The 57,310-nt window shown below is 70.8% G+C and carries 48 protein-coding genes, 1 tRNA gene, 3 pseudogenes and 1 riboswitch (2 of these 53 only partly in view); of the genes and pseudogenes, 21 read left to right on the top strand and 31 right to left on the bottom strand.

The window, feature by feature from the left end; translation table 11 throughout:
• The 7 genes from eno to C6376_RS13140 form a co-directional block, all read right to left on the bottom strand.
• On the bottom strand, positions 1–923 hold the 5' portion of the coding sequence (gene eno, locus C6376_RS13170) for a phosphopyruvate hydratase (protein WP_107443592.1). The gene continues 373 nt to the left of window position 1, outside the view; only the first 923 of its 1,296 coding nucleotides appear in the window; the start codon lies at positions 921–923; its stop codon lies beyond the left edge, outside the window.
• Positions 924–1,479: 556 nt separating this feature from the next.
• Entirely contained in the window at positions 1,480–2,184 is a 705-nt protein-coding gene (locus C6376_RS13165; RefSeq protein ID WP_107443591.1) for a transglycosylase family protein, read from the bottom strand.
• A gap of 3 nt (positions 2,185–2,187) precedes the next feature.
• Positions 2,188–2,370: riboswitch (cyclic di-AMP (ydaO/yuaA leader) on the bottom strand.
• Positions 2,371–2,575: 205 nt separating this feature from the next.
• Positions 2,576–3,610, bottom strand: a complete 1,035-nt coding sequence (locus C6376_RS13160; RefSeq protein ID WP_107443590.1) for a transglycosylase family protein — start codon at positions 3,608–3,610, stop codon at positions 2,576–2,578.
• Between the two features lie 215 nt (positions 3,611–3,825).
• Positions 3,826–5,100 carry a cytochrome P450 gene (locus C6376_RS13155; protein ID WP_107448940.1) on the bottom strand — a complete coding sequence of 425 codons (1,275 nt, stop codon included), beginning with the start codon at positions 5,098–5,100 and terminating at the stop codon, positions 3,826–3,828.
• Positions 5,101–5,212: 112 nt separating this feature from the next.
• Positions 5,213–6,250, bottom strand: a complete 1,038-nt coding sequence (locus tag C6376_RS13150) for a nucleoside triphosphate pyrophosphohydrolase (protein ID WP_254075929.1) — start codon at positions 6,248–6,250, stop codon at positions 5,213–5,215.
• 164 nt (positions 6,251–6,414) lie between these two features.
• The gene (locus C6376_RS13145) at positions 6,415–7,059 is read right to left on the bottom strand and encodes a SurA N-terminal domain-containing protein (protein WP_107443589.1); all 645 of its coding nucleotides are present in this window, start codon (positions 7,057–7,059) and stop codon (positions 6,415–6,417) included.
• A gap of 180 nt (positions 7,060–7,239) precedes the next feature.
• Positions 7,240–8,070 carry a glycoside hydrolase domain-containing protein gene (locus C6376_RS13140; RefSeq protein WP_107443588.1) on the bottom strand — a complete coding sequence of 277 codons (831 nt, stop codon included), beginning with the start codon at positions 8,068–8,070 and terminating at the stop codon, positions 7,240–7,242.
• Between the two features lie 257 nt (positions 8,071–8,327).
• Between C6376_RS13140 and C6376_RS13135 the strand changes: the two genes are divergently transcribed.
• Positions 8,328–8,738: a hypothetical protein gene (locus C6376_RS13135; RefSeq protein WP_254075928.1), complete on the top strand. Its 411-nt coding sequence runs from the start codon at positions 8,328–8,330 to the stop codon at positions 8,736–8,738.
• 45 nt (positions 8,739–8,783) lie between these two features.
• On the opposite strand, the pseudogene C6376_RS13130 reads toward C6376_RS13135, so the two are convergent.
• Positions 8,784–9,269: pseudogene (locus tag C6376_RS13130) on the bottom strand (HNH endonuclease family protein); the annotation flags it as partial.
• 123 nt (positions 9,270–9,392) lie between these two features.
• Here C6376_RS13130 and C6376_RS13125 point away from each other — a divergent pair.
• From C6376_RS13125 to C6376_RS13115, 3 genes are read left to right on the top strand one after another with little or no spacing between them, the layout of a single operon-like run.
• Positions 9,393–10,514, top strand: coding sequence for a tyrosine-type recombinase/integrase (locus C6376_RS13125; protein ID WP_107443586.1), 1,122 nt, complete (start codon positions 9,393–9,395; stop codon positions 10,512–10,514).
• On the top strand, positions 10,511–12,712 hold the full coding sequence (locus tag C6376_RS13120) for a site-specific integrase (RefSeq protein WP_107443585.1): 2,202 nt from the start codon (positions 10,511–10,513) through the stop codon (positions 12,710–12,712). The genes C6376_RS13125 and C6376_RS13120 overlap by 4 nt, the downstream gene beginning before the upstream one ends.
• Complete coding sequence (locus C6376_RS13115) at positions 12,709–13,308, top strand: DUF6262 family protein (protein ID WP_107443584.1); 600 nt, start codon at positions 12,709–12,711, stop codon at positions 13,306–13,308. The genes C6376_RS13120 and C6376_RS13115 overlap by 4 nt, the downstream gene beginning before the upstream one ends.
• A 118-nt stretch (positions 13,309–13,426) precedes the next feature.
• On the opposite strand, the gene C6376_RS13110 is transcribed toward C6376_RS13115, so the two are convergent.
• The 3 genes and pseudogenes from C6376_RS13110 to C6376_RS13100 all read right to left on the bottom strand — a co-directional run.
• On the bottom strand, positions 13,427–14,554 hold the full coding sequence (locus C6376_RS13110) for a DUF6183 family protein (RefSeq protein ID WP_107448938.1): 1,128 nt from the start codon (positions 14,552–14,554) through the stop codon (positions 13,427–13,429).
• Positions 14,555–14,618: 64 nt separating this feature from the next.
• A complete protein-coding gene (locus C6376_RS13105) occupies positions 14,619–15,392 on the bottom strand; it encodes an HNH endonuclease family protein (protein ID WP_107443583.1) in 774 nt (257 codons plus the stop codon).
• A gap of 52 nt (positions 15,393–15,444) precedes the next feature.
• Positions 15,445–15,735: pseudogene (locus tag C6376_RS13100) on the bottom strand (hypothetical protein); the annotation flags it as partial.
• Between the two features lie 190 nt (positions 15,736–15,925).
• Between C6376_RS13100 and C6376_RS13095 the strand changes: the two are divergent.
• On the top strand, positions 15,926–16,111 hold the full coding sequence (locus C6376_RS13095) for an antitoxin (RefSeq protein ID WP_107443582.1): 186 nt from the start codon (positions 15,926–15,928) through the stop codon (positions 16,109–16,111).
• A 164-nt stretch (positions 16,112–16,275) separates the two neighbouring features.
• On the opposite strand, the gene mfd is transcribed toward C6376_RS13095, so the two are convergent.
• The 3 genes from mfd to C6376_RS13080 all read right to left on the bottom strand — a co-directional run bounded on the left by mfd (position 16,276) and on the right by C6376_RS13080 (position 23,674).
• Complete coding sequence (mfd, locus tag C6376_RS13090) at positions 16,276–19,809, bottom strand: transcription-repair coupling factor (RefSeq protein ID WP_107443581.1); 3,534 nt, start codon at positions 19,807–19,809, stop codon at positions 16,276–16,278.
• 500 nt (positions 19,810–20,309) lie between these two features.
• The gene (locus tag C6376_RS13085; RefSeq protein ID WP_107443580.1) at positions 20,310–22,889 is read right to left on the bottom strand and encodes an ABC transporter permease; all 2,580 of its coding nucleotides are present in this window, start codon (positions 22,887–22,889) and stop codon (positions 20,310–20,312) included.
• Positions 22,886–23,674, bottom strand: coding sequence for an ABC transporter ATP-binding protein (locus tag C6376_RS13080; protein WP_107443579.1), 789 nt, complete (start codon positions 23,672–23,674; stop codon positions 22,886–22,888). The genes C6376_RS13085 and C6376_RS13080 overlap by 4 nt, the downstream gene beginning before the upstream one ends.
• Before the next feature lie 540 nt (positions 23,675–24,214).
• Here C6376_RS13080 and C6376_RS13075 point away from each other — a divergent pair.
• Positions 24,215–24,430: pseudogene (locus C6376_RS13075) on the top strand (cation acetate symporter); the annotation flags it as partial.
• A 182-nt stretch (positions 24,431–24,612) separates the two neighbouring features.
• On the opposite strand, the gene C6376_RS13070 reads toward C6376_RS13075, so the two are convergent.
• The 3 genes from C6376_RS13070 to C6376_RS13060 all read right to left on the bottom strand — a co-directional run bounded on the left by C6376_RS13070 (position 24,613) and on the right by C6376_RS13060 (position 29,619).
• The gene (locus tag C6376_RS13070) at positions 24,613–25,497 is read right to left on the bottom strand and encodes a cellulose-binding protein (protein WP_107443578.1); all 885 of its coding nucleotides are present in this window, start codon (positions 25,495–25,497) and stop codon (positions 24,613–24,615) included.
• A gap of 256 nt (positions 25,498–25,753) precedes the next feature.
• The gene (locus C6376_RS13065; protein WP_107443577.1) at positions 25,754–28,582 is read right to left on the bottom strand and encodes an SUKH-4 family immunity protein; all 2,829 of its coding nucleotides are present in this window, start codon (positions 28,580–28,582) and stop codon (positions 25,754–25,756) included.
• Between the two features lie 8 nt (positions 28,583–28,590).
• On the bottom strand, positions 28,591–29,619 hold the full coding sequence (locus C6376_RS13060; RefSeq protein WP_254075927.1) for an SMI1/KNR4 family protein: 1,029 nt from the start codon (positions 29,617–29,619) through the stop codon (positions 28,591–28,593).
• A 306-nt stretch (positions 29,620–29,925) separates the two neighbouring features.
• Here C6376_RS13060 and C6376_RS13055 point away from each other — a divergent pair, with 306 nt between their 5' ends.
• Together C6376_RS13055 and C6376_RS13050 are read left to right on the top strand one after the other, a co-directional pair.
• A complete protein-coding gene (locus C6376_RS13055) occupies positions 29,926–30,462 on the top strand; it encodes a YwqJ-related putative deaminase (protein ID WP_107443576.1) in 537 nt (178 codons plus the stop codon).
• Positions 30,463–30,526: 64 nt separating this feature from the next.
• Entirely contained in the window at positions 30,527–31,021 is a 495-nt protein-coding gene (locus tag C6376_RS13050) for an SUKH-3 domain-containing protein (RefSeq protein ID WP_107443575.1), read from the top strand.
• Between the two features lie 78 nt (positions 31,022–31,099).
• Here C6376_RS13050 and C6376_RS13045 read toward each other — a convergent pair whose 3' ends face one another.
• Positions 31,100–32,383, bottom strand: a complete 1,284-nt coding sequence (locus C6376_RS13045) for a sensor histidine kinase (RefSeq protein ID WP_107443574.1) — start codon at positions 32,381–32,383, stop codon at positions 31,100–31,102.
• 166 nt (positions 32,384–32,549) lie between these two features.
• Between C6376_RS13045 and C6376_RS13040 the strand changes: the two genes are divergently transcribed.
• From C6376_RS13040 to C6376_RS13010, 7 genes are all read left to right on the top strand, one after another.
• Positions 32,550–33,284: a hypothetical protein gene (locus tag C6376_RS13040; protein WP_216825586.1), complete on the top strand. Its 735-nt coding sequence runs from the start codon at positions 32,550–32,552 to the stop codon at positions 33,282–33,284.
• A tRNA-Gln gene (locus C6376_RS13035) sits at positions 33,270–33,341 on the top strand. Before C6376_RS13040 ends, C6376_RS13035 begins: the two co-directional genes overlap by 15 nt.
• 113 nt (positions 33,342–33,454) lie before the next feature.
• Positions 33,455–34,903, top strand: a complete 1,449-nt coding sequence (gene glmU / locus C6376_RS13030; RefSeq protein WP_107443573.1) for a bifunctional UDP-N-acetylglucosamine diphosphorylase/glucosamine-1-phosphate N-acetyltransferase GlmU — start codon at positions 33,455–33,457, stop codon at positions 34,901–34,903.
• 134 nt (positions 34,904–35,037) lie between these two features.
• Positions 35,038–36,012 (top strand): ribose-phosphate diphosphokinase, encoded by a 975-nt coding sequence (locus C6376_RS13025; protein ID WP_107443572.1) that lies wholly within the window; start codon positions 35,038–35,040, stop codon positions 36,010–36,012.
• A gap of 199 nt (positions 36,013–36,211) precedes the next feature.
• Positions 36,212–36,796 (top strand): 50S ribosomal protein L25/general stress protein Ctc, encoded by a 585-nt coding sequence (locus C6376_RS13020; RefSeq protein ID WP_107443571.1) that lies wholly within the window; start codon positions 36,212–36,214, stop codon positions 36,794–36,796.
• Positions 36,797–36,868: 72 nt separating this feature from the next.
• Positions 36,869–37,471 (top strand): aminoacyl-tRNA hydrolase, encoded by a 603-nt coding sequence (gene pth / locus C6376_RS13015; RefSeq protein ID WP_107443570.1) that lies wholly within the window; start codon positions 36,869–36,871, stop codon positions 37,469–37,471.
• A 281-nt stretch (positions 37,472–37,752) separates the two neighbouring features.
• Positions 37,753–38,175, top strand: coding sequence for a hypothetical protein (locus C6376_RS13010; protein ID WP_367881086.1), 423 nt, complete (start codon positions 37,753–37,755; stop codon positions 38,173–38,175).
• A 70-nt stretch (positions 38,176–38,245) separates the two neighbouring features.
• On the opposite strand, the gene ppc is transcribed toward C6376_RS13010, so the two are convergent.
• Positions 38,246–40,975 carry a phosphoenolpyruvate carboxylase gene (ppc, locus tag C6376_RS13005; RefSeq protein ID WP_107443568.1) on the bottom strand — a complete coding sequence of 910 codons (2,730 nt, stop codon included), beginning with the start codon at positions 40,973–40,975 and terminating at the stop codon, positions 38,246–38,248.
• Between the two features lie 291 nt (positions 40,976–41,266).
• Between ppc and C6376_RS13000 the strand changes: the two genes are divergently transcribed.
• Positions 41,267–42,277 carry a fatty acid desaturase gene (locus tag C6376_RS13000; RefSeq protein ID WP_107443567.1) on the top strand — a complete coding sequence of 337 codons (1,011 nt, stop codon included), beginning with the start codon at positions 41,267–41,269 and terminating at the stop codon, positions 42,275–42,277.
• Positions 42,274–42,960 carry a TetR/AcrR family transcriptional regulator gene (locus C6376_RS12995; RefSeq protein ID WP_107443566.1) on the top strand — a complete coding sequence of 229 codons (687 nt, stop codon included), beginning with the start codon at positions 42,274–42,276 and terminating at the stop codon, positions 42,958–42,960. The genes C6376_RS13000 and C6376_RS12995 overlap by 4 nt, the downstream gene beginning before the upstream one ends.
• A gap of 80 nt (positions 42,961–43,040) precedes the next feature.
• Here the strand turns inward: C6376_RS12995 and C6376_RS12990 are convergent, their stop codons facing one another.
• Genes C6376_RS12990 through C6376_RS12980 form a run of 3 tightly spaced genes read right to left on the bottom strand, consistent with a single transcriptional unit; the run spans position 43,041 to position 44,501 of the window.
• A complete protein-coding gene (locus C6376_RS12990; protein WP_107443565.1) occupies positions 43,041–43,214 on the bottom strand; it encodes a CsbD family protein in 174 nt (57 codons plus the stop codon).
• A 16-nt stretch (positions 43,215–43,230) separates the two neighbouring features.
• On the bottom strand, positions 43,231–43,698 hold the full coding sequence (locus C6376_RS12985) for a VOC family protein (RefSeq protein WP_254075926.1): 468 nt from the start codon (positions 43,696–43,698) through the stop codon (positions 43,231–43,233).
• Positions 43,692–44,501 carry a trans-aconitate 2-methyltransferase gene (locus tag C6376_RS12980; RefSeq protein ID WP_107443564.1) on the bottom strand — a complete coding sequence of 270 codons (810 nt, stop codon included), beginning with the start codon at positions 44,499–44,501 and terminating at the stop codon, positions 43,692–43,694. The genes C6376_RS12985 and C6376_RS12980 overlap by 7 nt, the downstream gene beginning before the upstream one ends.
• An 88-nt stretch (positions 44,502–44,589) precedes the next feature.
• Between C6376_RS12980 and C6376_RS12975 the strand changes: the two genes are divergently transcribed.
• Complete coding sequence (locus C6376_RS12975; RefSeq protein ID WP_107443563.1) at positions 44,590–45,087, top strand: MarR family winged helix-turn-helix transcriptional regulator; 498 nt, start codon at positions 44,590–44,592, stop codon at positions 45,085–45,087.
• Here C6376_RS12975 and C6376_RS12970 read toward each other — a convergent pair.
• Positions 45,046–45,825, bottom strand: a complete 780-nt coding sequence (locus C6376_RS12970) for a response regulator transcription factor (protein WP_107443562.1) — start codon at positions 45,823–45,825, stop codon at positions 45,046–45,048. The genes C6376_RS12975 and C6376_RS12970 overlap by 42 nt on opposite strands.
• 270 nt (positions 45,826–46,095) lie before the next feature.
• On the opposite strand from C6376_RS12970, the gene C6376_RS12965 reads away from it, so the two are divergent.
• A complete protein-coding gene (locus C6376_RS12965; protein ID WP_107443561.1) occupies positions 46,096–46,563 on the top strand; it encodes an N-acetyltransferase in 468 nt (155 codons plus the stop codon).
• A 61-nt stretch (positions 46,564–46,624) separates the two neighbouring features.
• Here the strand turns inward: C6376_RS12965 and galK are convergent, their stop codons facing one another.
• The 3 genes from galK to galT are packed head-to-tail and all read right to left on the bottom strand — an operon-like array spanning position 46,625 to position 49,820.
• Positions 46,625–47,779: a galactokinase gene (gene galK, locus C6376_RS12960; RefSeq protein WP_107443560.1), complete on the bottom strand. Its 1,155-nt coding sequence runs from the start codon at positions 47,777–47,779 to the stop codon at positions 46,625–46,627.
• On the bottom strand, positions 47,779–48,762 hold the full coding sequence (gene galE, locus C6376_RS12955) for a UDP-glucose 4-epimerase GalE (protein WP_107443559.1): 984 nt from the start codon (positions 48,760–48,762) through the stop codon (positions 47,779–47,781). Before galE ends, galK begins: the two co-directional genes overlap by 1 nt.
• A complete protein-coding gene (gene galT / locus C6376_RS12950; protein WP_107443558.1) occupies positions 48,762–49,820 on the bottom strand; it encodes a galactose-1-phosphate uridylyltransferase in 1,059 nt (352 codons plus the stop codon). Before galT ends, galE begins: the two co-directional genes overlap by 1 nt.
• Positions 49,821–49,968: 148 nt before the next feature.
• Here galT and C6376_RS12945 point away from each other — a divergent pair, with 148 nt between their 5' ends.
• Together C6376_RS12945 and C6376_RS12940 are read left to right on the top strand one after the other, a co-directional pair.
• Entirely contained in the window at positions 49,969–51,648 is a 1,680-nt protein-coding gene (locus C6376_RS12945) for a sodium:solute symporter family protein (protein ID WP_107443557.1), read from the top strand.
• 35 nt (positions 51,649–51,683) lie between these two features.
• Entirely contained in the window at positions 51,684–52,064 is a 381-nt protein-coding gene (locus C6376_RS12940; protein ID WP_107443556.1) for a hypothetical protein, read from the top strand.
• A gap of 103 nt (positions 52,065–52,167) precedes the next feature.
• Here the strand turns inward: C6376_RS12940 and C6376_RS12935 are convergent, their stop codons facing one another.
• The 5 genes from C6376_RS12935 to C6376_RS12910 all read right to left on the bottom strand — a co-directional run.
• Positions 52,168–52,932, bottom strand: coding sequence for a GNAT family N-acetyltransferase (locus C6376_RS12935; protein WP_107443555.1), 765 nt, complete (start codon positions 52,930–52,932; stop codon positions 52,168–52,170).
• A gap of 252 nt (positions 52,933–53,184) precedes the next feature.
• The gene (locus C6376_RS12925) at positions 53,185–53,712 is read right to left on the bottom strand and encodes a hypothetical protein (RefSeq protein ID WP_107443554.1); all 528 of its coding nucleotides are present in this window, start codon (positions 53,710–53,712) and stop codon (positions 53,185–53,187) included.
• Positions 53,713–53,716: 4 nt separating this feature from the next.
• Complete coding sequence (locus tag C6376_RS12920; protein WP_107443553.1) at positions 53,717–54,421, bottom strand: LuxR C-terminal-related transcriptional regulator; 705 nt, start codon at positions 54,419–54,421, stop codon at positions 53,717–53,719.
• A gap of 281 nt (positions 54,422–54,702) precedes the next feature.
• A complete protein-coding gene (locus tag C6376_RS12915) occupies positions 54,703–56,826 on the bottom strand; it encodes a PQQ-binding-like beta-propeller repeat protein (RefSeq protein ID WP_107443552.1) in 2,124 nt (707 codons plus the stop codon).
• A gap of 155 nt (positions 56,827–56,981) precedes the next feature.
• Positions 56,982–57,310, bottom strand: the end of a protein-coding gene (locus C6376_RS12910) for a PQQ-binding-like beta-propeller repeat protein (protein WP_107443551.1). Its footprint extends 1,492 nt past the window's final position; only the last 329 of its 1,821 coding nucleotides appear in the window; its start codon lies beyond the right edge, outside the window; its stop codon occupies positions 56,982–56,984.

Below are 57,310 nucleotides of genomic sequence, written 5' to 3'. Positions count from 1 at the left end.
TGGACCTTGTCGCCCAGCTTGTCGGTGATGACCTTCCAGCCGGCCCAGTCGTCCTCGTACAGCGGGTCCTCGATGGAGACGAGCGGGTACGCGGAGACGAGCTCCTCGTAGTACTCGGTCATCTCGGCGGCCGAGCGGGACTTGCCCTCGAACTCGTACTTGCCGTCCTTGTAGAACTCGGACGCGGCGACGTCGAGCGCGAGCGCGATCTGCTCACCGGGGACGTAACCGGCCTGCTGGATGGCCTCGATGATGAGGTCGAGCGCGGCGCGGTTGGACTCCAGGTTCGGGGCGAAGCCGCCCTCGTCGCCGAGGCCGGTGGACAGGCCCTTGGTCTTCAGCACCTTCTTGAGGGTGTGGTAGACCTCGGCGCCCCAGCGCAGGGCCTCGGAGAAGGACTCCGCGCCGATCGGGGCGATCATGAACTCCTGGATGTCCACGTTGGAGTCGGCGTGCGAGCCGCCGTTCAGGATGTTCATCATCGGAACGGGCAGCAGGTGCGCGTTCGGGCCGCCCAGGTAGCGGAACAGCGGCAGGTCGCTGGCCTCGGAGGCGGCGTGGGCGACGGCGAGCGAGACGCCGAGGATGGCGTTGGCGCCGAGCGAGCCCTTGTTGTCGGTGGCGTCCAGGTCGAACATGGCCTGGTCGATCAGGCGCTGCTCGGTGGCGTCGTAGCCGACGAGCTCCGGGCCGATCTGCTCGATGACGGCGAGGACGGCCTTCTCGACACCCTTGCCCTGGTAGCGGTTCGGGTCACCGTCGCGCAGCTCGATGGCCTCGAAGGCACCCGTGGAGGCGCCGGACGGAACGGCGGCACGACCCGTGCTGCCGTCGTCGAGGCCTACCTCGACCTCGACCGTGGGGTTGCCTCGGGAGTCCAGGATTTCCCGGGCTACGACGACGTCGATGGACGGCACGAGCATCTCCTTCATGGGATGTGACGCTGAAAGTGCGCGGCGCGTGGCCTTGCGCCTAGAGCCTAACCGCCTCCGGGGCGTCGGCCACCGACCGACCGTCCCGTGGACGGACTGACCGTACACATTGTTCCTGTCCGGAACAAAGCGGCTGGGGAAAGCGGCCCGAAAGGCCGGGAAAACACCACGCGGCCCGGGAGGCCGACGGCCTGACGGACGGCTGCCTGACGGGCGGCTGCCACAGGACCCGAAGGAACGGAAGGACCGCAAGGACGGCGGCCGGGAGGCCCGGAGGCCGGAAGTGCAGCGGCCGGAAGAACGTCGGCCGGGAGGAAAGCGGTCTGGAGAACGCCGGCCGGGAGCGCGGCGGCTGGACGAACGACGGCCGGAAGAGCGGCGGCCGGGAGCGCGCCGGCCGGAAGAGCGCAAGAGAAAACCCCGTCCCGGTGCGTACGGGGGAACACGCACCGGAACGGGGGGCTCGTGGGGACGGGGGGCCGTCACGCGGTTCTCAGGGTGCCGACCTTCATCGGGAGGGCACGGTGGCCGCGTCGGCAGCCGGCTGTCACTTCAGGTGCAGCTGCTGACCCGGGTAGATGAGGTCGGCGTCCTGGACGATGTCCTTGTTCAGCTCGAACAGCTTCTGCCAGCCACCCTCGACCTTGTGCTTCTCGGCGATGGAGCTGAGGGTGTCGCCCTTGACGACCTTGTACTCGCCGTCGCCCTTCTTGACCTTCTTGCCGGTCGGGGTGGTGACCGTCTTGGACTTCTTGGCGGCCGCCGGACGGTCGGTGGAGCGGGAGCTGCTCTTCTGCTCGGTCGAGCGGGAGCTGCTGCCGCTGTCCGACGAGCCGGAGGAGCCCGAGTTCGAGGAGGCGGCGCTGCCGCCGTCGTAGGAGGCGCCGGACAGACCCTTGCCGCAGACCGGCCAGGCGCCCTTGCCCTGGCCCGCGAGGACCTTCTCGCCGATGGCTATCTGCTGGGCCTTGGAGGCCTGGTTGGCCTGCGAGGCGTACTGCGTGCCGCCGTACGCGGCCCAGGTGGAGGACGAGAACTGCAGGCCGCCGTAGTAGCCGTTGCCGGTGTTGATGGACCAGTCGCCGCCGGACTCGCACTGGGCGACCGCGTCCCACTCGGAGGCGGTGGCGGCGGAGGCGTTGCCGGCCGCCAGCAGCGGTGCGGCGATGGCGACGCCGGTGACGCCGGCCAGAGCGGCGGCACGGGTGGCCTTGGACGGACGGCGGTGCTTGCCCTTACCGGAAAACAGCATGGTGGATCCCCTCACCGACGCCTGCGAGGTGAGCTGTCGGGTTCGGGCCGTGTGAGTTGCCCGGCCACTCCTCCGCCGGAGACTTCCGCTCCGTGGAGGTGTGGCTTCACCCCAAGCCGCTCCGGTGACTTCCCGGTTCGGCACTTACCTTGGGTCCCCCGCTCCTGCCTACGGCGCTTGACGCGACGACTGTTCCCGGGCAGCCGCTGGCAGGATTCGGCGTTGCGACGGCCGGGGCTCGGGTTGCCGAGCGGTCACGACCGTAGACACGCGATCCGCGGAATTTCAAAGACGATCAGGGCTTCTGAGACTCATCCCACACTTTCACCAAAGCGGACATTCACCGCGAAGTGTGACGTGAACTCCCGCTGATTTTCTTGGGCTTTGCGCCCTATTGGACCCCTGTGTCGAGGGTCTGACCGGGAGCGATGTCGCTCGGATCGGCGCCGATGACGTCCTTGTTCTCGGCGTAGAGGGCACGCCATCCGCCGTGGAGGCCAAGGGAGTCGGCGATGGAGGCGAGGGAGTCGCCCTCCTGGACCACATAGGTGGCCGCGGCGTGCCGGCCCGCGGAGGCGGTGGACGCACCGCCCGCCTCGATGTCGGCACCCTTGGCCGCCGGCTCGTCGGCCGTGGTGCCGCGATGGCGGCCGGAGCCGAGGGAACCGGTGTCGACGAGGTTCCAGGAACCCGCCTCCTGGCCCGACTTGTCCGGGTTGACCGCTTCCGGTGTCCCCGTGGGCGAGCCGTCGGCCGCCCGCGGGCCTCCCTGACGGCCGGCGCCGTCGGAGTCGCCCGTGACGGCCGATGGTGACGAAGGGGACGAAGGTGACGCCGAGGGTGAACTCGTGGAATCACCGGACGAGTCAGGCGAGTCGGACGACCCGGTCGAACCGCTGGAGTCGCCGGAGCCGGTCGAGCCGCCGGAATCCGAGGAGCTCGACGAGCCCGACGAACCCGACAACCCCCTGGACAGGTCGGACAAACCCGAGGAGCCGGATGATTCCGACGAATCGCCCGCCACTCCGGTGTCCACGGCCAGCGCGCCGTTCTCCTTGGTGAGCCCGGAGGTCAGCCCGCACGTGCCCCACGCGCCTACGCCCTTGGCCGCGAGCACCTTCTGCGCCACGGCGATCTGCTGGTTGCGGCTGGCCAGGTCGGGGCTCGCCGCGTAGTCGAGTCCGCCGTAGGCGTTCCAGTCCTGCTGGGTGAGGCTCAGGCCGCCGGACTCGCCGCCGACTCCGTCGGCACTCCACGAGCCCCCGGTCTCGCACTGCGCCACCTTGTCCCACACCGTGCCGTCCGCGGCGCTCGCGCCGGAGGCGGCGAACAGCGGGATGGCGATGGCGGAGCCGGTCACCCCGGCCGCGACGAGCAGCGCGGGGGCCTGGCGGGGGCGACGGTGACGACCGTTCCCGGAGAGCATGCGAGGGCCTTTCTCTGGACAGCAGTGCCGGCGCGGGCGAGTGAGCTGACGCGTCGCGCTGACGAGTGAACGTATCGGCAGACGATCACTTGTCACAAGTTAATGCCGCGCAGATCACGTGAAGATCACAGACTTGAGGATCGGTCACCTTTGCTTCGCCACATGGTCACAATCCGCTGACGTCCGGTCAGACCCGCACCGCTGTGACGGAACCGTCAGACGCCGGAGCGCGGGCCGGACACCGGGGCGAACTCGACCGGCAGCGTGCGCAGGCCGCGCATGATGAGGCCGCCGCGCCACCTCAACTCGGCTGGTTCCACCGCCAGTCGAAGGTCGGGAAGCCGGGTGAGCAGAGTGGCCAGCGCGGTCTGGCCCTCAAGCCGGGCCAGCGGGGCGCCCAGGCAGTAGTGGATGCCGTGGCCGTAGCCGAGGTGCTGGTTGTCACGGCGGGCGAGGTCGAGGGTGTCGGGGTCGGTGAAGCGGGCCGGATCGCGGTCGGCGGCGGCCAGCACGACGAGGACGGGATCGCCGGGCGCGATGTCCTGGCCGCCGATGACGACCGGCTCGGTCGCGAACCGCCAGGTGGCGAGTTCGACGGGCCCGTCGTAGCGGAGCAGTTCCTCGACGCCGGTGGCGAGCAGGGCGTGGTCGCCGCCGTCCTCCGTGAGGGACCGCTGCAGGGCCTCGCGCTGGGCGGAATGGGTCAGGAGGGCGTACATGCCGTTCCCGATGAGGTTCACGGTCGTCTCGAAGCCGGCGAACAGCAGGATGAAGGCCATGGCGGCGGCCTCGTTCTCCGTGAGGTGTTCCCCGTGGTCAAAGGCGCGGATCAGACCGGAGATGAGGTCCTCGCCCGGGGCGGGTTCGGCGGGGAGTGCGGCGCGTTTGCGGTGGATGAGCTCCAGCAGGTAGCCGCGCATCTTCTTGACCGACCGGGCGACGCCTCCCCTGGGGCCCCCGCCGTGCCGGATCATCATCCCGGCCCAGTCGCGGAAGTCGTCCTGGTCCTCCTCGGGAACGCCCAGCAGGTCGCAGATGGCGTAGATGGGGAGGGGGAAGGCGAAGTCGTGGATGAGGTCGGCCCGGCCCTCGGCGGCGAACCGGTCGATCAGCCGGTCCGTCAACTCCTGCACGCGCGGCGCGAACTCGGCGACGCGACGCGGGGTGAAGGCCTTGCTCACGAGCCGCCTCAGCCGGGTGTGGTCCGGCGGGTCGATGTTGAGCAGATGCGTCATCAGCTCGGCCTTGCGCTCCCCGGGGATGCCGGTCCTGCCCCTGGCGTGGGCGGGTTCGTCATGATGTGCGGGGTTCTTGGACAGCCGGGGGTCGGCGAGAGCCTGCTTGGCGTCGGCGTACCGGGTGACCAGCCAGGCCTCGACCCCGCTCGGCAACGCGGTCCGGTGCACCGGGGCGTGCTCCCGCAGCCAGGCGTAGGCCGGGTAGGGGTCGGTGGCGAACTCCCAGGTGAAGAGCAAAGGCGCGGGCGGCACGTCGGCCGACGGCTGCCGGGACGAGTGGGCCGGGTCAGTCTGCTCGGCCGGGTGGGTCGGGTGGGTCGGGTCGGTCACTCCCCGACGGTAGCGGGCTTCCTGAGGTGTACGGTCACTCTCCCCCGCCCGAGGACGCGGACGGGGACGGGGACGGGCGGTCGGGGAGGCCTTCGGTGACCCTGATCGCGTCCCGGTAGGCCCGGGCCGCCGCCCGCAGCGCCGCCTCCGGGTCCACTCCCTCCGACTCGGCCCTGGCGGCGAGGGCGAGCAGTTCGTAGCCGACGCCCTCGGCGGTCGGCAGCGGTACGTCCAGCCCCGCCGTCCGGGCCCGCGCGGTCAGCTTCGCCGCGAGAGCCAGCGAGGGCTGGTGGAGCGGAACGCCGTCGGTCACCGAAGCCCGGCGCTTCTCGACCGCCTTCGTGCGCAGCCAGTGCTCCTTGACCTCCTCCGGTGTGGTGGCGGTGGCGTCGCCGAAGACATGGGGGTGGCGGTGGACGAGTTTGGCGACGATCGTGCCCGCGACGTCGTCGACGGAGAACGGGGACTCCTCGTCCTCCTCGGCGATACGGGCGTGGAAGACCACCTGCAGCAGGACGTCGCCCAGCTCCTCGCGGAGTTCGTCGCGGTCGCCGTCCTCGATCGCCTCGACCAGCTCGTACGCCTCCTCCATCGCGTACTTCGCCAGGCCCTGGTGGGTCTGCTGCGAGGACCACGGGCACTCGTCGCGGATGCGGTCCATGACCTGGACGAGGTCGAGCAGGCGGGCGCCGGGGAGGTCGTAGGAGGCGGGAAGGAGCTCCAGCTCCGGCATCGACACCCGGCCGGAGCCCGCCAGCCGGGCCAGACCGTCCGTGAGGGCCGGCTCGCCATCGCCGGTCGCCACCACCACCGCGGTGCGGCCGCCGGCGCAGGCGGCGACCAGTTCCTCGGCGGTCGGGGAGGTCTCCTCGACGGCTATGCCCGCGTCCCGCAGATAGGGCAGCTGCGGGTGCGCGCCGTCCGCGCACAGCACCCGGTCCGCCGCGCGCAGGGCCTGCCAGGCGGGCCAGGAGAGCAGACCGGGGGCGACGCGGTGGCTGGTGGTGAGCAGGACGACGCGACCCGGGGCGGGGACTGCGACGTCGGCATCGGCGGAGCTGATTGCGTTCACACCCCGAACGTAACCCACGTCCGCCGGCGACCCCAGGAGTCGTCCACAGGGCAGGCCCGCCGGTCACACGATCACATGGTCACGTCGGCCGTGGGTGCGTCGGCCGCACCTCACGTCGATCGCACAACGTCACATGGATGGCGCGGGGGCACGTCGAAAGCAGGTCATGTCGTCTGCTTGGTCCCGGTCGCCGTGACCTCCCGCACCCACGGGGTCTTCGCGTCGACGCGGGCGACCTTCTGCTCGTCCCAGCTGCCGTAGCGCGGGTTGAGGTCGACGCCGAGGGACGTGGACGCCTTGGACAGGGCGTTCCAGAAGGCGGGCTGGCTGGTGTTCGTGCCGAGCTGGGCGGCGAGTTTCTGGGCCTCCAGCTGGAGGCGGAGGTTCTCGTCGAGGCGCTGCGCCGGGATGCCGTACTGCTGCAGCCACGCCGTCTCCAGGCCCTTCGCACCGCCCGCCTGCTGTTCCAGGCCGGTCCGCATCTCCTGGACCTCGCGGGGGGTGACCGTGATGCCCGCGTCCTCGGCGGCGCGGTGCAGCACCCGGTCGAGGACCATGCCGTGCAGGGTGTCCCGGGCGAGCCCGCCGGTCTGACCGACGGCCTGCGCGTACTGGGTGTCGTCGGTGACGGCCGCGCGCTGCGCGGCGCGCACCTCGTCCACCCGGCTCTCCAGCTGCGCGACGGTGATCCGCTGACCGCCCACGACGGCCGCCGCGCCCGGATGCGCGTCGTTGCCGCAGGCGGTGAGGAGAGGGGCCGCCGCGATCGCGGCGGACAGCAGGAGCGCGGTGCGACGACGGCGGTGCAAGGAAGCCTCCCGAGGAGATTGTGCGGCGGTGCACAAGGTCTTGCGGTGATCGATGTTAGGCAGTGGCGCGGCTGCGGCCAACCCATTCGACCAACGATTCACCAGGACTTCCGGCACCGCCGCGCCCGTCCGCGCCCGCTCGTCGGTGCGAACGGTCGGCCGGGCGGGTCCGGGACGCTCTCAGCCGACCAGGGCGACCGGCGCGTCCCAGGAGTCGCGGTCCACGGTGATCGTGTAACCGCCGCGGGTCTCCTTGCTGTTGACCAGGTACTGGTGGCCGCGGCTGTGGCCGGTGAACTGGGTGGCGCCCCACGGCCAGTCCGTGGTCGTGGTGTCCTTCTTGTCCCACAGCGCGTACCAGAGGTTGCCCGGCAGGTCCGTCTTGTTCGTCGCGGTGGCGATCGCCTTGGCGCTGGAGCTGCTGAACCCGTAGTAGCCGGCCCGGTACGTCTTGGCGCGCAGCGTCTTGCTGAAGGAGCGGACGTAGGCCAGCACGGCGTCGTTGCACGACTTGTTCGTGATGTCGTACGCCTCCATGTCGAGGTAGACCGGGCTGCCCGCCTTCATGCCGAGAGCGGACGCCTTGGTGACGGCGTCCGCCGCGTCGGTCGCGCCCAGGGAGGTGGCCGTGGAGGCGGTGATCTTCTCGGGGCTGGAGCCGGTCTGGCACGGCGGTTGCGCGCCCACGTAGAGGGGGATGAGCTTCCAGCCGAGCGTGTTGACCGACTTCACCCAGGACGCGGTCAGGTTGGGCTGCGCGCAACCGCGGTTCTTGCCGCCGATGTAGACGGCGGCGCCCCCGTAGTAACCGTCGGTCTTCCACGCCTTCATCGCGGCAAGCGAAGGCGCGGTGCAGGCGTCGAAGGCGCGCCCGGTGTACGTCTTCTGGGCGGGCCAGACGGTGGCCGCCATCGAGGTCTGAGCCGCTATCCCGGCCCCCGCGAGGACGGCCGCGCCGGCGACGCCCCACGTGATGTATCTGCGCTTCCTGGACTGCCGGTGCTCGGCCATGCCATCCCCACCCCATCGTTCGTCTGTGCGTACGGTGGCCTCGCTGCCGCGGCCGTGTCGTACATGCGTCTCCCCTTGACCAGTACGACGATACGGTGTCGACTCGACGTCCGGGCACCGGAGGCGGATGGCACCGTAACCCGCGGCGCCCCCGCGAACGGGAAACGGGGCATCCGCATCGCCACAAGATTCACTTACGTCACGGTAAAGAAGCAGTGGCCTGACGTGGGCCGCCCATGTCCTACCCTTGCTCCCTGGTGACCTTGGGGGGCGACATGACGATGCCGACGACGACCGTGACCGGCACGGTGAGACGGCTGGAGGGCGGCTGGTTCGAGAGGCTCGCCTGGGTGCTGCTGGTGTGGCTCTCGCTGGGCTTCCTGGCGTGGGTGCCGTTCCTCTACGTGGGGATCCGTCGCGGCCTGTCCTCGGACTGGGCGGCCTTCGGCTCGTTCGCGCTGTACGAGGTGGCGATCGTGACGTGCACGGTGGCCTCCGACAACGACGACTCGGACGCCTTCTTCGGCGGCATGTTCCTCATCACCCTGCTGATGGCGACGGGCATGCTGCTGTTCGCGATGTTCGACAAGAAGGCGCCGGCGACGGCTCCGGCGTACGGAACGGGCCACCCGAACCCGTACCAGCAGGGGTACCCGTACGGCCGGTAGCCGTGCGGCCGCCGGCCGTGAACCGGTTGCCGATTCCTGCTGCGCTCACCCCGCGTGGAAGCGGTCCGGAGCCTTGGTCGGGTTGCCCCCGACGGGCAGTCGCTGCCCGGGGCAGGCCGACAGCACCTTCTCCATCGCGGACTTCTCCGCCGCGGTGACCCACAGCTGGTACTTCTTCTTCACGGCGACCTGCGCCGCGACGTACGTGCAGCGGTAGGCCTTGTTGGGCGGCACCCATGTCGCCGTGTCACCGTCCCCCTTGGAACGGTTGGTGCTCGCGTCGACGGCCAGCAGGTTGAGCGGGTCGTTGGCGAGCGCTATCCGCTTGGCGGCGTCCCAGTACTTGGCGCCCTTCTGCCAGGCGTCCGAGAGGGCGACGACATGGTCGATGTCGACCTTGCTGCTGCCGCGCCGGTAGGTCACGGTCTTCCCCGAGTACGGATCCGACTCCAGGATCCCGGCGGACACCTTGCAGACGCCGCCGGTGAACTTCACCTTCTCCAGATCCCGCTTGAGGATGTCGTCGCGAGTTATCTCTATCTCCCTCCTCAACGCGATGCACATGAGGCACAGCCGTAACCCAGTCCTGTCCCTCGCCGTTATCAGTCACGCCATGAGGCACATGAGTGACATCGGAGACAGGAAGTAAATCCCATGACGTTACACACAGAGAAGGCCGTATCGCCCACCACCGGCGACATCACCTGGCTCCTGGTCGACGAGGAGACGTACGCGCCTCATCCCGAGGCCCGCGAGTTCTCCCTGTATCTGCGCGGAGCCGGTCGATCGCCACAGACACAGCGCGCGTACATCCCCAGAATCGGCCGCTTCCTCAACTGGTGCGCGGATCGAGGCATCGACTGGAGGACCGTCCGGCTCGGGGACTTGAGTCTGTTCAAGTTCTACGTCGAACGGACACCGACCCAGTACGGGCGGCCTCCGTCCGGCAAGACGGTCAACGCCACACTCACCGCGGTGTGCGAGTTCCTCCGCTACTGCGCGGTCCAGGGACATGTGGATCACGAGGTCGCGGCGCGTCTCAGCGAGCCGCGCTTCCTCGCCCACGCCCCGGTCGGCTTCGATCCTGGCGAGGGCGGCCAGCACCTGATGGTCAAAGCCCGCGTCCTGAAGGCGCCGGAGATCGAGCGGGCACCACAGACGCTCACCGGCGTCCAGACGGAGCAGGTCATCGACGCCGCTCACACTGCGCGTGACCGGCTGCTGCTGACCGTCCTGGTGGAAGCGGGCCTCCGTATCGGCGAAGCCCTCGGACTGCGGCGCGAGGACATGCATCTGCTCCCCGACTCCACGCACCTCGGCTGCCGGACAGGTGGCGCCCACCTGCACGTCCGCCCCCGCCAGAACAACGAGAACGGGGCACGTGCGAAGGCCGGCCGGCACCGTGCAGTGCCCCTCGCTCAGACCGCCGTTCACCGGTACCGCGAGTATCTGGCCGAGCGGGAAGATGTACCCGGAGCGGCAGGCTGTGACTACGTATTCGTGAATCTCGTCGGCGGCTGGGCGGGCCGTCCGATGTCGTACTCGAACGCGAAACAGGTCATCGAGCGCATCGGTGACCGTTGCGGCCTGCGCGCCCGGCCGCACATGATGCGGCACACAGCGGCAACCCGCTGGATCCGCAGCGGCGTGGCGCCCGATGTCGTACAGACCTTGCTGGGGCATGCGTCGTCGGCCAGCACGGCTGTCTATCTCCACGCTCAGGACGAGGACCTTCGATCGGCCGTCGACAGCCTCACCCTGGAAATCGCGCGATGACATCGAGCACCGCCCTCGTCACGGTCCCCTCGCCCTCAACCGCGCTCACCGCCTGGTCCGCCTGCCTCGCAGAACGCCTCGCTTCCGGTTGGCGAACGACTGAATGGGATCCGGCCAAGGCACTGTTCACAGCTGATCCAGACAATCCGACGACCCACGTGTTCACCTGCGTGGTCGCGGCTTGCTCGACGCACGTCGGAAGTAATGGAAGTCGCTGCGACGCCTGCCGCAAGGCCCGTCTGCTCAGGGGAAACCCTGCGAACTTCGACACGACGTACGCCCCGGTGGTGGCTCGTCGACGGCCGAACGTCACGGACGGAGTGAAGCCGGGGGTCTCCCAGTTCTCTCTGGCACGGGTTTCGCCGGCCGTGCGACACGAGATTCTGTATGGGCTTCAACAACGCGACGACGCCGGAATCAGCCTCGTCCCTCAACGCATGCGCCGCATCGTGGCCAGCCTCCCGCAGGAGCTCGACTCCCTCCTGAGCCTTGACTCCGGCTTCTCCTCCGAACTCCCCGCTGCTGCCAGAGGCGTTCTCAATAGCGTCCTCCTTCACATCCGATGTGCCCGGGCCGAGTTCGAAGGCGCCGACCCCACCTCGGGCGACGTCTGGGAATGCGCGCTGGTGGGCCTCACTGCAGGTCGGGGCAGGAAGTACAAAGCCGTTCATGGTGTGATCGATTTCCGGCCCGTACGACAGACGTGGCTGCGGGAACTCGTCAAGGAGTACGGGCGCGCTACACGACCCGATGTTCTGGAGCTGAGGCAGACCGTGTACGCCGCGACAATCGCGTCGGCCGCGCTGTCTCAACGCCCCGAGGGGGACGACCCTGATCGGCTGTCGATGGCGGACATGAACGCCGTAGTGGACCACTTCCGCATCACCAAACGCCCCGAGGACGGGCACGACCACTCGACGAGCCACAGGCGAGCACTGCTGCGACGCTGGCGGGCGTTCCTGGAGTTCGCCCGGCAAGCCGGGATGATGGACCACATCCCCGGCGGGTTCGCCGTGAATCCCCGCTTTCACACCATCGCGGCGATCGAGGTGACTGAGGACGACATCGGCCGGGCAGTTCCCGAGCATGTCATCGCCCAACTCGATGCGCACATCGATCTGCTGGGCACTTCCACGGCCTACGAAAACGGCGGTTGGAGCACTGCTGACTTCGCCCGCATGTACCAGGTGGTCTACACAGTCCTGAGGGACACAGGTCGCCGACCGGGCGAGGTCACCAGCCTACGGCGAGACTGCCTGGAGTGGATCGACGGCAAACCGACGCTGATCTACGACAACCACAAACGGCGCCGACATGGCCGCCGCCTGCCGCTCTCCGAGAGCACCGCCCGGGAGATCGAGGCTTGGCAGAAGGAACTGGAGGCTCTCCCTCCGGTACCGGCCTGCACCCAGTGGCTGTTCCCCTCCCCCGGTCAACGCAACCGCCCCCGCCGTCGCCACCTCACCTCGGCACAGTTCTGCAGTCGCATCTTCCGCATCTGGGTCGACGAGCTCATCCCCAGCATCTGGGACGAGCGCCTGGACAACAACGGCGAACCACTCGCATACGACCGCACCAAGATCGTTCCCTACGGCTTCCGCCACGCCTACGCCCAGCGCCACGCGGACGCCGGAACCCGGCCGGACGTCCTCCGGGAACTCATGGATCACCGGTCGCTGGACGTCACCATGGGGTACTACAAGGTCTCCCTCAGCCGGAAACAGGAAGCCGTGCGGACGGTCGCGGCACTCGCCGTCGACCGGCACGGAGAATCCCGTGGCTTCAGCGACCCACTGGCCTACGAAGTGGAGAGCGTCGCGGTTCCCTACGGCGGCTGCACCGAACCGAGCAACGTCAAGGCCGGAGGGGGGCACTGCCGCATCCGCTTCCAGTGCGCCGGATGCGACTTCTACCGGCCCGATCCCTCCTACCTACCGGCCCTGGAACAGCAGATCGCGGACCTGCGGGCCGACAAGGAGGCCGCTCTGGCGATGGAGACCGCGGACTGGGTCGTCCGCAATCTCGACGACCAGATCCGTGCGTATTCGAAGTCGGCCGACGAGATGCGGAGGAAGCTCAACGCGCTGCCTCCCGAGGAGCGGGCCGTCGTCGAATCCGCCTCGCGCGAGCTGCGCAAGGCCCGATCCGCAGCGGCCTTCGTCCCCTTGCAGGCACTGACGACACGGAGCCCCGAATGAAAAGTCCCGCCCCTTCCGGCAGCAATGACCGGAACGCACGGGTCGAGCGCCTGCGCGCCAGCCGTGCCAAAGACAGCGAGGAGAAGACCAGGCGGGCGATCGATGCAGTGGACGGCCTTCTCCGCTCGGGACGGCGCATCACCGTCAGCCAGGTGGCGCGGGACGCGGCGGTGTCCCCGTGGTTCGTCTACAACCAGCCCCAGGTGCACCAAGCCGTTCAGGACGGCATCATCGCTCAGCGAGAACACGTACGCCAGGACCCCTCGGTTCCGGCGGCGCGACAGGTGTCTCCTGCCGGGCTGCGGACGGACCTCGCCCTGGCACGCGAAGAGATCAAGGATCTCAAGAGGGAACGCGACCGGCTCCTGAACCGGGTTCGGCTGTCTCTCGGTGCCGAGTTGGACGGAGTGGACCAGAACGAGCTGATCCAGCGGGTGCAACAACTGGAGCAGCGGAACACCGCCCTGAACGAGGAATTGTCAGAGGCCAGGGAGCGGATCGCCGCCCTGGAGGGCCGCCTGCGTGAGACGGAAGACGATCTCACGGCCGCACGGGCCAGTCTCCGCCGCGCCATGCGGGCCGTTCCGTCCCCGTAGCCCGCTCTGCACGACCGCGTCTCGGGGCTGTCCGACCGGCTCCCATGCCGTCAGCCGGACAGCCACGAGGAACGTCTGCCCAGTGGTCAAGCTTCACCGAGGCAATTGCGGGGCTTGCTCAGTCGGTGTCCGTCGCGGCCAACACGGCAAGTCGTCGTCCGTCCAGAGAGACCGAGGCCAGGCCGATGTCCCAGGCCACGCGCTCGAACCACTTGGTGTCGACGTCGAAGCCGTACCAGGCACACTCCCGTACACGTGCCTCGACCACCTCGGCAGGGACACCCTCCGTGGCCCCGGCGAGGCAGGCCAGGGACTGCCACGCGGCCAGTCGGCCGTAGGCACCGCGAGCACCGGAGTTGTAGGCCCCTCCCGAGGAGGCGGCGGCAAAGAGCACCCGCCATGCCTGGTCTGGCGGACAGACCACGACCGAGAAGGCAGTCTTTCTCCCCGAATCCTTCAGGCACTCCAGCCCCAACGCCAGCAACGCGCTCGGTACCGATTCGATGTCCAGAGAAGCTGCCAGGGCGAAGACTCGTGCCTCGACCCGGCCGTTCGAGTCCTCTGCCCAGTTCGCCACGGCCGCGCTGATGCCCTTGGCAACAGCAGGGGTCGTCGTCTCCTCGACCGGCGGCACGTGCGCCCCGCGTTCGACCGCCACGCGACCGTTCTCCGACGGGCCGTACGGCATCGAATGGCTGCTGCCCCGGGTGCTGTAGCTCGGCAGATCCGGCTGCCCCTCCACGTCCGACAACGCCAACGGCAGCCATCCCAGCGGATGGTGCTTCCAGTGCGGCGACGTCGCCCACCCTGCGATCCCCGGCGTCTCCGCGACTGCGACGCCCCTGAGCACGAGCTCATGGACCAGGCAGGCACGCAGTTCCTCAGAGGCGTTCCCGGTGAACGCCGCGGCGAGTTCCTCTGCCGGTTGGCTGGAGGCCAGCAACGAGGCTGCGTAGCGGTCCAGCTTCCTGTCGGCGGCCTCCACCGAGGAAACCAGCCGCAGCGCCTGGGCGACGTTCCCGGGGCCGGGGGTGGTGGCCAGCAGCCGGAGCAGGTGGTCGAAAACGCTCCTGTACTGCCAGATCGGCCTGGGGTCGGAGCCGTAGGTCCCGGCGAGCGCGATGCCGAGGTCCGCGAGGAAGGCAGCGTCCCCCTCCGCGAGACTACGGTCGGCCACCTTCCAGAGGTCGGTGACGCTCTTCAAACCCGGCAGCTTCGTCACGATCTTCTCTATGCGATCAGCCACGGCATGGAGCGTACGCATCCGGCAGCCCTGGATCGAACGCGTTTCCTCAGGCCGCAGGACGCTGTCAGCCCTGGCACTGCTTCAGCATCATCGCCTTGTCCGCCATCGTCACCGGCATCTCGTACTTGACGGCGACCTGGGCGAACCTGACCGCGTACGCGCACCTGATCTGCTTGTTCGGCGGCAGCCAGGAGGCGGGTCCGGAATCGCCCTTGGCGCTGTTGGCGCGCCCCTCGACCGGGATCAGATTGAGCACGTCGTTCGCGAGCTGCTTGCGCTTGCTCACCGGCCAGCGCGAAGAGCCCATCTGCCAGCTGTACGACAACGGCACCACATGGTCTATCTGTACCTCGGACGCCTTCGCCTTGCGCCATTCGATGGTCGTCCCGGTGTACGGATCGTGCAGCGTCATCGCGGTGACCACACAGTCGGAGCCGGCTCGGAGGCGGAGGTTCTGACCGTCGCGGTGGATGAGATCGTTTCGCGTGTCACATCCGTTCCTCGCGAGCGGCACTCCGTCGGCCGTGTCCATCCAGGCATAGCCGAACTTGTCCCGGGCGTAGCCCGTCTTGGGCCCCCGCCCCTTGGTGGAAACCTCCTCTATGAGCTTGCGGGCGGCAGCCTGGTCCGCGTCCGTCGTCACGGGTGCGAGTCCCGGTTTCGTACCGTCCGGATTGTTGAGCGGACTGACCGCCCGTCCATCCGGTGCAGCGGGCCCCGATCCGGTCGAGGAGGCGCCTTCGTCGAGACCTTCGCATCCCGAGACAAGGAGCGCGGCGGCGGCTGCCACCACTGCGACGCGAAGGAATCGTGTGTTGCCAGCGCCCCTGTGCCTCATGTCCCTCTCAATGAGCACAACCCACCACTCCCCCTATGAACTGCGCAAACGGCTCGATCGCTCGGCGAAGCATAGAGATAACGCGAGTGTCGCAGGAGTTGGAGTCGGTGTCCGCCCAGGCGGAACCGAACTGCTCGCGGTCGTAACCGGTCTTGGGGGCGCGGCCCTTCACCGGCAGCGACTCGGCCGCCGCGAGGGCCGCCCCGCCGCCCGCCTTTCCGGCGCCCGCCGTGGCGCCCGCGCCGCCGGAGCCCGCGCCGGAGGTCTGTTCCTTGCAGCCCGCCGCCGTCACGGCGCACACCAACGCGACGGCGACCGCCGCCCCACCCCTCAGACGCCTCACGCGCCCCTCCCCTGCCTGGCCGCTACCCACCCCGCACAGGGCGGATTCCCCTGGCGCGGACTGGCACACACCCTAGCGAGGGGCGTTCGGAGGCAGCCGGGAGGTCCAGACCACAACGGCCCCAAGTGGGCATCTCGTACATCACGGGAATATCGTCGGTGGAGAGTCACCTCCGGGAAGGGAGCTCTGCATGGGCATCTTCGACAGGTTCAAGAGCAACAAGGCGGCACAGCACAAAGCCAGGGACATGTCCGACGCCGCGGAGCGGCGGGTCAACGAGAAGACGGGCAACAAGTACGAGTCCCAGGTCGACTCCGGGCAGCAGCAGCTGCACGAGCGCATGGGGATGGACGAGGACCGGCCCGAGAACCCGTAGCCGGGAACCCTTCCGGGACCCCTCCGATCGCCCCGGGGCTGTCCGCAAGCCCGAGGCGACCGTCCGCAGGTGTGACGCGACCGTCCGCGGAGCAGGCCGCTCCGCGGACGGTGTCACGTCGGCGCCGCCCCCGCCGCGGCCGGGGCTTCAGCCCGAGGAGCAGGTCAAGAGCCGAGCACCGTCGCCAGGAACTCGCCCACCCAGCCGAGGAGTTCCCGTCCGACCAGCGGCTTGCCGCCGACCTTCGCGGTCTTCGGGCGGGGTACGAGGACCTGGTGCGCGGCGGGCTTGATGACGGAACCCGGGTACAGCCGCTTCAGGCGCAGTTCCTGCGACTCGCGCAACTCCACCGGCGCGAAGCGGATGTTGGCGCCCTGGAGCACGATCTCGCCGACGCCGCACGCGCGTGCCAGCATCCGCAGTCCCGCCACCAGCAGCAGGTTCTCCACCGGCTCGGGCAACTTGCCGTACCGGTCGACGAGTTCCTCACGGACCGCCCGGACGTCGTCCTCCGAGTTGGCGGAGGCGATGGCCCGGTAGGCCTGCAGGCGCAGCCGCTCGCCCGGCGCGTAGTCGTGCGGGACGTGCGCGTCGACCGGCAGCTCGATCTTGACCTCGAGCGGCGGCTCCTCCTCGATCTCGCCGGTCTCCAGCTGACGCCGGTAGTCCGCGACGGCCTCGCCGACCATCCGCACGTACAGGTCGAAGCCGACGCCCGCGATATGGCCGGACTGCTCGCCGCCGAGCAGGTTGCCCGCGCCGCGGATCTCCAGGTCCTTCATCGCCACGTACATGCCCGCGCCCATCTCGGTGTGCTGGGCGATGGTGGCGAGCCGCTCGTGGGCGGTCTCCGTGAGCGGCTTCTCCGGCGGATAGAGGAAGTAGGCGTAGCCGCGCTCCCTGCCCCGGCCCACCCGGCCGCGCAACTGGTGCAGCTGGGACAGGCCGAAGGTGTCGCCGCGCTCCACGATCAGCGTGTTGGCGTTGGAGATGTCGATGCCGGACTCGACGATCGTCGTCGAGACGAGCACGTCGAACTTCTTCTCCCAGAAGTCGACGACGACCTGCTCCAGCGCCGACTCCGACATCTGGCCGTGCGCGGTGGCGATGCGCGCCTCGGGGACGATCTCGCGCAGTCGCGCGGCCGCCCGGTCGATCGACTCGACCCGGTTGTGGATGTAGAAGACCTGGCCCTCGCGCAGCAGTTCGCGGCGGACGGCGGCGCCGATCTGCTTCTGCTCGTAGGGGCCGACGAAGGTGAGCACCGGGTGGCGCTCCTCCGGGGGCGTGGTGATCGTCGACATCTCGCGGATGCCCGTCACCGCCATCTCCAGGGTCCTCGGGATCGGGGTGGCCGACATCGTCAGGACGTCCACGTTCGCGCGGAGCTTCTTCAGCTGCTCCTTGTGCTCGACGCCGAAGCGCTGCTCCTCGTCGACGATGACCAGTCCGAGGTCCTTGAACTTCGTCTCGGAGGAGAACAGCCGGTGGGTGCCGATGACGACGTCCACGGAACCCTCGCGCAGTCCCTCCAGGGTGGCCTTCGCCTCCGCGTCCGTCTGGAAGCGGGAGAGGGCGCGGACCTTCACCGGGAACTGCGCGTACCGCTCGCTGAACGTGCCGAAGTGCTGCTGCACCAGCAGCGTCGTCGGCACGAGGACGGCGACCTGCTTGCCGTCCTGGACGGCCTTGAAGGCGGCGCGCACCGCGATCTCCGTCTTGCCGTAGCCGACGTCGCCGCAGATCAGGCGGTCCATGGGGACCGTCTTCTCCATGTCGTCCTTGACCTCGGCGATGGTGGTGAGCTGGTCGGGCGTCTCCGCGTAGGGGAAGGCGTCCTCCAGTTCGCGCTGCCAGGGGGTGTCGGTGCCGAAGGCGTGGCCGGGGGCCGCCATCCGCGCGCTGTACAGCTTGATCAGGTCGGCGGCGATCTCCTTGACGGCCTTCTTCGCGCGCGCCTTGGTCTTGGTCCAGTCGGCGCCGCCGAGCCGGTGCAGCGTGGGCGCCTCGCCGCCGACGTACTTGGTGATCTGTTCCAGCTGGTCGGTGGGGATGTAGAGGCGGTCGCCGGGCTGGCCGCGCTTGGCGGGCGCGTACTCCACGACCAGGTACTCACGCGTGGCGCTCTGGACGGTGCGCTGCACCATCTCGATGTAGCGGCCCACGCCGTGCTGCTCGTGGACGATGTAGTCGCCGGCCTCCAGGGTGAGCGGGTCGATGGTCTTGCGGCGGCGCGCGGGCATGCGCGCGCCGTCCTTGCCGGCCGCCTTCTGGCCGGTCAGGTCGGTCTCGGTGAGGACGGCGAGGCGCAGCGCGTGGTCGACGAACCCGTAGTCGATCGAGCCGCAGGAGACGTGCACGACGGAGGGGCTCAGCCCGGTCAGGTCGCCGTCGAGACGGGCTGCGACGCCCTCGCCGCCGAGCACCTCGACCGTGCGGGCGGCCGGGCCGTGCGCCTCGGTGACGAAGGCGACACGCCAGCCGTCGGCCAGCCAGCCCTTGGTGTCCGCGAGGGCCTTCGCGGTGTCGCCGCGGTAGGTCTCGGGTGCGTGCATGCCGAGCTTCAGCGTGGCGTCGTCCAGTTCGTCGTCGGCCGCGAACGGCGACACCGACCACCACATCATGTCCAGCTCGCGCGCGTGTTCGCGCACGTCGGCGATCGACCACAGGGAGGCCGCGCCGACGTCGATGGGCGCCTCGCCGCCTCCGGCCGTCGCCGCCCAGGAGGCCTGCAGGAACTCGTGCGAGGTGGCCACCAGGTCGGCCGCACGCGTGCGCACCCGCTCCGGGTCGCAGACGACGGCCATCGCGCCCTTGGGCAGGACGTCGATCAGCAGCTCCATGTCGTCGACGAGCACCGGGGCCAGGGACTCCATGCCCTCGACCGCGATGCCCTCAGCGATCTTCCCGAGCAGTTCGCCCAGCTCGGGGTGCTGTTCGGCGAGGACGCCCGCACGGGTGCGCACGTCGTCCGTCAGCAGCAGTTCACGGCAGGGCGGGGCCCACAGGCCGTGCTCGGCGACCTCCAGGGAGCGCTGGTCGGCGACCTTGAAGTAGCGGATCTCCTCGACGTCGTCGCCCCAGAACTCGACGCGCAGCGGGTGTTCCTCGGTGGGCGGGAACACGTCCAGGATGCCGCCGCGGACGGCGAACTCGCCGCGCTTCTCGACGAGTTCCACGCGCGCGTAGGCGGCTGCGGCGAGCGCTTCGACGATCTCGTCCAGGTCGGCGGTCCCACCGGAGCGCAGCGCCACCGGTTCCAGGTCGCCGAGTCCCTTGACCTGCGGCTGGAGCACCGAGCGGACGGGTGCGACGACCACCGAGACGGGGCCGGTCTCCGGGTCGTCGGGGCGCGGGTGGGCCAGCCGGCGCAGCACGGCGAGGCGGCGGCCCACGGTGTCGCTGCGCGGGCTGAGGCGCTCGTGCGGGAGCGTCTCCCAGGAGGGGTACTCGACGACGCCGTCCGGCGGGAGCAGCGAGCGCAGGGCGGCGGCGAGGTCCTCGGCCTCGCGGCCGGTGGCCGTCACCGCGAGCACGGTGCGGCCGGTCTCGCGGGCGAGGGCGGCGATCGCGAAGGGGCGGGCCGCCGGAGGACCGACCAGGTCGACGTGCATGCGGTTGCCGTCGGCGGCCGCGGGGATGGCTTCCGCGAGGGCGGCGTCCTTGACGACGGCGTCGAGCAGACCGTGCAGGCTCATGAAGGGCTTTCCGTCGAGGGCCCGGGCACGTCCGTTTCTCGCGGGATGTCTCTCGCGGTGACACGGGTGCGCCGGGTCCGGGGTGGGCAACGCGAAGGGCCCGACGCGTGTCACGGGCCGGGGGTGTCCAGGGTACGACGGGGCGGGGCCGTTCGCCGGGGGCTGTGGACAACCTCGGGTGCCGGTGTGGGGCGATGACCGGATCCTTTCGGCCGCACGGCCTTCCCGGCCCGACCGGTCCTTCCGCCCCACGGCCTTCCCGGCCCGCCCGGCCCTTCCCGTCCCACGGCCTTCCCGGCTCCGATCCTTCCCGCCCCGCGGTCCCTTCGCCCCGCGCCCGCGGAGGCTTTTCGCCCGCAGGACCGCATGTTCCCGGCCCGCCTCGCCGGACCCCGTGCCCCGCGGAGGGGCGCCGGCGCCGGCGGACGGGCCGGGAACATGCGGGAGCCCGGCATCGAGAAGACCCCCGTCCTTCTCGATGCCGGGCCGTTCGGGGAAGGCTAGTCCGTCGCGATCGCGTTGAGGACGTTCATACGGCCCGCGCGGAACGCCGGGATCAGCGCCGCGAACAGGCCCACGAACGCGGAGCCGATGAACACGCCAATGATGGTCGGCCACGGGATGTCGAGGACGTCCAGGCCCTGCAGGGCGAGGAGCTGCTGGGCGGTCGCGCCCCAGCCCATGCCCAGCCCGAGGCCGAGCAGAGCGCCGAACAGGGCGATGACGACCGACTCCATGCGGATCATGCGGCGCAGCTGGCGGCGGGAGAGACCGATCGCCCGCATCAGGCCGATCTCCCTGGTGCGCTCCACCACCGACAGGGCCAGGGTGTTCACCACGCCGAGGACGGCGACGATGATCGCGAGGGCGAGCAGGCCGTAGATCAGGTTCAGCAGCTGACCGATCTGGTCCTTCAGCTCCTGCTTGTAGTCGGTCTGGTCGCGCACGACGTACTGCGGGTAGTCGTGCAGCGCCGACTTCAGGGCCGTGTACGCGGCGTCCTGCTGCCCTTCCTTCGCCGAGGCGAAGACCAGCTGGTCCAGCGGCACCTTGTCGGCCGGGACGTACTTCTTGAGGGTGGCGATGGAGGTGTACATCGCGCCCTTGTCGATGACGCCGTCGCTGCTGGTGATGGCACGGACCGTGAGCCGGGCGGTGGATCCGTCCTTGAAGGCCACGGAGATCTGGGAGCCGAGCTTGATCCGGTGGTCCTCGGCGAACTTCTCGTGGACGGACATGGAGTCGGGCCGGTAGGCGTCGGCGAGCCGGCCGGCGACGGTCTCGACGCGCAGGTCGGTCGCGTAGGTCGGGTCGGCCGCCGTGATCGACGTGTCGTCGAGGGTCTTGCCGTCGGGGGTGGTGAAGTCGGCCCGGGTCCCCTTGTACTCGGTGACCCGCTCCAGAGCCGGGACCGACTTGACGGCCGTCACCGCGTCGGCGGTCATGCGCTGGCCCTTGTCGCTCTGGATGATGAAGTCCGTGCCGACGCTTTTGTCGAGTTCCTCGGTGGCCGAGGCGACCATGGACGAGCCGACCACCGACAGGCAGGCGACCAGCGCGAGGCCGATCATGAGGGCCGCGCCGGTGGCGCCGGTGCGGCGCGGGTTGCGCAGCGCGTTGCGCTCCGCCATCCGTCCGACCGGGCCGAACGCCCTCAGCAGGACCGCGCCCAGCACCCGCACCACGCCGCCGGCCAGCAGCGGGCCGATCACCACGAAGCCGATCAGGCTCAGCACCACGCCGAGGCCCAGCCACATCGAGCCCTCGGCGGCCTTGTCGGCGACGGAGGCGAGGTAGAGGCCCGCGCCGCCGCCGACGGTGAGCAGCAGACCGACGACGGCCCGTACGACGCCCGCCTTGGCGTCGGCCGGGGCGCCCGCGTCGCGCAGCGCGGCCATCGGGGAGACCTTGCCTGCGCGGCGGGCCGGGAGGTAGGCCGCCAGCACCGTGACGACGATGCCGAGGACCATGCCGACCACCGGGGTCGTCCAGGCGACCGTCAGGTCGTCGGTGGAGAGGTTCATGCCGGTCATGCTCATGAGCTTCATCAGGCCGACGGCGATGCCGACACCCGCGCCGACGCCGAGGACGGAGCCGACCACGCCCAGGAGCAGGGCCTCCGCGAGCACGGACCGGTTGACCTGCTTGCGGCTGGAGCCGATGGCCCGCAGCAGGCCGATCTCACGGGTGCGCTGCGCGACCAGCATCGAGAAGGTGTTGATGATCAGGAAGATGCCGACGAGGAAGGCGATCCCGGCGAAGCCGAGCATCGCGTACTTCATCACGTCCAGGAAGCTGCCGACGTCCTCGCGGTTGGCGTCCGCGGTCTCCTTGGCGGTCTGCACCTTGTAGTCGGCGCCGATCCCGGCCGCCACGTTCTTCTTCAGCTGTTCGTCGCTGACCCCGGCCGCGGCCGTGACGTTGACGTTCGTGTAGACGTTCGACTCGCCGACCAGCGCCTTCTGGGCGGTCGCGGTGTCCAGGTAGAAGATCGCCGCGCCGGGGTTGGTGACCTGGAAGGCGGCGATGCCGGAGATCTTCGCGGTGTGCGTGCCGACCGCGGTGATCACGCCGATCTCGTCGCCGAGCTTCAGGTGGTGCTTGTCGGCGGTGTCCTCGTCGACCATGACCTGGTCGGAACCCTTGGGCGCCGCGCCTTCGGTGATCTTCATGGTGCGGGCTTCGTTGGCGTTCCAGCCGCCGACGATGGTGGGCGCGCCGCTGGACGGCGACAGGCTGTCCTTGTCGGCGTCGACGACGGTCGCCGCGCTGGTGAAGACCGAGCCCTCCGCGGACTTCACGCCCTGCACCCTGCGGACCCGGTCGAGCACGGAGGCCGGCATGACCGGCGGCTTGCCGTTGTCGGCGGTCGTCTCACCGGTGTCCGAGGCGCCCTTCGCGCTCACCGTCACATCGGAGGAGGTGGCGGCGAAGAGCTTGTCGAACGTCGTGTTCATCGTGTCGGTGAACACGAGCGTCCCGCAGACGAACGCCACGGACAGCAGGACCGCCACGGCCGACAGGGCCATGCGTCCCTTGTGCGCGAAGAAGTTGCGCATGGAGGTCTTCAGCACGGTCATGACGTACGCCCCCGCGCGTCGAAGTCCTTCATGCGGTCGAGGACGGTCTCGGCGGTCGGCTTGAACATCTCGTCGACGATCCTGCCGTCCGCGAGGTACAGCACCCGGTCCGCGTAGGAGGCGGCCACCGGGTCGTGCGTGACCATCACGATGGTCTGGCCCAGGTCGTCCACCGAGCGGCGCAGGAAGCCCAGGACCTCGGCGCCGGCGCGCGAGTCGAGGTTTCCGGTGGGCTCGTCCCCGAAGATGATCTCCGGGCGGGCGGCGAGGGCGCGGGCCACCGCGACACGCTGCTGCTGACCGCCGGAGAGCTGGGTGGGACGGTGCTTGAGGCGGTCGGCGAGCCCCACGGTCTCCACGACCTGGCTCAGCCACGCCCTGTCGGGCTTGCGGCCGGCTATGTCCATGGGCAGCGTGATGTTCTCGAGCGCGTTCAGGGTGGGCAGCAGGTTGAACGCCTGGAAGATGAACCCGATCCGGTCCCGGCGCAGCTTGGTGAGCTTCTTGTCCTTCAGCCCGGTGATCTCGGTCTCGTCCAGGTAGATCTGGCCCGACGAGACGGTGTCGAGACCGGCGAGGCAGTGCATCAGCGTGGACTTGCCGGACCCCGAGGGGCCCATGATCGCGGTGAACTGGCCACGGGTGATGTCCACGTCGACGTGGTCGAGGGCGACGACCCGGGTCTCCCCGGACCCGTACGCCTTGACGACCTGTCGCGCTCGCGCGGCAACGGCCGTACGCCCTCCAGTGCCCCCGTGCCTGGGAATGGTCACAGCCGAAGTCACGGTCAGTCTCCTCAGTCGAAAATCTGCGGTGGACGAGCGCTTCGCCCCCGGTGTCGCCGGATGGTGTGCCGGCGACGCCGGACGGTGAAGCGCCACGTCGAGAAGTGTGTCTGCGGGAGGTGGGCCCGCGCGCTGGTGCCCGGGCCCGTCTTCCCGGGGGGTTAACCCCACCCCCCGTGGGTGGGGTTGGCCGCCCCGCCGGTCCCCGTCCGCCCCCCGTCGACGGCGTAAAGCCAGGTTAAGGACGGCGCAGGGGGGTTCTCCTCCTCCGCCGGAACGAACCCGCCCCCGGCCGTAGTACGGAGAGACCCTTAGGGGCTGTCCACCGCCAGGTGGAGAGACACTCGGGGGTCTCTCCACCCTCGGCCCCACCCAGGCTGGGCCCTCCCGTCGCGTGAGGATCAAGTGGAAAGCGGGGTTCCGACAGATGGATGCAAGGGGCACGCAGACGCTCGGGGACGCGAGGGCCCACGGCCACGCGGAGGACGCGAGGGCCACCGCGTCGTCATCCGCTCGGGAGGCGGCAATCGCGGGCGCGCGAACCTGGTCTCCGGCTCGCCCGTGTCCGCCTTCCCCGAGACCGACTTCGACTGGTTCCCGTTCACCTCCACCGGCATCGTCACCCTCCCGCTGGGCTTGGCCCTCGGCCGGCCGGGGAGGGTGCTCTCGGGCCGCCGCAAGGCGGAGCAACAGCACTGCCGGTACGAGGAGGTGGAGGGCCGGGTCCCGGCGGGCGCCGTCCGCAGGGGCCACTGACACCACGACCGACGCCCCCTCACGCGCGCGGGTGCCACGAACGAGCACACAGGCGGTCGGACGGGCTGTCGGGCGGAAGGACGGGCGGGCGGGCCGAAGGGCGGGGGCCCGAAGGGCGGGGGGAAGGACGATCCGCCCGCCGGGCGGGCTGCCGGGCTTTCGGGCGGGCTGCCGGGCGAACGTCAGTCGACCGCGCGGCCGGTGAGGGCGGTCAAGCTGTTGCGGACGTGATCCATGTGCGCCTGGACGTCCTCCCCGCGCGTGGCGTGCTCCCGCAGGACGCGCTCCGTCTCCCGCTCGGTGCGCTCCTCCCGGGCGCGCGCCTCGGTGAGGATGCCGGCCGCACGCGTGTGTGCCTCCTCCTGACCGCGGCGGGCCGACTCCTCGGCCTCGGCGAACGCCTGCTTCGCCGCGGACAGCGCCGCCTCGGCGCGCGCCACCGCGTCCGCGTGCCGCGCGTCGAGGCCGGCGGCCTGCTCGGCGGCCTCGTGCTCCACCGCGGCCCACCGCTCGGCATGCTCCTTGTGCTGCTCGTCGAGCATCGCGGCGGTGCGCTGCCGCACCTCGCGCAGGGCGGCCAGCGCCTCGCCCCGGTACTCCTTCACCTCGCGGCGCGCGCCGATGCGGATCTCGTCGGCCTCGGCGCGCGCCGCGAGCAGCAGCCGACGCGCGCACTCCTCGGCCTCCTCGCGCAGCGCGTCCGCCTCCTCCTGCGCCGCCCCACGCGCGTGGAGGGCGCACGTCCGGGCGTGTGCGACCTCGTCCGCCGCCGCACGCCGCGCACACGCGCGAACGTCCTCCGCCTCTTCGGTCGCGAGCTGGAGAACGCGCTGCGCACGCTCTCCCAGCACCTCGTAGGTCTGCGGCGCGAGCCCCGTCACGACCTCGCGCAACCGCTCGGCCTCCTCCTCCGTCTGCCGGGCGAGGACGGTGAGCCGCGCGGCCCGCTCCCACGCCGCGTCCCGGTCGGCGCAGAGCGCTGCCGTGTACGCCTCTACCTGCTCAGGGCGGTAGCCGCGACCGCGAACGGTCACGAACCCCGGCGGTGACACCGATGCGCTGCTCATCCTTGAACCCCTCGCCACCCGACGGACACGACATGATGATTTCGCGCATATCTTGATGTATCGGGTGTAAGTGTTCATAACGCGACACTCCGCGTTCAGGTCACGCCGACGGTCGGCACCACCGCGGGCCTCACCCGGACACGACAAGACCGGACCCGGTCTTCCGACCGGGCCCGGCCCGTTCTCCGCCCTACGCGTCAGGTCCGGCGCCGTTGCCTGCGCCCGCGCCCGCGCCCGCGGGTTCAGTGACCACCCGTCACAGCAGTCCGTCCCACATCTGCTCCAGCAGCACCGACCACCAGCTCTCCGGCGAACCGAGCGCCGCCGGGTCGAGCGAGGCCAGCTGGGCCTGGAAGTCGACGGTCCAGCGGCCCGCCTGCTCCTGGTTCAGACCGAACCGCAGCCGCCACATCCGCCCCAGCAGCGCCAGACAGCGCGCGAACTCCGGCAGCCCCGTGTTCACGAACTGCGGCGGCACCGGAGCACCGCCCAGACCTGCCTCCACCGGCACCGCGACGATGTTCGCCGTCCCGTACTGCACGCAGATCGCCTTGCCGAAGTCGCTGCCCATGACGAGGTACGAACCCGCGTCCGAGGCCGGCTGCACACCGCGCTCCGCCGCCAGCTCCGCCAGCGTCGGCACCGGCCGCCCCGGCTGGGCCTGCGCCCAGAAGAACGGCCCCATGTCCGCCGGCAGACCCGCCACCACCAGGGTGTGCGCCACCACCGGCGGCACACCCTGCCGGGACACCGCCGCCTGCTCGAACCGGAACACCGCCGGCCCGAACACCGCCGCCAGCTCCTGCCCGATCGCCTCCGGCGGCACCGGCGGCACCGGCGGCACCGCGGTCAGCGGCGCCCGCACCGGCCCCGGACGCGCGGGACCGTCCGCCACCTGGTGCAACTCGCCCTGATGCGCCAACAACTGCTGCATGCCCTGCTGCCGGCTCGCGTGATCCGTGCCGTACGGCGCGATGCTCGTGATCCGCGCCTGCGGCCACTGCTCGCGGATCATCCGCGCACAGTAGGCACCCGGCAGCTCACACGACTCCAGCTCCGTGTGCAGCTCGAGCACCTGGTCCGGCGGCACGTTCATCGCCCGGAGCTCGTGGAAGATCTGCCACTCCGGGTGCGGGGTGCCCGGCGCCGAACGCCGGATCAGCTGCTGCTCCGAACCGTCCTGCGCCCGGAAGCGCAGCACGGCCTGATAGCCGGGCCCGACCGTCGGCAGCCCCTGCTGCTGCGGGTACCCGTACGACGGCGGCTGCCCCGGTACCGGCCCGCCCGGCGGCGGCATCGCGCCCGGCGGCATCGGCGGCTGCGGCATCGGCGGCCGCGGGACGCCCGGAGCCATCCCGGGAGGCCCCGGCGGCACACCGGGAGCACCACCCGGGAAACCGGGAGCACCAGGCGCCCCGGGGACCCCGTGCGCCCCGGGAGCCTGCGGCGGCGGGGGCGCGCCCGGCCCGCCCGCCGACGGGCCGGCCAGCATCGTCGCGGCATGGTGGACAGCGCCCTGTCCGCCGCCCGCCGAGCCGTTCCCGCCCGGAGCGCCCGGAGCGCCAGGGGCGGCACCCGGAACCTGCGGCGCGCCGGGGGCACCGGGTGCGCCATGGGCCCCCGGCGGATGCGGAGCGGCGCCCGGACCCATCCGACCCGGGTCGGCGAACATCGTCGCGGCGTGATGGACCGCGCCGGGAGGCGTCCCCCCGGGCGGGTTCGGCGCACCGGGCACCTGCGGCGCGGCGGGAGCACCGGGAGCCGCCGGGCCACCCGGAGCACCCGGCTCCAGGGCCGAGATCAGCTGTGTCGGCACGTAGCCGCCCGCCGGAGTGCCCGGCACACCCGGGCCGGACGGCGCGGCCGGCGGCGGAGGCGTGCCGCCCGGCCGCGCGCCCGGCGCTCCGGGGACGCCCGGCGGAGGCGGAGGGGCTCCCGCACCGCGGTTGCGGCGCGGAGGCGGCGCGGCCTTGCTGGTCGCCGCGTCGGCGATGTCACCGGCGTTCGGCGCGAGCGGCCGCGCCGGAGCCCCCGGACCGGCCTGCGGCTGCGGAGCCCCCGCAGCACCTGGGGCACCTGGGGCACCCACACCCTGCGGATAGCCGTACGACGATCCGGGCGGACCCGCCGGCGGAGGCGTCGGACCCGCCGGCGGAGGCGTCGCGGACGGTCCGGCCGACCCGCTCCCGGACGTCTGCCGCACACCCTGCTCGCCCGGCGCACCCGAATCACCGAGCGCGGGGGCGACCGCCGTCGGCGGAAGCTGACTGCCACCGGACATCAACGCCGTCTTGGCGTCCGGCGCGGCCGTCGGAGGCCCCGCCTCCTCGTCGTCGGACCCGCTCAGCGGCGGCGCGAACACGGTCGCCGGCAGCGGTACCGAACGGTCGTCACCGGCGTCGGCGTTGGTGTCCGTCCCCGCCCACGGCGTCGCGCCGGCCGGAGCGGCAACCGGAGCAGCCGCCGCCGGACCCGTCGGCACCCCGGCCTGTGTCTCGGGCAGCCGGCTCCCCGGCACACCGCCCTGCGTCCGAGGCAGCGACGGATCACCACCGACACCCGCACCCGCACCCGCACCCGCACCCGCACCCGCACCGAACGAGCCCGCACCCGCGCCCGACGACGCTCCCGAACCCGACCCGGCGCCGGAAGCCGCCCCGGACGTCGACGCGGCGTCCCCGGACCCCGAACCGGACTCCCGCCGGTCGGGAATCCCCAGCTTGTCCGCCGCCTCCTGCAACCACTCCGGCGGCGACAACAGGAACGACGTCTGATTCAGATCCACCCGCGCCGCGGGCGCCGGCACCGCGTCCGCAGGACCCTCCGGACGGCCGTACTCCTCCTCGTACCGGCGAATCACCTCGCCCACCGGCACCGAAGGCCACAACGTGGCCTCCCCGCTGTCCCGGGCGATCACCAGCCGCTGTGCGCCCCCGTCCGAACGCGGGCCCTCCGCACGGTCCTCGGCCCACACCACGAACCCGAGCTCGAACTCCCGCACCCGCACCTCACGGTGCTGATACGCCGGCACATCCCCGTTGACCCACTCCTCGGCGCGCTCCTGCGCCTGCGCGAACGTCACCATCGTCCAGCTCACTCCCCCGCCGAAGACGCCGAAGACGCCGGCACCGCCCGCGCGAACCCGCCGTCCACCATCAGATTCGCCACCGTCGCCAACTCCGGCGGATTGCCCGCCAACCGCGACAGGAAGACGTCGAAGTCCTCACCGCACGGCAACAACAACCGCTCCATCCGCTCCGCCGGCGACCACCCGGGATCCACGTCCCGCACATCGTCGTACGAGCAGAACCACACCGAACCGGCCCGCTCGCCCCGCACCTTCACGGCCAGCAACCCGCCCTGCACGAAACCGACGCTCAGATAGTCCTTCGTCAGATGGTCCCGCAGACACTTGTTCACATACACCAGGTCGTTGACCGCCGCCTCGTCACGCACCGTGAAGAACGGCTGATCCACCAGCAGGCCCAGCTCCGCGTCCAGCGCCGCGCCCACCGGCGCACACCCGCCCGCCGCCTTCAGGAACGACCGGTACGCCCCCGGCAGCCGATACCCCAGGTCCTCCTCCACCCCCTGCACCTGCTGCTCCGACACCGCCACACCCGACTTCGGCAGACCGAAATGCGCCGGACGCGTCTCCTGCAACGGCCGCGTCCCCCGCTTCGCCTGGTCCACCAACGCCGTCGACACCCCACCGTGATGCCGCAGCAACGCCTTCACCTCGACCGGAACCAACTCCAGCCGCCGCGAACCCACCACGTGATGCCACGTCCAGCCGTGCGGAGTCGCCACCGCCGGCACCGTGTCCCACAACTCGTGCCCCGAAGCCGCCGACGCCGCGTTCGCCGACACGTAGTCCGTCAACCGCAACTCGTCCACGCCGAAGCCCTCCGGCGGATCCGCGATCTCCGCGGCCGCCCGCGCATACGGCGAGAAGTCCGGATAACCCCGCTCGTCCACCCGCACACCCCTCGGGTGCCGCGCGGCCCGGACCGGATCCGGGAAATGCACGACCTGCCCGGCGTAGGCCGCGTTCGGCGGCGTGCCCTGTCCCCCCACCTGGCGGCCGGGAGGCGCCCCCAGCCCGAGCCGACCTGTCGTCATGGCGGTTTGCCCCCTGCGGCACTCTGTACGGCCCGCGACAGCCGGTTCCGCTTCCGGACCCGACCCGCCACGACCCGTATCGACTGTCTCCAACGATCTCCGACGCGCGTCAACCGCGCGCTCACGGTGCGACAGCCTATGCGGTACGACGACAGCGGTCACCGGCCCTCCACTTCCGTGACCAGCCGTCACCCCGCCGTGACGACCCACCCCGCCCCGGGCGTGTCGCACCGCCCCAGCTTCCGCACCGGCCCCGCCGTTTGGCACTCTGTGACCTCCGGGGGGATGCACGGAGGGGAAACGATCATGAACACCACACAGACGGGGCCACACACCGGCAGGCCGGACAACCTGCACACCGCCCACACCGGCGACCCCCGCATCGGCTGGTCCGCCACCACCACACCCCCCATCCCCGCCCTCCTCCACCGCCGCGACGGCATACTCCCCACCGTCGCCGCCGCCCTCTCCGTCCGCGGCGCCACCCTCACCGGCACCGCCGCCCGCGGCGACCAGCCGCCACCCCTGCACCCACTCGTCCAGGACTTCCTCGACACCCTCACCAGCGCCCAACGCGACCGCTCCACCGGCCGCTGCGCCGAAGCCCTGCTCATCTCCCGCCACATCACCACCGCCGACGCCGCCCGCAGCAGACGCGCCGCCCGCCGCCCCATGACCAACGGCGAAGCCCGGAAAACCCTCAAACAAGCCAAACTCACCACCCGCCACATCCGCGAGGACGGCGACCCCCTCCACGGCGCCTTCGCCACCCCCTGCCGCGCCTGCTCCGCCCTCAGCGCCCACTTCGGCGTCCGCGTCGTCGACCCCGCGACCGGCTCCTGAACCCCACCCCCAGCAGCCCACCGGCACACCCGCACCACCCCGACACAGCACGGACGAAGGGCAGATGCACCCCGACCGCACCTCCACCACGCGCTTCCCCGTACCCGTCGACGCCGCCCTGCGCGCCGCCGGCTGGCAACCCGGACGCTGGGACATCAAACAAGCCGAAATCTGGGCCGACACCCTCCGCGAACACACCTCACCGGCCGGCCACCGCCACGCCGTCTTCCCCGCCGCAGTCGAAGCCTGGGCCGAATTCGGCGGGCTCACCATCACCCCCACCGGGCCCGGCCGCCAGATCGCCCCCACCACCTTCCACATCGACCCTCTGCACGGCCTCCACCTCGCCCGCACCCTCGCCGACCTCGGCCGCGCCCTCGACACCGAAGTCGCCCCCCTCGGCGCCGAGGCCGACGACCGGGCCCTCCTCGCCATAGACGCCGAAGGCCGCGTCTACGCCCTCGACCACACCGGCGACTGGTACCTCGGCCCCGACATCGACCACGCCCTCAACACCCTCACCTCCGGCGCCGAACCCACCCGCCTCACCGCAGGCTGACCCGAACCCCGGCCCCCGGACCCCGCCGCACCACCCCCACCACACGACGGACGGGACGGCCGCCCCCCCCACCCCCGCCTACGACGCCGGAATCACCGCCGACACCCGAAAACCACCCGCCTCCGTCGGCCCGGACACGAACACCCCGCCGAGCGCCACCACCCGCTCCCTCATCCCCACCAGCCCATTGCCCCCCGACGGCAACCCCGCCGACGACGCCGACCCCGCCTCCGGCGGCGCCCCGTTCTCCACCTGCATCGCGATCTCCCCCACCCGATGCGCCAACCGCACCTGCGCCTTCGCACCCCCCGCGTGCTTGTGGACGTTCGTCAACGCCTCCTGCACCACCCGGTACGCCGTCTGCTCCACCTCCGGCGCATACGACCGCACCTCACCCTCCACCGTCAGATCCACCACCATCCCCGCAGCCGCCGACTGCCCCACCAACTCCTCCAACTCCTCCAGACACGGCCCCTCCCCCTCCTCCACCACCACCGCGGCCACCCCCACCGCCACCGACGCGGACGCCGCCCGCTCCACCCCGACCCCACTGCGCAACACCCCGAGCATCTCCCGCAACTCGGTCAACGCCTGCCGCCCCATGTCACCCACCAGCGCCGCGTTGCGCACCGCCTTCTCCGGATCCTTCCGCGCCACCGCCTGCAACGCCGCCGCATGCACCACCATCAGACTCACCCGATGAGCCACCACGTCGTGCATCTCCCGCGCGATCCGCGTCCGCTCCTCGTTACGCGCCCACTCCGCCCGCTCCTCCGCCCGCTCCGCGAGCAACTGCAACTCCCGCTCAAGACTGTCCGCGCGCTCCCGCAGGCTCTCCATCAACCGCCGCCGCGCCCCCGCATACAGCCCGAGCAGCAGCGGCGGAGCCGTCAACCCCAGCGACGTGGTGATCGCCGCGAACGGAATGAACCAGTCCCCGATCGTCAGACGCCCCTGATCCAGGCTCTGCCGCACCCGCACGAACGTCACGATCAACGTCCCCACCAACTGCATCCCCGCCAACGAGGCGATGATCCGCCGCGGCAGCTCCGACGCCGCCAGCGTGTACAGCCCCACGATGCCCATCAGGTAACCCATCTGCGCCGGCGTGATCGCGATCGCCACCAGCACCACCGCGATCGGCCACCCACGCCGCACCACCAGCACCGAACCGGCCAGCAGGCCGAACACCACCCCCACCGCCACCGGGATCCCCGCGTCCCGCGCGAACGGCACCCCCTCCACCGCACACTCCACAGCCGACACGAGCCCCAGGCCCGAGTCGAACACCGCGCTGCGCCGTCTGGCCCACCACAGCGGCCCTCCCCGGACCGCCGTGTCCTCTGCCCCCGTCATGGTCATGCCTCCAGCCTACGGGCGCACCCCCCGCCTTTTCCGGCGACTTTCCGCGCCCGCCCCACACCACGCACCGTAACCGGACAGCCTCGAAACCCACCGACATCCCTCGAACGGCTGAACCACCCCCGTTCGACCCCGGAACCCCGCATTCCGCCCGGACGGTATGCGTATGACACATGCGAACGGCAAGCGCGCGAAGAGCCATCTCCGAGAGAGGGCGCGAGAGCTGCGACAGCAAGGCTGGACGTACAACGAGATCCAGGCCGAGCTGGGATGCTCCAAGAGCTCGGTGTCGCTCCGGGTGCGGGACCTGCCCCGCCCGGAGCGGACGCGCCCCGCCGACACATCGGCGGCACAGCAGGGATTGCAGCGCGCCGTGAAGAGTCGCGCCGCAGCGGGGGCCGAGCTACGCGACAAGGCGTATGCGGAGATCGGGTCGATCAGCGACCGGGAACTGTTCCTCATCGGCGTGGGGCTCTACTGGGCCGAGGGAGCGAAGGCCGAACCCAGCTCCAACCGACGGGTCATCTTCGTGAACAGCGACGCCGGCATGATCGCGCTGTTCCTCGCCTGGCTCGAGCTTCTGGGGGTGAGTTCTGAACGCCGACGACTCTCCGTCGCCATCCACGAATCAGCGAACGTCCCAGCAGCCGAGGCCTACTGGGCGAACCGGGTCGGCATCAAGGTCGACGACCTTCTGAAAACGAGCCTCAAGAAACACAACCCCCAGACCAACCGCACCAACACCGGAGAGGGCTACCACGGTTGCCTACGGGTGGGCCGTACTCCAAAGCGCCGACCTACACCGTCGCATCGAGGGCTGGTGGTACGGCATAGTAGGAACCGCCACTCGACAGCCGGAGCAAATGTCCGGATTGGGCGAGAATATTCCCCTGTGGTGTAATTGGCAGCACTGTGGCTTTTGGTGCCATATGTCCGGGTTCGAGTCCTGGCGGGGGAGCCGTACACGATCCGGGCCCTGACATCACCGTCAGGGCCCGCTCTCATGTCCGCCGGGAAACGCCCCGGTATCCTTCGGATGTCCCCACCTCTCCACAGCCGAAGGGCAACTCCGTGAGCGCCATTCGCCCGGCAGCCGTCGTCGTACTCGCAGCGGGTGAGGGCACCCGTATGAAGTCGGACATACCGAAGGTCCTTCACGAGCTCTGCGGCCGCAGCCTCGTGGGCCACGTGCTGGCCGCCGCCCGTGAGCTGGACCCCGAGAACCTGGTCGTGGTGGTCGGACACGCACGCGAGAAGGTCACCACGCACCTCGCCGAGGTGGACGCCGCCGTGCGCACCGCCGTGCAGGAGGAGCAGAACGGCACCGGGCACGCCGTGCGGATGGGGCTCGAGCAGCTGGGCGGCGGTGTGGACGGCACGGTGGTGGTCGTGTGCGGCGACACCCCGCTGCTGACGGGTGCGACGCTGGCGGAGCTGGCCGCGACGCATCACGCGGACGGCAACGCGGTCACCGTGCTGACCGCCGAGGTGCCGGACGCGACGGGGTACGGGCGGATCGTCCGGGACGAGACGTCCGGCGCCGTGACGGCGATCGTCGAGCACAAGGACGCGGATGACGCGGTGCTGTCGATCCGGGAGATCAACTCCGGGGTGTTCGCGTTCGACGGACCGCTGCTCGCGGACGCGCTGAAGAAGGTGCGCACGGACAACAGCCAGGGCGAGGAGTACCTGACGGACGTCCTGGGGATTCTGCGCGAGGCCGGTCACCGGGTGGGCGCGTCCGTGGCCGCCGATCACCGTGAGATCGCCGGGATCAACAACCGGGTGCAGCTGAGCGAGGCGCGCCGGACACTGAACGACCGGTTGCTGACCGCGGCGATGCTGTCGGGGGTGACGGTGATCGACCCGGCGACGACGTGGGTGGACGTCACGGTGACGTTCGGGCGGGACGCGGTGGTGCACCCGGGTACGCAGCTGCACGGCAGCACGCACGTGGGCGAGGGCGCCGAGGTCGGTCCGAACAGCCGGCTGAAGGACACGGTGGTCGGTGCGGGGGCCCGGGTCGACAACACGGTGTCCAACGACTCGGAGATCGGGGCGGGCGCGTCGGTGGGGCCGTTCGCGTATCTGCGTCCCGGCACCCGGCTGGGGACGAAGAGCAAGATCGGTACGTTCGTGGAGGCGAAGAACGCGTCGCTCGGCGAGGGGACGAAGGTTCCGCACCTGTCGTACGTGGGTGACGCGACGATCGGCGAGTACAGCAACATCGGCGCGGCGAGTGTGTTCGTGAACTACGACGGGGAGAGCAAGCACCACACCACCGTCGGCTCGCACTGCAAGACGGGTTCGGACAACATGTTTGTGGCTCCGGTCACGGTCGGGGACGGCGCGTACACCGCGGCCGGGTCCGTGATCACGAAGGATGTGCCGCCCGGTTCGCTGGCCGTGGCCCGTGGTCAGCAGCGGAATATCGAGGGCTGGGTGGCCCGTAAGCGTCCGGGCAGCGCGGCGGCGAAGGCGGCCGAGACGGCGTCCCGCCAGGACGAAAGCGGAAGCTGACCGGAAACGGGCACGTCGAACACGGCGTACCGTGATAAGTGCACACCCGCACCTACCAGCTGAGACGTCCTTGTCGCGCCCAGCGGCGAAGGGTTCTCGACATCCAGCTGAGACACCTCTGAGGAGACAGTGCTGTGACCGGGATCAAGACGACCGGCGAGAAGAAGATGATGTTCTTCTCCGGCCGCGCCCACCCCGAGCTTGCCGAGGAGGTCGCCCACCAGCTGGGTGTCGGGGTCGTCCCGACGAAGGCCTTCGATTTCGCCAACGGTGAGATCTATGTTCGCTACCAGGAGTCGGCTCGCGGTGCTGACTGTTTCCTGATCCAGAGCCACACGGCTCCGATCAACAAGTGGATCATGGAGCAGTTGATCATGATCGACGCGCTGAAGCGGGCTTCGGCGCGTTCGATCACCGTCATCGTGCCGTTCTACGGTTATGCGCGTCAGGACAAGAAGCACCGTGGGCGTGAGCCGATCTCGGCGCGGCTGATCGCCGATCTGATGAAGACGGCGGGTGCGCACCGGATCCTGACCGTCGATCTGCACACGGACCAGATCCAGGGGTTCTTCGACGGTCCGGTGGACCACCTGTTCGCGCTGCCGCTGCTGGCGGACTACGTGGCGCAGAAGGTGGACCGCGACAAGCTCACGGTGGTGTCGCCGGACGCGGGCCGGGTGCGGGTGGCGGACCGCTGGTGCGACCGTCTGGGCGCGCCGCTGGCGATCGTGCACAAGCGGCGCGACAAGGACGTGGCGAACCAGGTGACGGTCCACGAGGTCGTGGGCGAGGTCAAGGGCCGTGTCTGTGTTCTCGTGGACGACATGATCGACACGGGTGGCACGATCTGCGCGGCCGCGGACGCGTTGTTCGCGCACGGTGCGGAGGACGTCATAGTGACGGCGACGCACGGTGTGCTGTCGGGTCCGGCGGCGGACCGTCTGAAGAACTCGAAGGTGAGCGAGTTCGTGTTCACGAACACGCTTCCGACGCCGGGCGAGCTGGAAGTCGACAAGATCACGGTGTTGTCGATCGCGCCGACGATCGCGAACGCGGTGCGTGAGGTGTTCGAGGACGGTTCGGTGACGAGCCTGTTCGACGAGCAGTGACGGCTGCCGTCAGAGACAGGTTCTAGATCGATTTCGTGTACGGCCTTCCCGCTGCGTAAGCTGTCACAGTTGCTCGGCGAGGGAGGCCGTACGCGTGTGTGTGGCGCGTGTGTACGGCGGTCCGTTATCGACGCGCTCTTCGTAGCAGGCCGATGGTTGGCCGGGTGACCACCTTTCCCCCGTTCTACGAGGAGTGAACATGGCTGAGCTGAAGCTTGCCGCCGAGTCCCGGACCGAGTTCGGCAAGGGCGCCGCCCGTCGTATCCGTCGCGCCAACAAGGTTCCGGCCGTGGTGTACGGCCACGGTGCCGACCCGGTGCACATCACGCTGCCGGGCCACGAGCTCCAGCTCGCGCTGCGTACCCCGAACGTGCTGCTCAGCCTGGAGCTCGAGGGCAAGACGCAGCTGGCGATCCCGAAGGCCGTGCAGCGTGACGCGATCAAGGGCTTCCTGGACCACGTCGACCTGCTGCTCGTGAAGCGCGGCGAGAAGGTCAACGTCGAGGTCTTCGTGCACACCGAGGGCGACCTGGCGCCGGGCGCCTACCTGCTCGAGCACGTGCTGAGCACGCTGACGGTCGAGGCCGAGGCGACGCACATCCCGGAGTCGGTCACGGTCTCCATCGAGGGTCTCGAGGCCGGTGCCTCCATCCTGGCCAAGGACATCCCGCTGCCCAAGGGCACGACGCTGGCGATCGACGAGGACGCGGTCGTCCTTCAGGTCCTGGCGGCTCAGGCGGAGGAGGCTCCGGCGGACGCCGAGGCCGAGGCCACCGAGGCCTGATTTTCCCGGTATCCCGTTTCGTCGGCCGCCGCTCCCTTCGGGGGGCGGCGGTCTGCGCGTATGTGAGGAGACATGCAGGTGACGACCGATGCGAACGCGCCGTGGCTGATCGTGGGTCTCGGCAATCCGGGCCCGGAGTACGCCATGAACCGGCACAACGTGGGTTTCATGGCCGCCGATCTGCTGGCGACGCGGATCGGGGGGCGGTTCAAGCGGGCGGGGAAGGCGCAGGCGCAGGTGGTGGAGGGCCGGATCGGTCCGCCGGGTGCGGGGAGCCGGCGGGTGGTGCTGGCGAAGCCGATGTCGTTCATGAACCTGTCGGGCGGTCCGGTGAACGCGTTGCGGGACTTCTACAAGGTGCCTCTGGCGAACGTGGTGGCGGTGCACGACGAGCTGGACATCGACTACGGCGTGCTGCGGCTGAAGCTGGGCGGCGGGGACAACGGGCACAACGGTCTGAAGTCGATGACGAAGGCGATGGGTGCGGAGTACCACCGGGTGCGGTTCGGGATCGGGCGGCCGCCGGGGCGGATGCAGGTGGCGGATTTCGTGCTGAAGGACTTCTCGTCGGCGGAGCGCAAGGAGCTGGACTACTTCGTGGACCGGGCTGCGGACGCGGTGGAGGCGTTGGTGCTGGAGGGGTTGGAGCGGGCGCAAAGCACGTACAACTCCTGACTTGTCACCCGCAGAGGTTGACGTTGGTTCAGTGATGGCTGATGATCCCGGCCATGTCTGGCTCTGCAGTCTCGTCGCACCGCCGTGGGGGTCCGTCACGGAAGCACTCGGCCAAGGGGTCCGCCAGGGGTGCGGCCACGGGGTCCGGGTCCGCCGAGGGCCCTGGGTCGGCCAAGGGCCCGGGGTCGGCCAAGGGCCCGGGGTCGGCCAGAGGGTCGGGGTCCGGCGGGGGTGCGGCGGGGGGTTCCGTGGCGGTGCTGCGGTTCGGGCGGTTCGCGGCGATGGGTGCGGTGGCGGTGCTGATCCTGGTGGCGGGGGTGTGGGGTTCCTGGGGTTCGGCGCAGCACGTGATGCTGACGAAGGGGCGGGAGCGGGGCACGGTCGAGGTGACGGGGTGTGCCGGGGGCAGGTGCGCGGGGCCGTACACGCCGTTGTCGGCGGGGTCGACGCCGCGGGCGCGGGTGGTGCTGGATCAGTCGGTGGCGGTGCGCAAGGGGCGGACGTACACGGTGGTGCTGAAGCCGGGCGGTGATCGTGCGGTGCGTTCGGGGCCTGCGGGGGTGTTGTACGCGTGGGTGCCGTTCGGCGGGGCGTTGTTGTTGGCGTCGGTGGTGGTGGCGGGGGGTCTGGGCCGGGTGCGGGCGGGCTGGGTGCTGGCTGGGTCGGGGGTGGCGTTGCTGACGGCGGCGTTCCTGACGGTGTGAGCGGGGACGGGTGAGGGGCGCCGCCGGGTCCGTACGGACTCGGGGGCGCCCCTCGTGGTGTGGGGTGGGGTCAGCCGGTGTTGCGCAGGCCCGCGGCGACGCCGTTGACGGTGAGGAGGAGGGCGCGGGAGAGCAGTGGGTCGGGTTCGGCGCCGGCGGCGGCTTCGTCGCGCTGGCGCTTGAGCAGGGTGACCTGGAGGTAGGAGATGGGGTCCAGGTAGGCGTCGCGGATGGTGAAGGTCTGCTTGAGGGCGGGGGTGGCGTCGAGCAGTTCGCGTTCGCCGGTGATCTTGAGGACTTCGGCGACGGTGAGGGCGTGTTCGGCCTTGATGCGGTCGAAGACGTGCTTGAGGTCGTCGGGGACGAGGGTGTCGACGTAGTGCTCGGCGATGCGCAGGTCGGTCTTGGCGAGGGTCATCTCGACGTTGGAGATGAAGTTGCGGAAGAAGTGCCACTGTTCGTGCATCTCGTCGAGCACGGTGTCCAGGCCCGCCTCGCGCAGTGCCTTGAGTCCGGAGCCGACGCCGTACCAGCCGGGGACGATCTGGCGGGACTGGGTCCAGCCGAACACCCAGGGGATGGCGCGCAGGCCGTCGAGCGAGACGCCGGAGCCGGGGCGGCGGGAGGGCCTGGAGCCCAGGTGCAGGTCGGCGAGCTGGTCCACCGGTGTCGAGGCGAGGAAGTAGGTCGGCAGGTCCGGGTCCTCGACGAGGGTGCGGTAGGCGGCGTGGGCGGCGTCGGAGACGACGTCCATGGCGGCGTCCCAGCGGGCGAGGGCCTCGTCGGACTGGCGGGGGGCGGTGTGCAGGGCGGAGGCCTGGAGGGTGGCGGCGACCGTCAGTTCCAGGTTCTCCCTGGCGAGGGAGGGGATGAGGTACTTGTCCGAGATGACCTCGCCCTGTTCGGTGACCTTGATCTCGCCTTCGAGGGTGCCCCAGGGCTGGGCGAGGATGGCGTCGTGGGAGGGGCCGCCGCCGCGGCCGACGGTGCCGCCGCGGCCGTGGAAGAGGCGCAGGCGTACGCCGTAGCGGTGGGCGACGTCGCGCAGGCGGCGCTGGGCGCGGTGGATCTCCCACTGGCTGGTGGTGATGCCGCCGAACTTGGAGGAGTCGGAGTAGCCGAGCATGACCTCCTGGACGTCTCCGCGCAGCGCGACGAGGCGCCGGTAGGAGGGGTCGGAGAGCATGTCCTCGAGGATGGTGTCGGCGGCCTTGAGCTCGTCGGTGGTCTCCAGGAGGGGGACGATGCCGATTCTGGCCCAGCCGGCGTGCAGGTCGACGAGGCCGGCCTCGCGGGCGAGGACGGCGGCGGCGAAGACGTCGTCGGCGCCCTGGCACATGGAGATGACGTAGGACTCGATGACTTCGGGTCCGAAGACCTCGAGGGCGCGCTTGACGGTGAGGAAGACGCCGAGGGTCTTCTCGCCGGCGGCGTCGACGGGGGCGGGGACGGGTGCGAGCGGGCGGCGGGAGCGCAGTTCCTTGGCGAGGAGCTTGGTGCGGTACTCGCGGGGCATGTCGGCGTAGCGCCAGGATTCCTCGCCGAGGCGGTCGAAGAGCTGGCCGAGGGCGTGGTGGTGGGCGTCGGCGTGCTCGCGGACGTCCATGGTGGCGAGTTGGAGGCCGAAGGCGGCGAGGGTGCGGATGGTGCGGTTCATGCGGCCGTCGGCGAAGAGGCCTCCGCGGTGTTCGCGCAGGGAGGTCTGGATGAGGGTGAGGTCCTGGAGGAGTTCGCCGGTGCCGAGGTAGTCGCGTCCGCTCTCGTGGGGGGTGCCCTTGGCGAGGCGCTGCTTGGTGTTCTCGAGCTTCTGGCGGATGCAGGTGGCCTTGAGGCGGTAGGGCTCTTCGGCGTTGAGGCGCTTGTAACGGGGGCTGATCTCGGGCATTTGTTCGAGGTCGGCCCGCAGGGAGGTGAGGAGTTCCTCGGTGGCTCCGGTGTAGCGGATGGAGTTGGAGAGGAAGCCGCGCAGTTCGTCGATGGTCTCGAGGGCGTCGTTGATGCCGTGTTCGTGCTGGAGGATGAGGACGTCCCAGGTGACCTGGGGGGTCACGTTGGGGTTGCCGTCGCGGTCGCCGCCGATCCAGGTGCCGAAGGTGACGGGTCGGGTGTCGTCGGGGAGCTTCACGCCGACGCGTTCGAGTTCCGCCGTGAGGTCCTCGAGGACGTCGCCGACGGCGCCGGCGTGGAGTTCGTCGAGGTAGTAGATGGCGTTGCGGGCCTCGTCGGCGGGTTCGGGGCGGACGACTCGCAGTTCGTCGGTCTGCCAGACGAGGTCGATGTTCTCGGCGAGGCGGGTGTCGTAGCGCCGGCGGTCGGACTCGATGACGGGGGTCTCCAGAAGCGCGGCGATGCGCCGGAGCTTGTTGAGTACCGACCGGCGTGCGGCTTCGGTGGGGTGCGCCGTGAAGACGGGGCGGACGTTGAGGTGGCGGACCGTCTGCTGGACGTGCTCGGGGTCGGCGTCCTTGAGGCGGTCGGCGGTGCGGGCGAGGAGACCGCCCTCGGCGGCGCGGCGTTCACGCAGTTCACGGCCGCGGTGGACCTGTTCGGTGACGTTGGCCAGGTGGAAGTAGGTGGAGAAGGCGCGGACCAGCTTGGCCGCGGTCTCCAGTTCGATGCCGCGCAGCAGCTCGGCGGCGGCGTCGCCGTCCTCCCGGGTGAGGCGGCGGACCTTCTCGACCAGGTCGAGGAGCTCGGGTCCCTCCTGCCGGACGAGGGTCTCGCCGAGGAGGTCGCCCAGCCGGCGGATGTCGGCGCGCAGCTCGGGGCTGGTCGTGGTCTGGTCGTCGGCACTGCTCACAGGTGCGGCTCCTTGCAGTGTTGAAGCTCGTCCAAGAGGGAACTCGGACATCCTCCCCGCGGGCAGGCGTCGCATACGGGGTCGGACATCCGGGAAGAAAACTAAGCGGACCGCGCTGTCCGACCGAGTCCAAGGATAGGTGTCCGCGGGGACGCGCAGGTCGGCGGGCTCTTGCCGCGAGGCGGCGCACTGCCATACTTACGATGCCGTAGGTTACGGGACCGTAGGAAGTACCGTGCGGTACCGGCGGTACGGCTTCTCCCTCATTCCCATACCCCCCAGGGGACGCGCATGACCACAGGCTCCAACGTGATCGAAGATCCTTCCAAGGCACCCGACGACAGGGCCGCGCCGCTCGCCACCCTCGGTGGTGAGCAGAAGCGTTCGATCGAGCAGATCACCCTGCTGCTCTTCATCGTCGTCCCGTTCCTGGCGGTGCTGGCCGCTCTGCCGCTGGCCTGGGGATGGGGGGTGAGCTGGCTGGACCTCGGGCTGATGGTCTTCATGTACTTCCTCGGCTGCCACGGCATCACGATCGGCTTCCACCGCTACTTCACGCACGGCTCGTTCAAGGCGAGGCGACCGCTGCGGATCGCGTTGGCGATCATGGGCTCGATGGCCGTCGAGGGACCGCTGGTGCGCTGGGTGGCGGACCACCGCAAGCACCACAAGTTCTCCGACGCGGAGGGCGACCCGCATTCGCCGTGGCGGTTCGGGGAGACGGTCCCGGCGCTGGTGAAGGGCCTGTGGTGGGCCCATATCGCCTGGATGTTCGACGAGGAGCAGACCTCGCAGGAGAAGTACGCGCCGGACCTGGTCAAGGACCCGGCGATCCGTGCGATCTCGCGCAACTTCATCCTCTTCACGTTGGTGTCGCTGGCGATTCCGCCGCTGGTGGGCGGGCTGGTGACGATGTCCTGGTGGGGTGCGTTCACGGCGTTCTTCTGGGGCTCGCTGGTGCGGGTGGCCCTGCTGCACCACGTGACGTGGTCCATCAACTCGATCTGTCACGCGGTGGGCAAGCGCCCGTTCAAGTCCCGGGACCGCTCCGGCAACGTGTGGTGGCTGGCGGTCCTGTCCTGCGGCGAGTCCTGGCACAACCTGCACCACGCCGATCCGACGTCGGCGCGGCACGGGGTGATGCGGGGCCAGGTGGACTCCTCGGCCCGGTTCATCCGGTGGTTCGAGATGCTCGGCTGGGCGTACGACGTGCGATGGCCGTCACGCTCGCGTATCGATTCACGCCGTATCACGGACGGGGACGGCTCCCGGCAGGGGAAGGCGGCCGCCGAGGCTGCATGATTGACGGCGTGGCGACCGATCCCAGCAGTAACTCCAGTCCCAGCAGTGATGTCAAGCCGCGGCGCGCACGGCGCACCCGCATGACGGGGGCCGAGCGCCGGCAACAGTTGCTGGAGATCGGTCGCACCCTGTTCGCGGCGAAGGGCTTCGAGGGCACGTCGGTGGAGGAGATCGCGGCGAAGGCCGGGGTGTCCAAGCCGGTGGTGTACGAGCACTTCGGCGGCAAGGAGGGGCTGTACGCGGTCGTCGTGGACCGGGAGATGCGCCGGCTGCTGGACATGGTCACGTCGTCGTTGACGGCGGGACATCCGCGTGAGCTTCTCGAGCAGGCGGCGTTCGCGCTGCTGGACTACATCGAGGAGTACACGGACGGTTTCCGCATTCTGGTGCGCGACTCCCCCATCCCGCAGTCGACGGGGTCCTTCGCGTCGTTGATCTCGGACATCGCGACGCAGGTGGAGGACATCCTGGGCCGCGAGTTCAAGAGCCGCGGCTTCGACCCGAAACTCGCGCCTCTCTACGCGCAGGCCCTGGTCGGGATGGTCGCGCTGACCGGCCAGTGGTGGCTGGACGTGCGGCGGCCGAAGAAGGCCGAGGTGGCGGCGCACCTGGTGAACCTGTCCTGGCACGGCCTGGACGGCCTGGAGGCCAAACCGCGGCTGATCGGGCACCGCAAGAGCTGAGCCGCGGAGCGGCACGGTCCGACCGTGCGGCAGGCCCCCCGTCCCGTGGGACGGGGGGCCTGCCGCATGCCGGTACGGGCTCAGTGCTTGAAGACGTCCTTCGTCTTCTCCTTGGCCTGCCGGGCGTCGCCCTTCGCCTGGTCGGCGCGGCCCTCGGCCTCGAGCCTCTCGTTGCCCACGGCGCGCCCGACCGTTTCCTTCGCCTTGCCCTTGGCCCGTTCCATCTTCGCCTTGGACTTCTGCTCGCCTGCCACTGTCCATCACTCCCAGTCAGGTCTGCGTGCGGTCTGTCCCCTGCGAGTGACCCGCCGGGCCCCTCTCAAACCCGTGCGCTTCTCGCACCCCGTGCCGCTCTCCCGGCTCGTCGCCGGGCCCGGGCGGGTCGGGTTCCAGGAATTCCAGCCGGTTGCCGACGGGGTCCAGGGCGTAGAAGCGGCGGTGTCCGGGCAGTGCGTCGTCCCATTCGACGCGGACGCCGTGGTGCGCCAGCCGGGCCGCGTACGCCTCGATGCCGGTGACCCGCAGCCCGGGGTGGGCCTTGCGGGCGGGCCGGAAACCGGGCTCGACGCCCAGGTGGAGCTGGACGGTCCCGGCCTGGAACCAGCATCCTCCGCGTGCCGCGAGCGCCGGCGGTTTGGGGATCTCGGTCATGCCCAGGGCGGCGGTGTAGAAGGGGCGCAGGAGGTCTTCGGAGCCGGGCGGGGCGGCGAGCTGGACGTGGTCGACGGCGGTCAGCATGCCGGGCCGCCTTCCTTCGTGGCCACGGCGAACAGGCGGCGGAAGGGCAGGACGGTGCCGTGGGGCGTGCTCGGGTAGGCCTCGCGGAGCAGGTCGCGGTAGGCGGCGGTGAAGGCGTCGCGGGCTTCGGGGTCGTCGGCGAGGGCGTCGAGGACGGGGCGCAGGCCGGTGCCGCTGACCCAGTCGAGGACGGGGTCCTCGCCCTGGAGGACGTGCAGGTAGGTGGTGGTCCAGACGTCGGCGGTGCAGCCGGCGCGGGTCAGCCGGTCGAGATAGGCGCCGGGGGCGTGGACGGAGTCCCCGCGGCGCAGGACGTGGCCGAGGCGGCTCTTCCAGCGGGGGCTGTCGGCGAGGTCGCGCATGAGGGCGTGCAGGGGGGCGTCGGTGTTGTACGGGACCTGGAGGGCGAGGGCGCCGCCGGGGGCGAGGGCGTCGAGCCAGCCGGGGAGGGCGTCGAGGTGGCCGGGGACCCATTGGAGGGCGGCGTTCGACACGAGCAGGTCGTAGGTCTCGGGGGGCGTCCAGTCGGTGAGGTCGGCGTGGGCGAAGTCGAGGTGCGGGCCGGCGTGGGCCGCGGCGTCGGCGAGCATCCGCGGGGAGTTGTCGTAGCCGGTGATGTGGGCGGTGGGCCAGCGGTCGGCGAGGAGCGCGGTGACGTTGCCGGGGCCGCAGCCGAGGTCGGCGATGCGGGGCGGGTCGCCGGGCAGGTCGGGGACGCGGGCGAGGAGGTCGGCGAAGGGGCGGGCGCGGTGGGCGGCGTGACGCAGGTACTGGGCGGGGTCCCAGGTGGGGTTGGTCGTCATACAGGTCACTGTCGCGCGGTTTTATCTCGATGTCAAGATACTTGATATCAAGAGACTTCATGTCGACACAACCACTACACTGATCGTCATGGAGGACGAGGTCGATCGGCTGGTCGCAGCGTGGCGCCGGGAGCGCCCGGACCTCGACGTGGAGCCGCTGGAGGTACTCAGCCGGGTGAGCAGACTGGCCCGGCATCTGGACCGGGCACGCCGGCTGGCGTTCTCCGAGCACCAGCTCGAGCCCTGGGAGTTCGACGTCCTGACGGCGCTGCGGCGCGCGGGGGCGCCCTACCAGCTCTCGCCGGGGCAACTGTTGACACAGACGCTGGTCACCTCGGGCACGATGACCAACCGCATCGACCGGCTCGCGAAGAAGGGCCTGGTGGAGCGGCTGCCGGACCCCAGCGACCGGCGCGGGGTGCTGGTCCGCCTCACGGACGACGGCAAGGACCGCGCCGACCAGGCGCTCGCCGGGCTGCTCGACCAGGAGCGGGCGATCCTGGCCGAGCTCTCGCCGTCCCAGCGCGGCGACCTGGCGAGCCTGCTACGCCAGCTGACCGCCCCGTTCGACAACATCCCCGGCTAGGGCCTGCCCCAGGTCCGCCGGCCCCACCCCGGCCCGGCGGGCGAGGGCGACCGCGGCGAGGGTGGAGTGCACGCCCAGCTTGCCGAGCACGTTCTGCATGTGGGTGCGGACGGTGTGCGGGGAGAGGAACAGGCGTTCGGCGACCGCCTTGCGGCCCAGGCCCGCGACCATGCAGCGCAGCACCTCCCGCTCCCTCGGCGTGAGGGACTCCACCAGCCGCTCGCTCTCGGTGCGGTGCTTGCGGGCGGCCGTCAACTCCCGCAGGACGCCGGTGAGCAGGGCCGCGGGCAGATGCGTCTCGTCGCGCAGCACCCCGCGGATCACCGTCAGCAGACGCGACAGCGAGCAGTCCTTCGCCACCCAGCCGGACGCGCCGGCCTGCAGGGCGAGGGCCGCGCGACGGGGGTCGTCCTTCTCGGCGAGGACGACGATCCGGATGTGGGGCTGTGCGCCGCGGACGCCCGTGACCAGGGAGATCCCGTCGACGGGGCCGTCCTCCCCCACCTCCTGCACCGGCACCGCCGGCCGTATGCCCGGCAGTTGGCCGCCGAGGTCGGCGTCGACGAGCAGCACGTCGTACCGGCGCCCCTCGGCGACCGCGCGCTCCAGGCTGCGCAGCGCCGCCGGGCCGCTGCCGGCCGCGGACACGTCGACGTCGGGCTCGGCCGCCAGCGCCGCGGCGAGCGACTCGGCGAAGATACGGTGGTCGTCGACGACCAGTACACGAATGCGAACCACGAAACCCCCTTCCCCGAGCTCCTTGACGGAGCAGGGGATACCCCAAAGGTCCGGAGACGGGAAACGGACGACCGCCGCGGGCACGACGCCCCGACGGGGAGGCCAGGACCGCCCGGCCGCCGCCGTGCAGAGACTGCTACCCCACCACGGGCGTCGTACCCGACTGTCTCGCCCCCTGATCAACACCGGCCCCCACCGGTGCTGTTCACAGGGTAGGGCTGTGGGCGAAGAGCGGAAGGCAAATGGCAGAACTGGTTGGCCAGTGCGTTTATGGTGTGCCGCATGTTTCGTCTTGAGACAGAAGTCGACAGGACCCGGCGCGATCTTCTCCGTTCACGGCTGCTGGACGCGAACACGCAGGCGTCCCCGGTCCTGCGCGCGCTGCGCGACACCCCGGCCGGACGCGAGGCCCCGCTGCACGTGTGGGCCTCGGACCGCGCGGGCGGGCTGGCCGGCGGGCTGGTGGGCCACACCTGGACGACGTGGCTGCACGTCGCGCATCTGTGGGTCGACACCCGGCACCGCGGCGCGGGGCTGGGTTCCCGGCTCCTCGCGGAGGCGGAGCGCGTCGCCCGCGACGAACGGGGCTGCACCCGCGTACGCCTGGAGACCTGGGACTTCCAGGCGCCGGACTTCTACCGGCGGCAGGGCTACGAGGTGGTGTGCGTGATCGAGGACTACCCGCCGGGCGTCACGGAATTCACGCTGACGAAGCGGCTGACTCGGCAACCGGGGTGACGCAGGAGAACCGGGGTGCGGCGGGAGACCGCCGCACCCCGGTTCCGTGACTCCCGGCCGCTCAGCCCAGCCGGCGGGCGCCCGCCGACGGCACCGCCTCGAAGACGCGCGGGACCTTGTACCCGGCGGCCGCGAAGGCCTCCTCGACCGCCTTGGTCAGGGTGTCGACGTCGGCGGCGTCGGCGAGGACGATCGCCGAGCCGCCGAAGCCGCCGCCGGTCATCCGCGCGCCGAGGGCGCCGGCCGCGACGGCGGTCTCGACGACCAGGTCCAGCTCGGGGCAGGAGACCCGGAAGTCGTCCCGGAGGGAGGCGTGGCCCTCGGTGAGGACCGGGCCGACGGCCCGGGTGTCGCCCGACTCCAGCAGCCGCACCACGCGTTCGACGCGCTCGTCCTCGGTGACCACGTGCCGGACCAGACGGCGGACCTCCTCGTCGTCGCCGAGACGGGCCAGTGCCGCGTCGAGCCCGTCGAAGGGGACGTCGCGCAGCGCGTCGACGCCGAGCAGGGCCGCGCCCTTCTCGCAGCCGGCCCGCCGCTTGCCGTACTCGCCGCCGCTGTGCGCGTGCGTGACCTGGGTGTCCACGACCAGCAGGCGCATGCCCTCGGCCGCGAGGTCGAGCGGGATCTGCTTCTGGGAGAGGTCGCGGGTGTCGAGGAACAGCGCGTGGCCGCTCTCGCAGCAGGCGGAGGCCGTCTGGTCCATGATGCCGGTGGGCGCACCGACGTAGACGTTCTCCGCGCGCTGGCACAGCCGGGCCAGCTGCCAGCCCGGCAGCCCGAGTTCGTACAGGTCGTTCAGCGCGAGCGCGACCACGACCTCCAACGCCGCCGACGAGGACAGGCCCGCGCCGGTCGGCACCGTCGAGGCGAGGTGGATGTCCGCGCCCCGGACGGGGTGCCCGGCCTCGCGCAGCGCCCAGACGACGCCGGCGGGGTAGGAGGCCCAGCCGGCGTCCGACCCGGGCGTCAGGGCGTCCGGCTCCAGCTCGACGACCCCGCCCTCGATGTCGGACGAGTGCAGGCGCAGCCGGCCGTCCTCGCGCCGCGAGACCGCCGCGACCGCGGTGTGCGGCAGCGCGAACGGCATCACGAAGCCGTCGTTGTAGTCGGTGTGCTCACCGATGAGGTTGACGCGGCCGGGCGCCGCCCAGACGCCCTCGGGCTCCGCGCCGTACAGCTCGACGAAGCCGTCCCGGACCTGCTGTGCCCCCATTACCGCTCCCTCGTCGTGCTGTCGGCGATCTGCTGGGCGAATGCCCAGGCGTCCGCGACGATGCCCGCGAGGTCCGCGCGGGACGGGTTCCAGCCCAGCTGTTCGCGGGCGGTGGCCGCGGAGGCGACCAGGACGGCCGGGTCCCCGCCGCGGCGCGGGGCCACGACCTCGGGGATCTCGTGGCCGGTGACCTTGCGGACCGTCTCGACGACCTCACGGACGGAGAAGCCGTTGCCGTTGCCGAGGTTGCAGATGAGGTGTTCGCCCGGCTCGGCGGCGGCGACGGCGAGGAGGTGCGCCTCGGCGAGGTCGGCGACGTGGATGTAGTCGCGGATGCAGGTGCCGTCGGGGGTCGGGTAGTCGTCGCCGAAGACGGAGATGGCCTCGCGGCGGCCCTGCGCGACCTGGAGGACGAGCGGGATGAGGTGCGACTCGGGGTCGTGGCGCTCGCCCTGCGCGCCGTACGCGCCCGCCACGTTGAAGTACCGCAGGGAGACCGCGCCGAGCCCGTGCGCGGCGGCCTCGCCGCTGATCATGTGGTCGACGGCCAGCTTGGAGGCGCCATAGGGGTTGGTCGGCCTCGTGGGGGCGGACTCGACGATCGGGACCTGCTCCGGCTCGCCGTAGGTGGCCGCCGTGGAGGAGAAGACGAGCTTGCGCACGCCCGCCTCGCGCATCGCGGCGAGCAGCGCCATGGTGCCGCCGACGTTGTTGTCCCAGTACTTCTCGGGCTTCACGACGGACTCGCCGACCTGCGAGAACGCGGCGAAGTGCAGCACGGCGTCGAAGGAGGCGTCGAGGTGTTCGGCGGCGTCGCGGATGTCGCCCTCGACGAACGCGGCGCCGGCGGGGACGCCCTCGCGGAAGCCGGTGGAGAGGTTGTCCAGGACGACGACCTCGTGTCCCGCCTCCAGCAGGTGCTGGGCGACCACGCTGCCGACGTATCCCGCGCCGCCCGTGACCAGATACTTGCCGCTGCTCATCAACTCGCTACCTCTCGCAGTCGCTCGGCCGCGCGCTCCGGCGGCACGTCGTTGATGAAGACGTTCATGCCGGACTCGGAGCCCGCGAGGAACTTCAGCTTGCCGGACGTGCGGCGGATGGTGAAAAGCTCCAGGTGCAGCCCGAAGTCGTCCCGGTTGACGCCCTCGAACTCCTCGAGCGTGCCGAACGGCGCCTGGTGCCAGGCGGAGATGTACGGCGTCTGCGACTCACCGTCCCCGAAGATCCGGTCGAAGCGCCTCAAGAGTTCCAGATACATCTTGGGGAACTCTGTGCGCGCGTCCTCGTCGAGGCCCAGCAGGTCGGGCACCCGGCGCTTGGGGTAGAGGTGCACCTCGTACGGCCAGTGGGCGGCGTACGGCACGAACGCGACCCAGTGTTCACCCTCCAGGACGACCCGCGTCCCGGCGAGTTCACGCTCGAGGACGGCGTCGAAGAGGTTCTCGCCGCCGGTCGCCTCCTTGTGCGCCGCGACCGAACGCAGCATCAGGGCGGTGCGCGGAGTGGTGAACGGGTAGGCGTAGATCTGCCCGTGCGGGTGACCCAGCGTCACACCGATCTCGGCGCCGCGGTTCTCGAAGCAGAACACCTGTTCCACGGAGGGCAGATGCGACAGCTCGGACGTCCGGTCCGTCCACGCATCGAGGACGAGTCCCGCCTGCTCCTCGGTGAGGTCGGCGAAGGACGCGTTGTGGTCGGAGGTGAAGCAGACCACCTCACAGCGCCCGGAGTCGCCGGCGAGGGAGGGGAAGCGGTTCTCGAAGACGACGGCGTCGTACGACGAGTCCGGGATCTCGCTCAGCCGGTCGCCCTCGGAGGGGCAGAGCGGGCACTCGTCGGCCGGCGGGTGGTAGGTGCGCCCCTGCCGGTGCGAGGCGACGGCGACGGAATCGCCGAGCAACGGGTCGCGCCGTACCTCCGAAGTGGTGACCGTGGGCTCGAGCGGACGCTTGTCCACCGCGTCGCGCACCACGTCGTCGCGCCGGTCGTAGTAGATCAGCTCACGACCGTCGGCCAGCCGGGTCGAGGTCTTCTTCACCGCGACTCTCCATCCGTACCCCGGGCCCGCGGACCCGGATCAGTACACCTAGCGAAGCTTTAAACAGAACCGAACACATAAAACCATAAACCCCCACGGGAGTCACCATCACAACCAAACAAAGAACACCAAGCGAAGCGAGCAGTGCATGCGAACCCCCACCTGCCTGGCGGCAGAGCTACGGCTCCCCACGAACTGGCTCGACTACACGATCCTCGGCATCTACTTCGTCGTGGTCCTCGGCATCGGCTTCGCCGCCCGGCGCTCGGTGAAGACCACCCTCGACTTCTTCCTCTCGGGCCGCTCGCTGCCCGCCTGGATCACCGGTCTCGCGTTCATCTCGGCGAACCTGGCCGCCACCGAGATCCTGGGCATGGCCGCGAACAGCGCACAGTACGGCGCGTACACCGTGCACTGGTACTGGATCGGCGCCATCCCGGCGATGGTGTTCCTCGGCCTGGTGATGATGCCGTTCTACTACGGCAGCAAGGTCCGCTCGGTCCCGGAGATGCTGCTGCTGCGCTTCGACAAGGCGGCCCACCTGCTGAGTTCGATCCTGTTCGCGTTCGCGGCCATCCTGATCGCCGGGGTGAACCTGTACGCGCTGGCCATCGTCGTCGAGGCGCTGCTGGGCTGGCCGCAGTGGGTGGCGATCGTGGTGGCCGGCTTCTTCGTGCTGGCGTACATCACTCTCGGCGGCCTCTCCTCGGCGATCTACAACGAGGTCCTCCAGTTCTTCGTGATCCTGGCGGCCCTCATCCCGCTGTCCGTGCTGGGCCTGAAGAAGGTGGGCGGCTGGGACGGCCTGACCGACAAGCTGACCGCGACCCACGGGGACGACTTCGTCACCGCCTGGGGCGGCACCGGCATCGGCAGCGCCAACCCGCTCGGCGCGAACTGGCTGACCATCGTGCTGGGCCTCGGCTTCGTGCTGTCCTTCGGCTACTGGACGACGAACTTCGCGGAGGTGCAGCGCGCGCTGTCGGCGAAGAACCTCTCGGCGGCCCAGCGCACCCCGCTCATCGCGGCCTTCCCGAAGATCTTCATCGTCTTCCTGGTGATGATCCCGGGCCTGGTGGCGGCCGTGCTGGTGCCGAAGATCGGCACCGCGGACTCCGACCTCCAGTACAACGACGCCATCCCGTACCTGATGGAGCAGCTTCTGCCGAACGGCGTGCTGGGCATCGCGGTGACGGGTCTGCTGGCGGCGTTCATGGCCGGCATGGCGGCGAACGTGTCGTCGTTCAACACGGTGTTCACCACCGACATCTGGGCGAAGTACGTGGTGCGGGGGCGGGAGGACGCGTACTACGTGCGCTTCGGGCGGCTGATCACGGCGATCGGCGTGGCGGCCTCGGTGGGCACGGCGTTCCTGGCGTCGTCCTTCTCGAACATCATGAGTTACCTGCAGACGCTGTTCAGCTTCTTCAACGTGCCGATGTTCGTGGTCTTCATCGTCGGCATGTTCTGGAAGCGGGCGTCGAAGAAGTCGGGCTTCTGGGGGCTGCTGGCGGGCACCACGGCGGCGATGGTGAACTACTTCGTCCTCTACAAGCAGGACGTCATCGGCATCCCCACCGACCAGGGCGCCAACTTCGTCTCCGCGATCGCGGGCTTCGTGGCGGGCGCGGTCGTGATGGTGGCGGTGTCGCTGTTCACGGCTCCCAAGTCGGACGAGGAGCTCCAGGGCCTGGTCTACGGCACCGTCTCGCCCGGTATGGCCGAGCCGCCCGCGGCGGGCGACGACGCCTGGTACCGCCGGCCCGCGCTGCTGGGCTGGAGCGCGGTGATCCTGGCCGCCCTCTGCTACATCCCGTTCTCGTTCTGAGCCCTCGCGACATCTCGCGGGAGGATGGAGACACCATGTCCGAGCAGTTCGAACCGTCCGAGCGCGACGAGGCCGCCGAGCGGCTGCGGCGGGCGGGCTGGTCCGAGGCCGACGTCCAGCGCGAGGTCACGGAACTCGAGGAGAAGTCGGCGACCGCGGCCCGCATCTTCGACCTGCGCCGCATCATCGGCGGCCTGTTCGTCCTCTACGGCGTGATCGTCACGATCGCCGGCCTCACGGACGGTGACGCGGAGATCGACAAGGCCCAGGGAATCAACATCAACCTGTGGACGGGCCTCGGGATGCTGGCCCTCGGCCTCTTCTTCCTGGCCTGGCTGAAGCTGCGGCCCGCGGCGCCGGTCACCCCGAAGCTCCCGCCCGAGGCGGTGGAGGGGGAACCTCCACGGGGCGGGTAGCGGCGGGGCGGGCGGCTTGGGGATCCGGGCATGCGGAACCCCAGGCCGCCCCACGTCAGGGCCGTGGTCTACCGGCGAGACCGGGCGGGATGTCTGCGGGAAGTCAGCTCCGTTCGAAGCAGTGCGAGCGGCCGACGACGCGGAAGCCGCGACGCTCGTACCAGTGGCGTGGCCAGTCCGCCGCGTCCGCGGTCAGGAACCGGGTCCCACAGCCCTGGTCGGCGGCCATGCGCAGGGCGGTGCTCAGGACGGCGTCGCCGTGGCCGCGCCTGAGGTGGGCCTCCGAGGTGACCAGGTCCTCGATCTGCGCCGTACCGGTCGCCGGGTCCATATAGAGGTCGGCCCAGGAGGCGGCCTCGCCCTCCTGGGTGCGGGCACAGAGGAACCGGACGACGTCGGCCCCGCGGCGACGCGCCTCGCGCCGGTCGACGAGGTGGCGGACGACCTCGTCGTCCACGTCCGGGAGGAAGCCCCGCCAGCGCCGGGCGAGGGGGACGCGGAGCGCGTCGAGGTCCACCTCCCGCGCCGTTGCGCCGTCGGTCGGCACCGGGCCCGTGTGCAGCATGACCAGCAGGGTGGAGTGGGTGTACCCGGCCCGGACCAGCGGCTCCGCGCACGCGACGGCGACGTCGTCGTCGAGGACGGAGACCATGCGGAACGGCAGATGCCCCAGAGCCCGCTCCGCGAGGGCGGGCAGCGTCTCGGGGTCGACGGCCGCGTCGACGACGACCTGGTTGTCCGCGTGGGAATGCGCGAAGGAGTCGTCGTACACGGCGAACCCGCCCGGGAGGTCGACGACGCGCGCGGCCTGACGGCGGGCGAAGGCCGACAGGAAGGCGTTGATCCGCTGCAGTTCCGGGGTGGGCATGAAGAGAGCCTAGAGAGCGCGGACCGGGCCCGCCCCGAATTACGCCGGGCCCGCGCCCCGTCCGGGCGGCGAGGACCGGACGTCGGCACGAACAGGCACAGTCGGTACGTGGTGGGACGGTCCGAGCGGCCGCACAGCGCGTCGACGCGCGCCGCCGCCGCGTCCATCCCCGGCTGCTCCGCACGCAGGCGCAGCGGCAGTGCGCGCGGCTCGGACGGGTCCCCCGTCTCGAGCAGCACGTCCCAGCGGCCGTCAGTGCGCCGTGTCGGCGCCGCCCTCCGCTTCCGCTTGCGCCGACCCGGTATCGGCTCTCGCCCCGTTCGTCGTCCCATCGGTGCCGTACCCGGCGATCTCACCGCTTCGTGCCGCCGCCACCAGGGCGATCGTCAGGATGACCGCCCAGTCGACGAAGTGCGTCGACAGCGGGTAACTCGCCAGGGTGTAGCCGTCTGTGGTCAGGAAGGCGACGTGCAGCGCCGCGACCGGCAGCCCCGCGGTCAGCGCCGCCAGCAGCCCGCGCAGCGGGGCCCGCGCCAGCAGGCAGCGCGGGGCGACCGCCAGGGCGAGACCGGTGGCCGTGCCCAGGGCGACGCCCACCGCCATACTCGCCAGCGCCGCGTACGCGCCCGCGGTCGTGAGCTCCCACGCGGTTCCATACAGGCCGCCGGTCAGGAAGACGAACGCCGCCACCAGGCACAGAACGCCGACCGTCCCCGCGGGCCAGGCCCCGATGAACACGCCGAGGCGCGCGCCGCGCCAGATGACCGTGCGTGCACGCACGCGCCTACTCCGCTTCCGTCGCCCGGCCGCGGGACGTGTGCGGCAGCGGTCCGGCGCGGTCCAGGAGACCCGTGCGGGCAGCGAGCGCGGCCGCCTCCAGGCGGGAGCCCACGCCGAGTTTCATCAGGACCCGCTGGACGTGGGTGCGTGCCGTGGAAGGGGCGATGCCCATGCCGGCGGCGATCAGCCGGGTGTCCTCGCCGTCGGCGACGCGGACCAGGACCTCCACCTCGCGCGGGGTGAGCATCTGCAGCAGGCGCTGGCCCTCGTCGTCCGGCTGGGCCGTCGGGTTCAGCAGTTCGCCGAACGCGCCCTGCAACAGCTGCGGCGCCACCGCCGCCTCACCCGCCCGTGCCTTCATGATGGCCCGCTCCACGCCCTCTATGCGCTCGTCGTGGCGTACGTAGCCGGAGGCGCCGGCCGCGAAGGCCGCGGCGATGCCGCGCGGGCTCGGCACCGGGCCGAGGACCAGGACCGCCACCTGCGGGCGCTCCCGCTTGATGCGGACCACGGGGTCGAAGACGCCCGGTTCGGCCGGAGCCGCCGTGCCCAGCAGACACACCTCGGGCGCGCGGGTGATCACCAGTTCCGCCGCCCCCGCGGCCGGCGCCGCCGCGGCGAGCACCCGGTGCCCCCGCAGTTTGAGCGCCGAGGCCAGCGCCTCGGCGAGCAGGCGGTGGTCGTCGACCACCATCAGCCGCACTCCCATCGAGCAACCCCCCAGTCCCCCCATGGATGCCCACACGGATCCACACGGACCCCCACGCACCCACGCCGACCCACGCGGACGAACAAAGGGCGCCCCCCGGCACCCCTGTCTTCATGCCCCCGGAAGCTACACGCTTGTTCGACGTTGCGCTCCCCCTACCGGCGAGAACTGCCCGGATCGCCGAAATTCCTCTCACGAGGGCGACGTCCGCGATAAATGGGCGGCCCCGCCCCCGAGTGCGAATCTGCTCGGGGACGGGGCCGTCACGACGATCGTTACGGTCAGCCGCCCGCGCCGCCGAACCCGACCGCGAGGTACTCCGGGTCGCCGCCCGAGGAGGCGCTGTCGTCGACGTACACCTCCGACATGTACAGGCGGCCCTGCGCGAAGAGGACCTCGGAGTACTCCGGGGACAGGCTGGTCTCCAGGTCGTGCACCGCGTCCGTGGCCGGGTTCTGCAGCAGCACGGTCTCCTTGAAGGAGCCGCCTGCGATGCTGACGACCTGTCCGCCCTTGTCGTAGGGCGGCCTCTTGTAGGCGATCAGGTTGGCGCCGTCCATGCGCAGCGGGTAGATCGTGTAGCCGTCACCGGCGTCCGCGCGCTGGCCGGTCTGCTTGCCGGTGGCCAGGTCGAAGGCGACGATCTCGTTCGCCCTGCCGTAGGTGCCGCTGCTGTCGTGCTCCTCGGTGGGCACGTAGATGCGGTCGTTGCCGACGGCCAGGCCCGTGCAGGCCTCGATCCTGGTGATGCCCTCGCAGTCGGCCGCGTACTCGGCCCCCGGCACCGAGATGCGGGTGCGCAGCTTGCCGGTCTTGTTGTCGATGGAGAAGAAGTCCGAGATGCCGCTGCCGTCACCGGCGCTGTCGCCGACGTCGGCGGCCACCACCAGGGGCTCGGTGGAGACGACGGACGCGTAGTCGATGCCCGTGGCCAGCTTGTACTCGGAGAGCACCTTGCCGGAGGCCGGGTCGATGGTCTGGATGTGCAACTCGGGGTTGTCGTACGCCCCGCACTTGCGCACCGCCACCAGCTTGGGCCCGCCGCCGTAGCCGGCGTCGTAGCAGGTGTCGGCTGGCTTCGGCGACCACAGCACCTTGCCGGAGCCGATGTCGAAGGCCGCGCCGCCTTCCGTGCTCCCCACGGCGACCGTGTTCGCGCTGACCGTGACGTTGTCGAAGTCGATCGCGTAGTCGCCGGAAGTGACCGTCTTCTTCCACAACTGCTTGCCGGCGGCGAGGTCGATCGCCGCGATCTGGTCGCAGCGGGCCGTCTCCGCGGTGCTCGCCTGGAAGACGACCGCCGTGCGGTGGTCGTCGGTGGCGAACCTGCTGGCCTCGCACACCGGGCCCGGCAGCGCGATCGACCAGAGCTTGGTGCCCTTGGCCGGGTCGTAGCCGGTGATGCTGTTGACGCCGGTCTTCACGTACGCCTTGTCGGTCAGCCAGGAACCCCGGACGCCTACGCTGTCGTCCTTCTTGACCACCGGCATCGCCAGCTTGAAGAGCACGTCGGAGGAGGGGTCGGCCGGCGCCTTCTCGCTGCCGCCGGAGGTCGTGCCGCCGGTGCCTCCCCCCGTGTCCCCCTTGTCGCCCCCGCCGCCGTTCGCGCCGCCGGAGCTCGCCTCCTCCTTCTTGCCGCCGCTGTCGGAGTTCGCGTACCAGACGCCGCCGCCGACGATCAGCGCGATCGCGACGACCGCCGCGACGATGATCGCCACCTGTGCGTTGATCTTCCGGCCGGAACCCGCCGGGCCGCCGCTGCCCATGACCTGCGGCTGCATGGGCACGGTCGGCTGCCCCGGGTAGCCGTGACCGGGCTGCCCCGGCTGGCCCGGGTAGCCGTAACCGGGCTGCTGGCCGTAGGGGTTCGTCTGCGGCTGACCGTAAGAGGGCTGCGGCTGGCCGTAGGGGTTCGGTTGCGGCTGACCGTAGGGGTTCGGCTGCGGCTGACCGTACGCGGAAGGGCCGGGAGCGGGAGCGCCGGGCTGGGCCGGGTAGCCGTAGCCGGGGGCTGCCGGCGGCGCGGCGGGCCCGCCCGGTCCGGCCGGGGCCTGCGGGTAGCCGTAGCCCGGCTGGGGCTGCGGCGGCCCGGACGGAGCCGGCGGCGGAGGCGTCGGGGAAGCCTGCGGCGCCTGCCCCGGAGCCGGGGGCTGGGGCTGCACCGGGGCCGGGGCCTGGGGCGGGGACTGCGGCTCCGGGGCCTTCGACAGGTTCGGTGCGGGCGCCTGCGGCGGAGCGTCCTGCGGAACGGAGTCCGGGGGCACGGCGTCCTGGGGCACGGCGTCCTGCGGAACGGAGTCCGGGGGCGTCGCGTCCTGCGGCGGCTGGGGCGGGCCGAAGCCGCCCTGCTGCGGGGGCTGCTGGCCCGGGGGCTGGGTCGGGGGCGGGGGCGGCGGCTGGGTCATGGTGTGGGTACCTCAGGAGAAAGCTCGGGAAGCCCGGAAAGGCGGAGAAGACGGGGAAGCCCGTGGAAGGCGGGCCCGGACGGCCCGCGGTGACGGGCCGGGACGACGGCGGAAGCCGGGAGGACGACGGAAGCCGGGAGGACGGCGGGCTCGCCTCACTTGCCGTAGGCGAGCATCAGCTTCTCCTTCGTGTCGTCGTTGCCCGTCAGCCGGGTGGTGGAGATGTAGAACCGCCCGCCGACCCAGTCGACGTCACGGGAGTAGAAGCCGTCCTCGATCTTGACCGTGCTCTCGGGCAGTTGGAGCAGCTTCGTGGGCGTGTGCGCGGACCCCGCCGTGGGGATCGCCACGACCTGACCGGGCGCGTCGTACGACGGCTGGACGTACGCCACGAGGTTCCCGCCGTCGACCCGCACCGGCTGCATGGCCTCGTCGGTCGGGGACTTCACCCGCCACTTCTCCTTGCCGGTGGCCAGGTCGATCG

Source organism: Streptomyces sp. P3, from assembly GCF_003032475.1.
Lineage (GTDB): Bacteria > Actinomycetota > Actinomycetes > Streptomycetales > Streptomycetaceae > Streptomyces.
The sequence above is the reverse complement of the archived record's forward strand: the minus strand, read 5'-3'. Positions and strand labels throughout refer to the sequence as shown.

Bases quoted from the DNA above. Each gene is read 5' to 3' on its own strand.
- C6376_RS12965 (WP_107443561.1), top strand. From the start codon at position 46,096: ATGGTGTGCCGCATGTTTCGTCTTGAGACAGAAGTCGACAGGACCCGG.
- C6376_RS12935 (WP_107443555.1), bottom strand. From the start codon at position 52,932: ATGCCCACCCCGGAACTGCAGCGGATCAACGCCTTCCTGTCGGCCTTC.
- C6376_RS12920 (WP_107443553.1), bottom strand. From the start codon at position 54,421: ATGGGAGTGCGGCTGATGGTGGTCGACGACCACCGCCTGCTCGCCGAG.
- C6376_RS13060 (WP_254075927.1), bottom strand. From the start codon at position 29,619: ATGACGACAGGTCGGCTCGGGCTGGGGGCGCCTCCCGGCCGCCAGGTG.
- galK (WP_107443560.1), bottom strand. From the start codon at position 47,779: ATGGGGGCACAGCAGGTCCGGGACGGCTTCGTCGAGCTGTACGGCGCG.
- C6376_RS13095 (WP_107443582.1), top strand. From the start codon at position 15,926: ATGGGCATCTTCGACAGGTTCAAGAGCAACAAGGCGGCACAGCACAAA.
- C6376_RS13020 (WP_107443571.1), top strand. From the start codon at position 36,212: ATGGCTGAGCTGAAGCTTGCCGCCGAGTCCCGGACCGAGTTCGGCAAG.
- C6376_RS13115 (WP_107443584.1), top strand. From the start codon at position 12,709: ATGAAAAGTCCCGCCCCTTCCGGCAGCAATGACCGGAACGCACGGGTC.
- C6376_RS13010 (WP_367881086.1), top strand. From the start codon at position 37,753: ATGGGTGCGGTGGCGGTGCTGATCCTGGTGGCGGGGGTGTGGGGTTCC.
- C6376_RS13120 (WP_107443585.1), top strand. From the start codon at position 10,511: ATGACATCGAGCACCGCCCTCGTCACGGTCCCCTCGCCCTCAACCGCG.
- C6376_RS13160 (WP_107443590.1), bottom strand. From the start codon at position 3,610: ATGCTCTCCGGGAACGGTCGTCACCGTCGCCCCCGCCAGGCCCCCGCG.
- C6376_RS13040 (WP_216825586.1), top strand. From the start codon at position 32,550: ATGACACATGCGAACGGCAAGCGCGCGAAGAGCCATCTCCGAGAGAGG.
- C6376_RS12940 (WP_107443556.1), top strand. From the start codon at position 51,684: ATGTCCGAGCAGTTCGAACCGTCCGAGCGCGACGAGGCCGCCGAGCGG.
- C6376_RS13125 (WP_107443586.1), top strand. From the start codon at position 9,393: ATGACGTTACACACAGAGAAGGCCGTATCGCCCACCACCGGCGACATC.
- C6376_RS13000 (WP_107443567.1), top strand. From the start codon at position 41,267: ATGACCACAGGCTCCAACGTGATCGAAGATCCTTCCAAGGCACCCGAC.
- C6376_RS13065 (WP_107443577.1), bottom strand. From the start codon at position 28,582: ATGGTGACGTTCGCGCAGGCGCAGGAGCGCGCCGAGGAGTGGGTCAAC.
- C6376_RS12980 (WP_107443564.1), bottom strand. From the start codon at position 44,501: ATGACGACCAACCCCACCTGGGACCCCGCCCAGTACCTGCGTCACGCC.
- C6376_RS13165 (WP_107443591.1), bottom strand. From the start codon at position 2,184: ATGCTGTTTTCCGGTAAGGGCAAGCACCGCCGTCCGTCCAAGGCCACC.
- C6376_RS12985 (WP_254075926.1), bottom strand. From the start codon at position 43,698: ATGCTGACCGCCGTCGACCACGTCCAGCTCGCCGCCCCGCCCGGCTCC.
- C6376_RS12995 (WP_107443566.1), top strand. From the start codon at position 42,274: ATGATTGACGGCGTGGCGACCGATCCCAGCAGTAACTCCAGTCCCAGC.
- mfd (WP_107443581.1), bottom strand. From the start codon at position 19,809: ATGAGCCTGCACGGTCTGCTCGACGCCGTCGTCAAGGACGCCGCCCTC.
- C6376_RS13105 (WP_107443583.1), bottom strand. From the start codon at position 15,392: ATGAGGCACAGGGGCGCTGGCAACACACGATTCCTTCGCGTCGCAGTG.
- C6376_RS13045 (WP_107443574.1), bottom strand. From the start codon at position 32,383: ATGACCATGACGGGGGCAGAGGACACGGCGGTCCGGGGAGGGCCGCTG.
- C6376_RS13050 (WP_107443575.1), top strand. From the start codon at position 30,527: ATGCACCCCGACCGCACCTCCACCACGCGCTTCCCCGTACCCGTCGAC.
- pth (WP_107443570.1), top strand. From the start codon at position 36,869: ATGCAGGTGACGACCGATGCGAACGCGCCGTGGCTGATCGTGGGTCTC.
- C6376_RS12945 (WP_107443557.1), top strand. From the start codon at position 49,969: ATGCGAACCCCCACCTGCCTGGCGGCAGAGCTACGGCTCCCCACGAAC.
- C6376_RS13085 (WP_107443580.1), bottom strand. From the start codon at position 22,889: ATGACCGTGCTGAAGACCTCCATGCGCAACTTCTTCGCGCACAAGGGA.
- C6376_RS12915 (WP_107443552.1), bottom strand. From the start codon at position 56,826: ATGACCCAGCCGCCGCCCCCGCCCCCGACCCAGCCCCCGGGCCAGCAG.
- C6376_RS13055 (WP_107443576.1), top strand. From the start codon at position 29,926: ATGAACACCACACAGACGGGGCCACACACCGGCAGGCCGGACAACCTG.
- galE (WP_107443559.1), bottom strand. From the start codon at position 48,762: ATGAGCAGCGGCAAGTATCTGGTCACGGGCGGCGCGGGATACGTCGGC.
- C6376_RS13070 (WP_107443578.1), bottom strand. From the start codon at position 25,497: ATGAGCAGCGCATCGGTGTCACCGCCGGGGTTCGTGACCGTTCGCGGT.
- C6376_RS12975 (WP_107443563.1), top strand. From the start codon at position 44,590: ATGGAGGACGAGGTCGATCGGCTGGTCGCAGCGTGGCGCCGGGAGCGC.
- C6376_RS13140 (WP_107443588.1), bottom strand. From the start codon at position 8,070: ATGGCCGAGCACCGGCAGTCCAGGAAGCGCAGATACATCACGTGGGGC.